This is a genomic window from Vallitaleaceae bacterium 9-2 (assembly GCA_038396585.1).
Lineage (GTDB): Bacteria > Bacillota > Clostridia > Lachnospirales > Vallitaleaceae > UBA1351.
Genome location: CP121691.1, coordinates 2132747 through 2190417 on the forward strand (window position 1 = coordinate 2132747; position 57671 = coordinate 2190417).

Sequence of the window (57671 nt, forward strand, 5' to 3'; positions counted from 1 at the left end):
TGATTGCAATCATATCTGCAAACATTTTTTCATCAACCCATCCATACATGATAGCATAATTTTCCAATAGAGGAATTGCCGCTAATCCGCCTCCAATGGTAAAGAGCCCTACTCGAAAAAAAGTAAAAAAAAGGTATAGATAATTACTCATGCATATCCTCCTTTTTTTTCCATCGCGACTTTGCTGTTTGAATAATAATCCCTAAAATTCCACCAAGAATAATAATATAAATCGGTGTCACATCAATAAACCCAACAAAAATCAACCCCATCGCCAACAGAAAATAATCCGAAAACGTCTTTAGAACTTTCTGTCCCATCTTAATAATAGCAGACAATATTAATGCCAATACCATAATGCGAATGCCCATAAACGCCTTTTCCACATAGGGATTTGTCTTATATGTGTTGATTACATTTGCCAGCAGTGTGATGATAATCCATGAAGGTGTGACCATCCCTAACGTTGCAGCCACGCCTCCAATAAACCCTTTTTGTTTGACTCCAACAAAGGTTGCTGTGTTGATAGCAATGATACCTGGTGTTGATTGGCCTATTGCATAGTAGTTAATAATTTCTTCATCCGTTGCCCATCCATATTTTTCAACTACTTCCTTATGAATAAGAGGAAGCATTGCATAGCCTCCTCCTATTGTAAATAGACCAATCTTTAAAAATGCAAAAAACAATTGTATTAACGATCGATCATGATTATTCATTTATTCGGCTTCTTCCTCTGTCATATGTTGATGATAAATATACTTAGAAGCATTTTCTTCAACAAGACGTTTTGCAAATGTCTCTAAGTCAATTGAACCTTCATCTCCTTTTTCACGACTTCGGACACTCACACAGTTTTTCTCTTCTTCTTCCTGTCCAATAATTGCAAGATATGGTAAACGTTCAAGTCTGGCTTCACGAATCTTATAACCAATCTTTTCTGCACGCATATCAATATCCACACGCAATCCCATGCTCTTTAATTTACGAGCAACTTTTTCTGCATACTCATGATTTTTCTCTGATATCGGTAACAACTTCACTTGTGTCGGTGCCATCCATAATGGGAATGCTCCTGCATATTTTTCAATTAACATCGCAAGTGTTCGCTCATAGCATCCGATAGAGCTTCGATGAATAATAAATGGGCGTTTTTTAACATTATCTCTATCAACATAGCTCATGTCAAAGCGTTCTGCTAAAGCAAAGTCAATTTGAATGGTTAACAATGTATCTTCTTTTCCATGAACATTTCTAAACTGAACATCCAATTTAGGACCGTAAAAAGCTGCTTCCCCATCCGCTTCATAATAATCCAAACCAATGTGATTTAGTATTTCTCGCATACTATTTTGTGTATTTTCCCAAGCTTCTGGGTTATCAATGTATTTATCCGTACGCTTTGAATCCCACTTAGAAAAACGATACCACACGTCTTCTTCGATACCAAGTGCTCGCATAATCTCTTGTAGAAGTTCTACGACACTTGTAAATTCTTGTTCAAGCTGACTCGGTGTACAGATAATATGCGCATCCGACAAGGTAAATTGACGAAGTCGAATAAGTCCATGCATCTCTCCGGAAGATTCATTTCTATATAAAGTTGAGGTCTCTGACAAGCGCACAGGTAAATCTCGGTAACTATGTTGTGTTGCTTTATAAATAACATATTGGAAAGGACATGTCATCGGACGAAGGGCATAAACTTCTTCATCTTTTTCCTCATCTCCTAAGATAAACATACCATCTTTATAATGATCCCAATGTCCCGATATCTTGAACAAATCTGATTTTGCCATAATCGGCGTCTTAGTAAATTCATAACCCCAGTTTTCTTCGATATCTTCAACATAACGTTGTAAAATCTGCATAAGCTTTGCACCCTTTGGCATCATAAGCGGTAAACCTTGACCTACAATATCTGATGTTGTAAAAATGCCTAGCTCACGTCCCAATTTATTATGGTCGCGTTTTTTTGCTTCAGCCAATTGATGTAAATAGTCCTTTAGATCTGCTTTACGACTAAACGCCGTTCCATAGATTCTAGAGAGCATCTTATTGCGCTCATCTCCTCGCCAGTAAGCTCCTGCTGTGCTTAAAAGCGCGTAGGATTGAACGGCTTTCGTATTCATCAAGTGGGGTCCGGCACACAAATCAACAAACTCACCTTGTTGATAAAACGAAATAATTGCATCTTCCGCCAACTCTTGAATCAATTCAACCTTATATGGTTCTTGCTTTTCTTCCATAAGTGCAATTGCTTCATTACGAGGAAGTTCAAAGCGCTCAATCGGTTGCTTTTCTTTTATAATTTTTTTCATTTCCGCTTCAATTGCTTTAAGTTGTTCATCTTTTAAAGCATTCTCTGTCTCAAAATCATAGTAAAACCCTGTATCAATGGCTGGACCAATGGCAAGTTTTACTTCTGGATATAGCCGTTTTACGGCTTGCGCCATGATGTGGGATGCTGTATGACGATAAGCACGCTTTCCTGCTTCATCTTGAAATGTCAAAATGTTTAACTGTGCATCTTCTGAAATCACCGTACGTAAATCTACCACTTCATCATTTAATTCTGCTGCACATGCCACACGTGCTAAACCTTCGCTGATATCAGCAGCAATATCAATAATCGCCTTTGGTTCATTATATTCTTTAAATGAGCCGTCTTTTAATGTTACTTTCATTATTCTACCTTCTTTCTATTGTTCAAAACACTTACATACTTGGCATCTGTATACAATATGTGGTTCGACACCCATTCGAGCAAAAACTCGGACAAGTCACGAATAACCCCTTCTTGTCGTAAATCCAAATCTTCTGTCAATGTCTCTTTAACTTTTAGCACAAATGAATCATGTTCTTTTTGATGTGCAGCCAAATCATCATATCCTGCACTTCTTAGCACTTTTTCTTCTTCTTCAAAATGGTATACCGTGTAATCTTCTAACTCTTTTAATACATTATACACTTCATCATAACAATCAATACCATCTTTTACATCACGCTCAAGTGCATTTACTTGTTCAATAAGTGCAAATAATTGCTGATGCTGCTCATCAATCTCAGGTATTCCAAATGCAAATCGATCATTCCATAACATAATCTTTCCTCCTATAAAATAAAAAACGCCTCTTGCACATTTAAATATGCAAGGGGCGAGATATTCCCGCGGTTCCACCCTAATTGTTGAAAACCACTTCATTATAACTATAACGCGTTACCGAACCGGATTAAGGTCTCTCAGAGGTAGTCTTCACATATGTTGTCATGAGAAACGTCTCAGCTAATCGTTTCTTCTCTGTCAAGCGCCATATGCTACTCGTCTCGTCGTCGATTTAATATATTATGTTTATTATAACAAAACTCATTCGTTTGTCAATTCCTTCTTAGAATAATTTTTTTGAATCTGCATGCTCTACATATCTAATATATCTTCATATTTTTTTAGAATTGTATGACCATAGGAGTCCTTTGCTGCTAAAGCTTCTTCTAAAGTTGCGTATTTTGACCTATCAAATCCCGGCCATGCCCACTTACCACCAAGGTCTTCAACATAAGGCGCTACACCTCGACTGACAAGATCAAATCGTGGATCAACCACATCATTTCTCAAGTCCTTTGTTGATGCGTAGGCTTTGAGATGTTGAATACTTGCTCGTACGCCTTCTTGAGGTGAAGAAAATGTAGCTGCTTCCCCTGTTGCATTGCCATTAAGGGCGCCGATACCGCCATAGTTGTTTTGATGGGGTTCAACGATACCACCGTATTTAAAGTATCCTGTTTCATGGCATGCTTGTGCAAAAGCAATATCTCCTCGAACACCTTCTCGTGCCCCTTCATCAATCCATAGTTGGGCAAATTCTCGAACAGATGTATTGATTTTAGGGTTTGGATTCTTGCTCAATAAATATTTTTCCAGCTGCTTTGCTGTAGCAATAGCTTCCCCCATAATAGGTGTCAATTCCTCAACAGCATCTTGAACCTCTTCATCATTATTTTCATCGTTTGGCGTCACATCATCCGTCGCCTCATCCTCTGGCGTAGTATCTATCGGACCTTTTGTCTGGTCCTCTTGTACTAGCTTCCCTTCATCAATCAAGACTCGAGACAAGGTGCGTTCATCATCGGCTAATGGCGTATTTAACGTATTGAACACAATTTTTGCCACATGGTTTCGTGTGAATGATGCTTGTTCCAGTTCTTCTTTTAGTTGTGTATCAATCAAATTAATGTTTAATGCAAAATCTACAGCTTCTTGGTAGGAAAAATCACCTTCCCTATCATTATAATTCAAGGCACGCAACATAAACGTCAAAAACATCTTTGCATCGACCGTCTGATCCATCCCAAACACGCTTTCACTTGTTCCCTGTGTCAGCCCCTTTTCAAAAGCAATGTTCACATATTCATAGCCCCATGAAGGAACATCCAAGAAATAGCTTGTACTATCTTCCCGCACCAAGACCTCTTCTTCTAGTCCCAGCATTCGCATCATCATTATAAGCGCCTCTAAGCGAGTAGGTTCACGATAGAGTTCAAACCCTTGACTTGTCCCTTTAAATACACCAAGTTTTTCCAGTTCCTTTGCTTCATAATAGTAGGACTGCATTGAATCTTCTATAATACCTTCATCCATTGCAGCTAACTGTCCTACCGTCAAGACTTGAATTAACACTATACACATAAACGTTCTAAAGCGTTTTAATCTTGTCATAATCGTTCTCCCATTCGCGTAAAATTAAAAGACCTATCTTAAGATAAGTCTTTTCTTATAGTATATATGAATTTTTATAAAGCTTCAACCTCATTTACCAATTCATCAAAGATTTCTTGTACCGACTGCATTTTATCCACCTCTGCAACACGACTTCCCACAAAAAGCAAACTATGATCTAAATCTCCATTAACTGCATTTACTAGCGCCTGCGTAATACAAAAAGGCGTCGTCTTTGGATCGCATTTATGTACACAATGATAACATTTTTTTACTGGGATGCGCCCTTCTTTTTCGATCGTTTTTAACATAGGATTTCTTAGTGCACGACCAGGCAATCCCACGGGGCTTTGCATAATAACTACATCTTCTTGTTTTGCATCAATATAAGCCTGCTTAAATGCATCGGATGCATCACACTCATATGTAGCAACAAAGCGTGTTGCCATCTGCACACCACTGGCACCAGCTTCCATCGCCTTTACAATATCTTCACCTCGAAATATACCTCCCGCCGCAATAATCGGTATATCAAGTTCCTTTTCATCTAGATACTCTTTTAACTGTGCTACTAATGTATAAAGATCTTGCGCAGAGTTGTCGAGAAGTTCCTCGCGCTTAAATCCTAAATGTCCACCTGCTTCTGGTCCTTCCACAACAATGGCATCTGGTTGCCTTTGAAACTTTTTTGTCCAGCGTCGCATAATAAGCTCTGCCGCTCGAAGGGAAGATACAATAGGAACAATCTTTGTTGCAGAACCTTCGACTAGGCCAGGTAAATCTAATGGCAATCCAGCACCTGATATAATCAGGTCAACTTTTTCATCTACGGCTACTTTTACTAATTCCGCATAATTTTTCATAGCCACCATAATATTCACACCGATGATTCCTTTAGTGTTTTCTTTAGCTTTTCGTATTTCTTCACGAAATGCACGCAGATTTGATTCAATCGTATTTTTTGCAAAATCATTTTCACGATATCCGCTTTGCGCTCCTGAGATAATACCGATTCCACCTGCATTGGCCACTGCTGAGGACAGCTTCCATCCAGACACTCCAATGCCCATACCTCCTTGGATAATCGGAAGTTTTGACGTCAAATCTTTTATCTTGAGTTCATTTAATTTCATATAGTCTCCTTGCTTATTACTTTGATAATCAAACTAAAATTAGTTTACCACAGGATATAAAAAAATACAAGATGTATTTTCAAAAACACACCTTGTAGTATTTGATACTATATGTTATTTTTCAATTAATACTGCACGTACAAAACTGCCTTCAACGCCTTTGATTTTTAACGGCAAAGCAATAAGTTCATACTGACCTTCTTTGATTGCTTTTAACTCTAAGCCTTCCAAAATCACTATATCATCTTCCAACAAAGAAATATGTGTCATATGGTTAGGTTGCGCACGTTCAATACCTAGCGTATCTATCCCTACACCATTGATTTCCAATGTTTTTAATAGCTTCGCACCACTTTCATCCAGATAAACAAAGTCATAGTCAAAACCTTGGCTTTTATCATAAAACGAATTCCGTGTCTTAAATAAAATAAAATCATCTTTTTGAATAGGTAAGTCTTTGATATCATCTGCCGTGATTACATTCTTCTCTAAATACGTCAAATCAAACACTTTACATGGCGTAATCATTCTGCGTATATCAAATGTGTCTAGTGTCTTACCATCCTTAATCATGTGTAGCGGCATATCAATATGTGTCCCTGTATGTATATTCAATGTTACATTGGTTTCATGTGCAGAGCCTGTCTGATGATTTCCAATCACATCAAAAATCGGTTTTTTTATATCCGCATCTTTATAGACCATCATCTCCGGTTCAATCAACATTGAAATATCATGTATTTGCATAATAACCTCCTTGTAATTCGCACCAATAGTTATTCATTCACCCAGCGTCGTCCATCATTTTCTATTAAGTCATCCGCCGCCTTAGGTCCATGGCTTCCTGCAGCATAATTCGGAAAGTCCGGACGCTTTTTACTCCATGCATTTTGAATAGCATCGACGAACCTCCATGAATATTCAACTTCATCCCAACGGGTAAACAGTGTTTTTTCACCTTTCATTGCATCCAGCAATAGCCGTTCATAAGCTTCTGGACTATTATATCCTACTTCACAGTTTTGACAAAAATCCATTTTTACCGGAACAATTTCATTGGTTTGACCGGGTTTTTTTGCATTAAATCTTAAGAAAACCCCTTCTGTTGGCTGAATTCGAATAATAAGCTGATTGGGCATCATGTCATCTAACTCTTTTAGATATAAAATTTTTGCTAAAGATTTAAACTGGATGACAACTTCAACTGTTTTTTCTTTTAAGCGTTTTCCCGTTCGAATATAAAACGGAACACCTGACCAGCGGAAGTTTTCGATTTCAATCTTTAGTGCGATATATGTCTCTATATCTGACTCATCATCCGTACGGTTTTCTTGACGATATCCAATCACTTGTCCATCATCACTTGGTCCATATTGTCCTCGAACAACATAGTCATCCACTTCGTCTTCTTCATATATCTTTAGTCCTTTAAAAACTTTTACCTTCTCATCACGAATGGATTCCGTATCTAAATGCACCGGCGGCTCCATTGCCGTCAACGCTAAAAGCTGAAGCAAGTGGTTTTGAAGCATGTCTTTCATCGCACCAGCTTTTTCGTAATAACCGCCTCTTTCTTGAACGCCTAATGTTTCTGTACTGGTAATCTGAATATGATCAATATATTTATTGTTCCAGATGGGTTCAAAAAATGCATTGGCAAATCGTATAACCATAATATTTTGCAACATTTCTTTGCCAAGATAATGATCAATCCGATAGATGTTTTCTTCACCAAAAGCATGGGTTATATGCTTACTCAACGCTTTTGCCGATGCTAAATCTTTTCCGAAAGGTTTTTCAATAACCACGCGCTTATAGCTTCCATTATCACTTGCCAAACCATATTCATGCAGCTTTTCAACAATAATACCAAAATACTCCGGGCTCACCGCTAAATAAAATAACCGATTCCCCTTCGTCGCATATTTATGCTCAAGCTTACACAAATACGTATCAAACTCCAAATACTCTTCTTTTCCATCAAAGTTAAGCTGATAATAAAAAATACGTGTTTTTAAATTTAACCATATATTTTCATCATAACTGTTACGACTAAACTCTTTTAAGGCGACTTCCATTTCATCAACAAAATCTTCTGTTGTTTTATCACGCCGTCCTACTGCAACAACGAAAAAATTATCCGGAAGCTGACCCTCTATAAGTAAATTATATAATGCAGGAACAAGTTTTCTTTTTGTTAAATCCCCTGTTCCTCCAAATATAACCATTGCATTTCCTATTTCACTAATCATGGACACATCTCCTTGTCTTTTTGATTATTATATAATAACAATTATTGATTATTATACACTATTTTTGAAATTCTGTGAAGTACCTTCCCTTGCGCTTAATCATATCCTCAATTCGCTCAATGTAGATGTCAACATTTTTCACATTTTCCACACGTTCCAATCGTCCGTTTGGCTGACATACTTTTGTTGTTGATCCAGCCCCAAAAGCGTATATAGAGATTGCTTCTTCAATAATCTGCATATTGTATAAACATGGAAATTCACTGGTATATCCAATATTTTCATAAGATGCCACCATATTCTTTTGTCTATAGAGATAATAAGGCTGCATATGCATCTGTTCAATCAGTACCTGACGCGAAAAAGCCAAAATATCTTCCATCTCTTCACGTTGTGCCATAGAATAGCCTTCTTGTTTTTCCTTAAGCCTCGAAGAGTTTTTTATCGCCAACGTGTGTACGGTAACCTCCGAAGGTTTTAGCCCTTGAATCGCTTCAAAGGTCTGACGAATCTGCTTCATATGCTCATTAGGCAACCCCAAAATCAGATCCATATTTATTCGCTCAATCCCGACTTCTTTTGCCAATATGTATGCATCTTTTATTGATTCAACTGAATGCTTGCGTCCAATCAAGTCCAACGTCTCTTGATTCATTGTTTGTGGGTTAATCGAAATTCGCTGTACCCCCATTTGCTTAAGGACGTCAAGTTTTTCTTTTGTGATGGTATCAGGTCGTCCTGCTTCAACAGTAATTTCTTGGTAATCTTTTAAGGGAGTAATTCCATCTATATGCTTTAAGAGTTCTTGTAGTTCTTCTGCAGATAGGGTTGTTGGTGTTCCCCCGCCAATATATAAGGCACTTAACTGATGGGTATCTTTTACTAATGGGAGAATCGCATTGAGTTCTTTTTTTAATGCAATCATATAGGCATCATGTGTTAGTTCGTATTTTTCAAGTCCATTGGAAGGGAAGCTACAGTATAGGCACCGCGTCGGACAATATGGAATCCCTACATATACGGAAGCCACCGGATAGGAATAGTCTTCATCTGTTTTAAGGTAGCCTTCTTCATAGGAGGCAACTTCAATGGCCAGTTTTGCCATAGCTTTTGAAACTTTATATTTTGAAGTTAATCTTTGTTCAATTGCTTCATGCAACGCCTCGATTGACTGTTTTTGTGATAATTCATTTTTTATTTTAAACACAAGCTTTGTGGGACGTATTCCTTGTAAAATCCCCCAAGCTGGTGAATATCCCGTACGTTTTGCCAAGCATTCAAACAAAGCCGCCTTCACTTGATAACGAAGGTCTGTTGTCACTTTATAGCCGTAGCTATCTTGTTGTTTCTCTACTCCTAACCCATTAAGACGAATATAAAAAGAATCGCCATCTATTTCTACTGAAATATCTGAACGATCTTTTTTTGTTGTTAATTCAACTAAATGGTTGGGATAAAAGACGTGGATTAACACGGAGCATTCATGAGCCAAATTATTAAATTGTGTTTTGCTGATATAAACCTGTAGTCTTTGCATTTAATTATTCGTCCTCATCACTTCATAAACTCCCATGATGTTATTTAGCTTTTTGGTTATAACATTAAGCTGATTTGAATTCTTTATCTCAATGGTTATATTGATAACCGATTCATGATTGTTCGTCGTACGTGCATTCATATTTCGAATCGGAACCCCTTCATCTGACAACACTTTAGATACATCGACCAACATACCATTGCGATCTTCTGCCGTAATTTGAAGGTCAGCCTTGTACAACATATCCGAGGCCACTTTTTCAATCATTTGCCATTCTGCATCAATTAGACGCGCTCGTTCTTCGTCTGTAAGGTTAATAATATTAACGCAGTCTGTTCGGTGAATTGATATTCCTCGTCCCCGAGTAACAAAACCAACTATTTCATCCCCTGGAACCGGAGTGCAACACCTTGAAAATCTAACTGCTAGGTCTTCAATCCCTTTAACAATAATGCCTGTTTTGGATTTTTTTGTCGTAACTTTATCATTGTTTTCATTGAACTCTTTAAGCAGTTCCTCAGGATCTACTTCGACCTTATGGTCTTTTAAGTACTCATCATGTAAGCGATTAATGATTTGCCCTTCCTTTAATCCACCATGACCAACGGCTGCACAAACTGAGTCCCAGTCTTTAAAGCCATATTTACGAATAACAATCTTTTGATATTTTGTTTCCATAATGTCATGAAGCGGAAGGCCTTTACCTTTGGCATATTTTTCAAGCAAATCTTTTCCTTTGCTAATGTTTTCTTCTTTAAACTCTTTGCGAAACCATTGATTTATTTTTGATTTTGCTTGAGAGCTTTTAACGATATTCAGCCAGTCTCTACTTGGTCCTCTTGAGTTTTGTGATGTTAAGATCTCGATACGATCACCATTTTTTATCTTTCGATCAAATGTGACAATCTTACCGTTAACTCTTGCACCGACCATTTTATTACCTACGGCACTATGAATATAATATGCAAAGTCAATCGGTGTACTTCCCTGCGGCAAGTTAATGACATCGCCTGTAGGCGTGAACGCATACACTTGATCGCTATAGACATCAAGGTCCGTTTTTAGCACATCCATAAATTCTTTGTTGTCTGACATATCTCGTTGCCATTCAAGAATCTGGCGTAGCCAATTCAGCTTCTGCTCCTCGCTTCTTTCCATTGATTCAGCAGTAGCCCCTTCTTTATACTTCCAATGCGCTGCAATTCCAAATTCTGCTGTACGATGCATATCATATGTACGAATTTGCATTTCAAAAGGTTCCCCTTCTGGTCCAATCAGTGTTGTATGCAACGATTGGTACATATTTGACTTTGGCATAGCTATATAGTCTTTGAATCTTCCAGGAACCGGAGTATACAGCTCATGAATAATTCCAAGCACGCCATAACAATCTTTGACACTTCCTACAATAGCCCGAACAGCAAACAAGTCATAAATCTGATCAATGGTTTTTTTCTGGCTAACCATTTTTTTATAGATACTAAAAAAATGTTTGGGTCGCCCAAAAACTTCGGCCTCAATGCCAACTTCTTCCAAATTTTGCTTGACTTTTTCAACAACATCTTCGATATAACGTTCACGGTCCGAACGTTTTCTTCGTATCTTCTCTACAATATCATAATATGCTTCTTTATCAAGATATTTAAGGGCTAAATCTTCCATCTCGACTTTAATTTTGCTAATCCCCAGTCGATGAGCAAGAGGTGCATAAATATCCAAAGTTTCCTTTGCTTTTTCAATCTGCTTATGTTCCGGCATATAATCTAGTGTTCTCAAGTTATGCAATCGGTCTGCAAGTTTAATTAAGATTACGCGAATATCCTTTGCCATGGCCAAAAACATTTTACGATAGTTTTCTGCCTGAATCTCTTCTTTGTCCGAAGTATATGTTATCTGACTTAATTTTGTCACACCATCAACAAGCAAAGCAATCTCTTCATTAAACTCTCTAGATATATCTTCAACCGTATACTCAGTATCTTCCACAACATCATGTAAAATTCCCGCAATTATAGACTCTTTGTCTAGTTCAAGTTCCGCCAATATATTTGCTACAGCAATTGGGTGAATCAAATATGGCTCTCCAGACTTACGTAGTTGGTTTCCATGAGCAGATTCAGCCAATTTATAGGCTTTCTCGACTAATTCAAAGTCCTCTGTCGGATGATACTTTTTTATTTTTACGATTAATTCCTCAAAACTTTTTGTTGGCATATAATCATCACTTTCTTGTCTCATTTTATGTATATTAAGGCTATGGACCTAATTTACTCATCAAAGTATTATACTCCATTATATTAAGAAACGCACTAAAATGCAAGTAAAAAAGAGCTCATGCATTAGTTGACTTCTTGCTAATGATAAGCTCTCCTATGAATAAACTAATACGTAATCAATGCTTCAACATTATATCCTTTTAATTTATCGCGTCCAGGTAAGAAAGACAATTCGATTAAATAAACCATCTTAACCACCTCGCCTCCAAAATCTTCAATTAATTTAACCATAGCTTCTGATGTCCCACCCGTAGCTAATAAGTCATCAATAATAACAACCTTATCTCCCGGTTTGATGGCATCACTATGCATTTCAATTGTAGCCGTTCCATATTCTAAGTCATAAGTTTTTTGTTTCGTTTCATAAGGAAGCTTTCCGGCTTTTCTCACAGGAACAAAGCCTTTATGCATATTGTAAGCAATCGGAACCCCAAAAATGAACCCTCTAGATTCCGGTCCCACAACATAATCAAACTCAACTCCATCCAATTGTGCCTGCATTTGATCAATAGACTCTCGCAGTGCATGTGGATCTTGCAAGACGGTTGTTATATCTTTAAATACAATTCCTTCCTTTGGAAAATCATAGACATCTCTTATAACTGTTCTTAAATCCATAGCCAATCTCCTATCTTTTTCATAGTCAACATATTTTATTATACAACGTTGATTTCTCTAATTCAACTGTTTGCGTTTTATTCATTTGTATTTGATAACATGCTATGTCTTGTTTTATTATGTCAATCAATCCAAGTTCACGAAATACTTCTAGGATTAACCGGCTTTTAATCAATGCCTTTAAGTCTTTATGATTGTCCTGAATCATAGCATTAAATTTGAACACATCCATAGCCCATTCACTTTTGGTCATAAGGGTTCGAAGCTTTCGATACACCTCAATACAGTCTTTTCGACTACACTGAATATCGTACGCCATAACCACATCATCAATATCTCCATTATCTATTGCTTCAAACTTCTGAGTAGCTTCTTTGAGGTAGCTCTCAAATTCCGGCAGATATCGCATGCCCTTTAAAAAAATCTGAGGTTTTTTGTACCCTTTCCACTCATTAATATTTAAGGTACCTATTAGTTCAATCTCTGTTTTACTATAGACATCTTCATAATATTGGGCATTATTAAAGGCAACAACATCTACCATGTTTTCTTCTTGTAAAAACTGCATTTTAAAATGCTTTTTTTCTTTCCCCATCAGCTGTTTTTGACCTACGTAACCTTGAAGTAAAAACCGTGGCTCCTGGTTGCCTGCGCCGTAGGGTTCAAGACATTTTAGCTCTTCAATCAACTCTACGTTTACCTCTTTTAAACACGCCGCATGCTCAACACGTGCTTTAGGAATAAGGGTTGTGGCACTCATATTATTCTGGGCATATTGATTTAAGCTTATACGCAAAAGTTCAATATTTTTTTCATCCAGGCTCATTCCTGCAGCCATTTCATGCCCGCCGACTTTTAGAAACAAATCTTTGGAATCCATAAGTGCATCAAAAATCGAAAATCCTTCAACGCTACGTGCTGAGCCTGAGGCAATACCTTCATGAATGGTCAGCAGTATGGTCGGTCGATAATACTTTTCTGTCAATCGAGATGCTACAATGCCAATAACTCCATGATGCCATCCATGAGAAGCCACTACAAGTATCGCTTCATTCTCCACATTACGTGTTTTTTGAATAATCGCATCCGCTTCTTCTAGAATCTGTTGTTCCATTTCCTGACGTTTTCGATTTTGAATATCCAGCTCTGTGGCTATATCCATAGCTTCATCTGCCGAATCCGTTAAAAACAACTCTACGCCGCGCTTAGCATCCCCCAATCGCCCGGCTGCATTTAGGCGTGGACCAATTTGAAACCCAATAACTCCAGCTGTTAAGGGACGTTCATGTGCCCCCACCAATGTCAATAACGCCTTTAAACCTTTGTTTCCTTGATCTTTTTCCAAGTTTTCTCGTATACGTTCAAATGCGACGGACACAATGATACGATTTTCATCAATCAACGGAACAATATCTGCAACCGTTCCTATCGCAACAATCTCAAGCAAATCAACTAAAAATTCTTCATCAATTGTATACACTTTTCCTAAGGCTTGGGCCAATTTAAACGTCACGCCGACACCGGCTAAGTTTTTGTATGGATAATTACATGCGGATTGCTTAGGATTAATCACTGCATCTGCCTTTGGTATTTGTTCTTGACACTCATGGTGATCCGTAATAATCATGTCCAGCCCTAGATTCTTGGCATGAGCCACCTGCTCTATGGCAGTAATTCCCGTATCAACACTGATAATCAACTGGCCACCACGCTCATAAATCCAATCAATAGCTTCTTTATTGATACCATATCCTTCATCAATTCGATCCGGAATATAGTATGCTACATTTGCACCACATGCCTTTAATGTTTTAACGAGTATAGATGTACTTGTTATTCCATCAACATCATAATCTCCATAGACATAAATACTATTTTTTGCATCAATATGCTTCTGAATAAGCATAACAGCTTTTTCCATATCTTTTAAACCATAGGGGTCATAAAGCAGATGATACGTTGGGTACAAAAAATTCTTTGCATCATCTACTGTATATATCCCACGGTGAACTAATAGTTTGCAAATCAGTTCACTCTTGTTAATACCTTGGTCCTTTAATTCTTGATGAAGTTTTTTTATATGTTGCTCATCACTTGTTGTCGTTTCAATAATTAAAGGTTTTAACATATATACTCCTTATTTTTGAGCGTTTTGAATCTTTGCTTCTTCTTTTTTCTTAAGAACATACCACAACGGACTTGCAATAAATATTGAAGAATATGTTCCTGAGATTATTCCGACCATAAGCGGCAATGCAAACTCACGAATCGATGCCACACCTAAAAGATTTAATACAAAAACCATAATAAACGTTGTTAATGATGTATTGACCGAACGTGATATGATTTGGCTGATGCTGGTATTGATTACACCATGATAATCTCCGTGTTTCATTGTTTTTTGATTATCTCGAACACGGTCAAATAAGACAATCGTATCATTAATAGAATACCCGACAATCGTTAGCATGGCCGCAATAAATGAATTGTTAACCGGAATAAACAAGACTGAGTACACTGTAAATACGATAAACACATCATGAATCAATGCTATAACAGCTGCAACACCAAATCGAAAATCATGGAATCGCATTGAAATATAAATAAGAATACCAATGGATGCAATAATTACTGCAATAATTGCGTCGCGTCGCATTTCCGTACTTATCGTCGCACTAATATTTTCGCTTTCAATATTCTCAGCAGAAATAGAGAATTTTGCCATTAACGCTTCACGCAAGGCCATCCCTGTTTCCGTGTCTAATTCTTTTGTTTTGATAACAAATTGTCCAGCCCCGTCGATACCTTTGACAATATTCATCTGAGGCGTATCATCTCCTGTTGCTTCGACGACTAAGTCTCGAACACCTTCTTGTAATTCTTCCAATGTATCATAGACAACTTCGTTAGTTGTAACTAATGTCGATGTTCCACCCATAAATTCAATATCATAATTTAAGAATGCACCATCGGTTCCTTTGTGAACAGGCAACATTATCAATCCAAGAAGAATAATCGCAAGTGAAATAGCAAACCATGTTTTTCGTCGCTTAACAATATCAAAGACTTTAACATGATAGTCCCGTCCATATAGTGCCTTATTGGTAGCTCCAAGTTCAACAAAGCTCATCAAGATTATTCGAGTGACAACTAAAGCTGTAAACATGGAAATAATAATACCTAAAGCTAAGGTTTGGGAGAATCCTCGAATCGTTCCTGTCCCCATAATATACAGTACAGCTGCCGCAATCAATGTTGTAATATTTCCATCAACGATCGCCGTTCTAGCTTTTCTAAATCCGGCACTTACAGACGCTCGAAGTGTTTTGCCGACTTCTAATTCTTCACGAATCCTTGAGAATATAATAACATTGGCGTCCACGGCCATTCCGACCGACAAAATCATCCCGGCAATTCCAGGTAATGTCAAGGTCATATTTGTAATGGATAAAACAATAATTACCAAAGACGCATAAAAAGCTAAAGCAAGAACGGATGCTAATCCAGGCAAACGATAATAGAAAATCATAAATGCAAAGACAAGCAAAATTCCAATTAAGCCGGCTTTGACCGATGTATCAATAGCATCTTTACCCATCTTAGCTCCGACGACATTCGATCGCAGTTCTTTAAGCTCAAGAGGTAATGCTCCAATACGAATATAGGTTGCTAGTTCATTTGCATCATCAATCGTTGCCATTCCTGAAATTGTGGCTACACCATCGGTTATTGCTGTACTTACCGTAGGTGACATAATCGTTTCGCCATTATAGACAATATTAATAGGCTTATTGACATTATTTGCAGTAGCAACAGCAAACTTATCTTTTCCTGACGCATTTAAATCAAGAATAACCACATATCCAAATCCATCTGGATTACTTGCTGCATTGGCATCTTTAACATCACTACCTGTGATTGCCACCACACCGTCCATATCTACAAATTTTAAGTCACCTGGTTTTCCAAGTTCCTCAAGAACTTTATTTGGGTCAGATACATTTGGAATATCCACGTTAATCCGACGTTTACCTTCGCGATATACTTCACCTTCTGTATATCCACTTCCAGTAATACGTTGATTTAACTTGTAAATTGTATCATTCATTTCACGATCAGTTGGTTCATCCTTAATTGTGGAATATGTAATACTTACACCACCTGCTAAATCCAAACCTAAATTGATGTCTTTTGCACTTCCTATCGCATTGCTTCCGACACCATTAAATGCAACAAAGAGTCCTCCTGCGATAATTAATAAAGATAACAAAAGCGCTACAAGGCTTTTCCCCTTCATAAAGTAATCCTCCTTAAGTTTTATTTGGCAACAAGTTCACATGCACGCATATAGATAGCACACTCGACTCTTTTTTTTTCTAAATCGCATCCCATTTCATAAGCTTCTGTAATAGAACCTTGGAAATTATATGCATTGGCACTACATCCACCACTGCAATAAAATTTTGCCCAACAGGATTGACACGCTTTTTTGGAATAGACATTACACCCTTTGAATTCTTGTTGCATTGAAAGGTTCTCGACACCTGTGTCTAGATCACCCATTTTAAACTGTTCCATTCCAACAAACTGATGGCATGGATATAGGTCCCCTTGTGGTGTAACTGCCATATATTCAAACCCTGCACCACATCCGGTTAACCGTTTTGCAACGCATGGTCCACCTGTTAAATCAATCATGAAATGGAAAAAGTTGAAGGTTGTTCCTTGTTCCTTATATTCCATCATCTTCTGTGCCAGATGTTCATATTCTTTCAATAGTTGCGGGATATCTTCTTTTTGAATTGCATAGGCTTCATCTAAAGGTGCCACTACCGGCTCGACTGAAATCTGATCAAATCCTTCTCTTGCCATATGAAGAACATCTTCTGCAAAGTCCAAGTTGTGGTGAGTAAATGTTCCTCGAATATAATAACTTTTATCACCACGTTGCTTAATCAATTCTTTGAACTTTGGCATAATCAAATCATAACTTCCTTTTTTATTGGAAGCCGGTCGCATGTAGTCATGGACTTCTTTTCGTCCGTCACAACTTAAGACAACATTATACATATGCTCATTGATAAAATCCATTTTATCTTGATCTAATAACACACCATTGGTTGTAATGGTAAAACGGAATTTTTTATTGTGCTCTGCTTCTAATCCTTTTGCATAAAAAACCGTTTCTTTAACAACATCAAAATTCATTAAAGGTTCACCGCCAAAAAAATCCACTTCAAGATTTTTCCGTTGACCTGAATGCTTAATGAGAAAATCTATAGATTTCTTTGCTATATCTAGGGGCATAATCGAGCGGTCTCCATGGTATTCGCCTTCTTCAGCAAAACAATATTGACATGCAAGATTACAATCATGCGCCACATGCAAACACAGCGCCTTAACAACGGTCTCTCTCTGACCAAATGACTCTACAACCTGTGCATATTCATCTTCAGTAAAGAGCACTTTTTGTTCAACAAGCGTTTGGATTTCATTTTTTACTTCGATTAGATCGGCTTCAGGATATTTAGTTTTTAACTGTTCAATCACTTCGTCTTCCGAATATTTTTGGTTCAATAATTCGATAAATTCATAGGAACATTCATCAAATAAATGAATCGCGCCACTATTGACGTCAATAACGAGATTCATTCCATTCATTTTATATTGATGTATCACGATATACTTCCTTTCAATCATTGAATAATTCGATAATCATTTAATAAGCAGCGACTGTACGTCACTGCTTATCTACTTACCTATTTTCATTTTCGCAGCTTTGGTTACCTACAGTACATGACGTCTTACAAGCTGACTGACATGATGTTTGGCATTCTCCACAACCACCGTGCTTAACCGTATTTTGTAACACTGCACTGTTTAAAGTTTTGATATGCTTCATTTTACACAGCCTCCTTTTTCTTAACCTTAACTATTATATCATAGTTCCTGTATATTTAAAATCTTATTTTATAGAAATTATCACCAAAGTATGCTATCATGAAGTCCTAAACGCTTTAATTTGCCACATATAAAGGAGTTATTATGATTGATTTACATACCCATACAACAGCTTCAGATGGAACGTATTCACCACAGCAACTCATTGATTATGCTATCGCAAAAAAATTAAAAGCTCTTGCAATAACAGACCACGATACAATTGACGGATTATTAGAAGCACAAGCCTATATGTCTGAAAAAGGAATCTCCAAAGACACCCTCGAACTCATTAATGGCATTGAACTTTCCACGACCATGGATCGATATGATTTTGACATCCATATTGTCGGTTTATTCATAAATATTAAACATCAAAGTTTTATTCATGGATTAAAGCGCATTTATGATGACCGTGAACGTCGCAATGAAAAAATGATAGCTTCACTCCAAGCCCACGACTATGACATTACTTCTGCCAAGCTTAAAGCCCACGCAAAAGACAGCGTCATCACTCGCTCACATTTCGCAAGTTATCTCGTCCAAAAAGGTTATTTTGAAAAAACCAAGGACGTCTTTCATACGCTTATTGGAAACGGAAAAAAATTCTACGTCCCTCGAGAAGATGTCTCTAGCCAGTCCGCCATTGAACTCATAAAAAAAAGCGGGGGTATACCCGTCTTGGCACACCCCACTCTTTATCCGCTAGACAGCAACGGCCTATATTCACTTGTTGATCAATTAAAAAGTTATGGTCTAGAAGCAATTGAGACGTATTATTCTCTTTATAGCTCTCAGGAGACACGCGCTATGCTTCATATTGCCAAACGGTTTTCTCTGTTACGCTCCGGAGGTTCTGACTTTCATGGAGCCAATAAACCCGGTAATGATCTAGGAACCGGTTTTGGTCATCTATGTGTTCCTGATGAACTGCTCATTGCTATGCATCAACACCTCTAGTCATCATGATGCAAGATACGCTTAGCCATTGGCGCACGTAATCGATGCGGCTGTGGAAATGCAGAACCAATAAGCGGTCTTGCATATCGAAAGAATGCATCTGTGACATTATTGCCTGCGGCATTAATAAACTCATCCGGCATATATTTTGTCTTGCCGGCAACAGCTTCTAGGGGATACAGATGATAATTAATGCTATAATCTCCTGTTCTTTCTAAAACAATGGAGCCATCGACATTATCCCAAATGGCGAACTGGGCTGCCTTTTCTCCAACTTCACGTGCTTCATGAGAATCCACATCCGATATAGCTCCGATGAAGTTTCTTTGGGTATATCCCAAAGTATCTGAGCGTACACGTGTGTAATTAAGACGTGTTTTAATCAGATCAGACAACATATCTCCTAATTGCCCCGATCCTGATAATTGAACATTGCCGTGTGCATCTTTTTCAATACTATCTGTTAATGATAGCATAATTGGTTTGCCACTCTTATCTTTGATTCCCTCAGAAACTGCAATAACACAGCGTCCATATTTTTCGTAGACATTTTTGACGTCAATAAGAAACTGCTCAACATCAAATGCACGCTCCGGAAGATAAATTAAATGCGGTCCATCATCCGGATATTTTTTTGCCAAGGATGAAGCCGCCGTCAAAAAGCCTGCATGCCTTCCCATGACCACTCCAATATAAACTCCTTGAAGTGCACGATTATCAAGATTAATGCCGATAAATGCTTCTGCAACATATCTCGCAGCGGAACCATATCCCGGCGTATGGTCATTAAGGACCAAATCATTATCAATTGTTTTTGGAATATGAATAGCACGAAATTCATATTCTGATTGTTTTGCATTTTCATTGACAATCCGTACTGTATCCGCAGAGTCATTTCCTCCGATATAGAAAAAGTAGCGGACATCATGTGCTTTTAAAACTTTAAAGATTTCTTTACAATAGGCTTCATCCGGCTTAATTCGAGTCGATAACAATGCCGACGCAGGTGTAATTCCAACTTGTTCTAAGTTATGTGTCGTTTCTCTAGTCAGGTCCATAAAGCGTTCATTAATAATGCCTTCCACACCATTGATTGCCCCATATACTTTAGTAATTTGTGGAAACTTGCGTGATTCAAGGACTGCACCAACTAAGCTTTGATTAATAACAGCTGTCGGCCCTCCCCCTTGAGCAATAAGCACTTTACCTCTTAGTTCCATTGAATCAGCTCCTTGTATAGTATTTGTACTCATATTTTACCACATATATATGCTTTCGTGCATAAAAGCATATAAAAAAAGCGAATTCATTTGATTATCAAATCCATTCGCTTTTTTTATACTACCTATGCAATTAAGAAAATGTACATATCATTACTTATCGTCTGATTTTTTGTCATCTGACTTTGATTCTTCTGTTACTTCTTTTGCAATACTCATGTCTGGTTCTGTTACAGAAACAATCGCTGATTTTTGAACTGGAACTCGAACAGATTTATTCGTTCCAAATTCAACAACAACAACATTGTTAATAACATCCACTACTTTTCCAAACAACCCACCTGAGGTTAACACTGAATTTCCTACTTCAATTGAATTTTGCATTGCATCAATTTGTTTTTGTTTTTTACGCTGTGGTCGAATAATGAAAAACCAGAAAATAGCAAAAATGGCCCCATAAATTAATAACAATGATGTAAGTCCACCTGCTGGCGCTCCAGCTCCTGCTTCTAATAATACTAATATTTGATTCATATAATCCTCCTTGTATTTTCATCAGAAATTACTTCTGACTATTTTTAAATCCTTCAATTTTTTTGCGTTTGTATTCTGAAAAACGTCCTTGGTCAATCGCTTCGCGAATCTCTTCCATCATTGTATTATAAAAATACAAGTTATGTAACACAGCCAGACGCATACCTAACATTTCCTTCGCCTTTAAAAGATGTCGAATATATGCGCGTGAATATCTTTGACATGCCGGACATCCACAGTTTTCATCAATCGGTCGATCATCGTCTTGATATTTAGAATTCAATAAGTTCATCTTACCATGGTCTGTATAGACATGTCCATGGCGACCATTTCTCGAAGGATATACGCAGTCAAAAAAGTCAACACCGCGCTCAACCCCTTCTAATATATTTTCCGGAGTACCTACCCCCATTAAATATGTTGGCTTGTTTTGCGGCAAATACGGCACTGTTTCTTCAAGAATACGATACATCTCACTATGAGATTCTCCAACGGCTAATCCGCCAAGAGCATAACCATCTAGATCTAGTTCTGATATGACCTTTGCATGTTCGATACGAATATCTTCAAACGTTCCGCCTTGATTGATACCAAAAAGCATTTGTTTTGGATTGATTGTACGTTCTTGCTGGTTTAATTTGGTCATCTCTGACTTACAACGTTCTAGCCAACGTGTTGTCCGATCTACTGAGTCTTGCATATACTCCCTTGTTGCAGGATGCGGTGGACATTCATCAAATGCCATAGCAATAGTCGAGGCAAGATTTGACTGTATCTGCATACTTTCTTCGGGTCCCATAAAAATCTTGCGACCGTCAATATGTGATGCAAAATATACGCCTTCTTCTTTGATTTTACGTAGCTTAGCCAAACTAAATACTTGGAACCCACCTGAATCTGTTAGTATCGGTTTGTCCCACACCATAAACTTATGCAATCCCCCAAGCTTATGAATAAGCTCATCTCCGGGACGCACATGCAAATGATATGTATTGGATAATTCAACTTGGCATTTTATGTCTTCCAAATCTTTTGTTGATACGGCACCTTTAATGGCCGCTGCAGTTCCAACATTCATAAAAACAGGCGTCTCAATCGTTCCATGCACTGTGTGAAAACGTCCACGTTTTGCTCGCCCATCTACTTTTAACAATTCATACATAATTTCACCTATCTATTTTGATTTCGCATCAAGTTTTCGTCGCTTAATGCCTATTCTCTTCTATTAGTATACACGTTTTTGTTCAAAAAACTAGTAAAACTTTATTAAAATCTGATATAATCGAAAAAAATTTAAAATTTGACAAACTTGCTTTATCACTTTAAATCAATTATAATTGTAGATACTTTCGCAAACATGAGCATAGAAAGGATGATATTATGGCTGGATCCATATTTGGAAAAATATTTACAATAACAACATGGGGAGAATCCCATGGTCCTGGAGTTGGTGTCGTCATTGATGGATGCCCTGCAGGATTAAAACTTCTTGAAAGGGATATACAACTGGATTTGAACAAACGTCGTCCAGGACAATCTCCCTATTGCACGCCTCGTGATGAGGCCGACAAAGTTAAAATTCTTTCCGGAGTTTTTGAAGAAACAACGACAGGAACTCCGATTTCACTTTTAGTTTACAACAAAGACCATCGTTCACGCGATTATACTGAAATCATGGACGTCTATCGTCCAGGACACGCTGACATGGCTTACGATGCGAAGTATGGTTTTAGAGATTATCGCGGAGGCGGGCGCTCCTCAGGTCGTGAGACAATTGCCCGAGTCGCTGCCGGTGCTATTGCCAAAAAAATCTTAAAGGAACTTGGTGTTGATATTGTCACTTATGCAAAGTCTATCGGACATTTAACCATGAATGATAGCCATTTTGACCCTTCCATTATTTTTGATAACCCCTTCCGATTTGCTGACGAAGCACTTATCGAACCTTGTGAAAAATACATGGATGATCTTATAAAAGAAGGTAATTCGGCTGGCGGTGTAATCGAATGTCGTATTAATGGACTTCCTGCTGGTATCGGACAGCCTGTTTTTGATAAACTTGATGGTCTTATCGCCCATACAATTATGTCAATCGGTGCAATCAAAGGAGTTGAAATCGGAGCTGGTTTTAATGCAGCAACAATGACAGGTTTTGAAAACAACGACTTCTATAAAGACGATGACGGACATGTAAACAAAGCCACTAACCATGCCGGCGGAATGACTGGCGGTATTTCAGATGGTAGCGAAATCACTGTCCGTGCGGCCGTCAAACCGACTCCAAGTATTCACTTAGAACAAAAAGCCACGAATCGTCGTGGCGAGCTTATTGACCTGGTCATTGGCGGGCGTCATGACCCTGTTATCGTTCCACGTGCGGTCATTGTTGTTGAAAATATGATTGCAGTTACTTTACTCGATCTTCTTCTGCAACAGACAACAACCCAAATGGACTACATCAAAGCAATCTTTAATAAAGAGCAATAAGTAAAAGGTTATGTCACGATCTTGTGACATAACCTTTTATTTCGAGTATAAGCACCCATACTCCACCAAGAAAAATAAACCAATCTGCAATATTGTAGTATAGATTCTTAGTCCATTTAATTGCAAAAAAATCTGTCACTTTTCCTTCGTGGACGCGATCAATAAAATTACCGATTGCCCCACCTAAAATACATGAAAGCCCAAATACCATTCCACGATCTTTTTTTATAAAAACATAAATCAACCACACAATAAAAACAAAAAAAACTGCCATTCCTTGAATCAACGCTAATAACACCGGACGGTCTTTTAAAAGACCTCGAAATGCCCCTTTGTTATAAACCAGCTTCAAAGTCATTCCATTTTTTTTATATGTATTGGAAGCCAACTTTTTTCTGGCATAATATTTGGTCATTTGGTCTATTGCAATAATGATGATAATAAAAACAAATGAAGCTAGCATGTGTACCCCTTTCTATTCCACTGGGTAATCTAATGTTGATACCTCACTAAGATTTTTTATCAGTTCCTTTATGATATGCGGGTTACCTGCCACAACTGCATAGCGTTCTCGAAGAGGTTTTGACAAGCAGACTCCACCGGCTTCTTGAACAATGAGTTGCGCCGCTATAAAATCCCACGGGCTTAGATTCATTTCAAAATATCCTTCTGCCCGACCACTTGCGACAAAGGCCAAATCAATGCAAGCAGAACCTGTACGTCGTATTCCTGCAACGATTGGCATGATTTTTGCAAAATACTTTTCGTTATTATCAGGACTTGTTTTTTTATCATATGGGAATCCTGTTGCAATAATTGAAGCATCCATTACCCCATGGCTACTTACATGAATCGGCTCGCTATTAAGATATGCACCTTCACCTTGAATTGCCCAAAAATAGTCATCCATATAAGGTACATATACACTGCCAAAAATTGTTTTTTGATTATATTGTAATCCAATAGCAATCGAAAATAATGGATATCCATGGGCATAATTGGTCGTCCCATCAACTGGATCTATCACCCACAAAAATTCACTGTCATGATTGGCTGTGGTCATACCACTTTCTTCACCTAATATAGCATGCTCAGGAAAATGGGTTTCAATATAATGAATAATCCTTCGTTCGGATTCTTTATCTACTTCAGTCACCAAGTCGACTGCAGACGTTTTTTTATCAATTTCCAAATCTTGCCTTCCTAGATTTTCCAGTTGATATTGTCCAACTTCTTTCACCAAATCATGTATGTGATTTTTTATTTTATACAATTCTTCAAGATTCATATGTATTTCCTTTCATTTTAATGTATTTGACACTTTGGATTCTTCTGATAAAATTATAATACCATATACTTAACACAAAGACTAGGAGGTTTATTATGTCATTATTATTAGGTTCACATGTTTCTATAGCCAAGGGGCTTCTTGGCGCCGCACAAGAAGCACATAGCTATGGTTCGGATACATTTATGGTATATACCGGCGCACCTCAAAACACACGCAGAAAAGAACTGCAAGACATGAAAATTGAAGAGGGCAAAGCCTTTATGCGCGAACATCAACTTATAGGTCCGATTGTTCATGCACCATATATTATTAATTTAGCTTCTCATAAAGACTCAATTTACACTTTAGCCAAAGATTTTCTTCGCCAAGAACTTATACGTAGCGAAGCTTTTGGCGCTAAGTATATTGTGCTGCATCCAGGCTCTTTTACAGAAACCAATCTTGACTATGGAACACAACAAATTATCGATGGTCTTAACGAAGTCCTTACTGGCGATGAAGGTCCCATGATTTGCCTTGAAACCATGGCTGGAAAAGGCTCAGAAATAGGCCGTACCTTTGAAGAACTGGCAAATATTATCGCCGGAGTGACCCATGACCAGCGACTAGGCATTTGCCTTGATACATGTCACATTCATGATGCTGGATATGACATCATCCATGATCTTGATGGGGTCCTTGATACTTTTGATGCTATTCTCGGATTAGATCGCTTAAAAGTTTTACATATCAATGGCTCACTTAATCCCAGAGGAGCGCATAAAGACCGTCACGCTAATTTAGGCGCTGATGCAACCAATCCAAAAGGTCAGGACCACATTGGTTTTAACACTTTGTATAATGTTGTTCATCACCCTCGCCTTGCAGGACGTCCTATGATTTTAGAAACTCCATGGCTAGATAAAAAAACAAATCTTTACAAAGAAGAAATCGAGAGACTACGTAAGTAGTCTCTCGATGTTAACACACAAAATACGTCTTATAATCCACAGATTTTTTTAGAACATCTGCTAAGGAAGCTTTTGCCATGCCAATCCCCTTATCGGACAAACTATAATATGTCCATTTGCCTTCTTTTCTTGAATTTACAAGTGTACTTTCAAGGAGAATTTTCATATGGTGGGATAATGTAGACTGTGCAATTTTAACTTCTTCCAATAAAGTACAGGCACATTTTTCACCTTCTTGAAGTGATGTTAGTATGTGCAATCTATTTTCATCAGACAGGGCTTTAAACACCGCTGCCGTTTGTTTGTAATTATTCATGTCAACTCCTTATTCATTCCTTGCTCTTATTCTTAGGTTAACACATTCTTCACTCATCCTCGATGAGGGCACCCCGGCCAACAGCAGGGACGTTTTTTACCTTGGACAATATCATATGCCATACGTTCAAGATGCTTCTTGCGCGTCTCGTCTTTTTTCACACTAATAACCCAACAAATCCATTCATTGCGGGCTAAGGGTGTCAAAGCATTCCATTTTTCAAGTAATTGTTCATTACCTTTTAATTGGGCTTGCATATCATTGGGTATCTCGTGCACCACACCGGTCGCTATCTCTTTATCCATCAATAACTCCTTTCATTTAACTATTAAAAGAGTGACATCTGTTCTACATGCTGTTCTGGAAATGTATTCAAATATGCAAAAATTTGTTGTGGGCGATATAAAATATTATGCTCTTGACATGTTTTTTTATAATATTGCATCAGCGCCTTATGATTCTCACTTCTAAGTTCATAGGCATAACCATATCTTGCATGATACCTCTTTTGCATTCCCGAAAAAAAACGATTCAGGGCATCATAAAAATATTCTCGGTCGCCTTCTCTTAATGTAACGCCCATGCCAAAATTCATAATCCCTTTGACCTTTGCTTTTATACAATACTCTAAAATTCCTTCAAGATTTTCACGTGTATCATTGATAAAGGGTAATATTGGTGTTAGCCATACAACTGTTGGAATATTATGCTCTTTAAAAATTTGAAGTGCTTCATAGCGCTCTTTTGTTGTTGAGACATTAGGTTCAACAATTTTACATAAGTCTTCATCATATGTCGTAAGTGTCATCTGTACGACACACTTAGACTTTTTATTTATCCGCTCTAAAAGATCAAGATCGCGTAAAATTCGCGTGGACTTTGTCTGTATTGCAAGACCATATCCATATTTTTCTATAATTTTTAAACATTGGCGTGTTAATTGCAATTTGTCTTCACAATGCATATATGGATCACTCATTGCTCCTGTTGCAATCATACATTTATTACGTTTTGACCGAAGCCGTTGTTCAAGTAAAATAGGTGCATTTTGTTTGACTTGAACATCTTCAAAATCATGTGTAAATTGATAGCACTTACTTCGACTGTCGCAATAAATGCAACCATGAGTGCATCCTCTATAGATATTCATCCCATTTTTCGCCGACAAAATGCTTTTTGCATCAACAAAATGCATCTATTGCCTCCTTCTTCTCAGCTTTTCTTATCGCGTTCCAATCTTATCGATGACTTTATGTGCAGAGCCTGATATTTCTTCTGTATTGGCTGTAATCTCTTCTATTGAGGCTGATATGTTATCGATTGAACCATTCATTTCATAAAGCCGCTCATCAATCCGTTTGGCAATCTTTACAATTGATGAGATTGCATCTAACATGGCAAACTGTTCGTCTTGAGTACTCTCTGCGATTTCTTTTGACTTTTCCGCTAATTTTTTTACTTCTTCTGCAACGACTGAGAACCCTCTTCCATGTTCTCCCGCACGTGCAGATTCAATAGCCGCGTTAAGCGCCAAAAGATTTGTTTGATTTGCAATGGCTACGATTTGGGTACTTGCCTCTGAAAAACGTCGTATTTTATCTTCCATATCCATCACACGGTCATTTAAATTTTTATTAATACTATCAATTTCATAACTTTGTTCACTAATTTTTGATACCCCTGTCGCATTGACTTCATTGCCTTGAGTCAAGGTATCAATTGAATTTAATATAACTTTAATCTCTTTGCCGATTTCATCAGCTTCCCTTAATCGTTGTTCTGAAATACGTGTCATCTCTTCAACTAATTCCAATTGATCTTGTTTGGCTTCAATCATCTCTTTTTCAATCTCAACGGTTTTTTTATTGAAATCGATACAGTTGCTTGCTACATTAAGTTGATTGTATATTGCCGTTACCATTTTTTCGCATGAATTATAGCCGCAAGCTGCACAATTAATCTTTTGACTCTCTACATCGTGTTTATTCATCTGACCATAAATCTCTTGCTTTGTCTTGGTATCTGCTGTCGGTAACGCTAGAGACAGCCCTTCACTTGTATATGTTCTTCTAAAAGAGTTAACATCAAATAGTTTGTCAAATATCTTATGCATGGAACGAATTTTCTTGCGTTTTATTATTCCTATCTTTTCTATGTGTTTTTCTTTTTTTCTCTTGTTGAATGTCCGATCCACTTCATCAAGTGACATCGTTCTTTCAAGAGCATTTTGCTGCGTTCCGGTTCCAAAGTTACATCCATAACTACAGTTTAACACATCTAATAAAAGCGGCAATTCATTGCCCTGATTTAGACATTGCGCATATTCTTTTAAGTAATCATATACATGATGCGGTCCTTCAATTTGGCGAATCCAAGCATCTGAATTAAAATACTCCACATTTTCTTTTAATCCGCCAGGTCGGCTAAATAACACCCCTAATCCAGCCTGTATATCGTCAAATTCTGTTTCGTCATATGCTTGGTAATCTACATCTTGTTGTTCAAGATATTCAAGGAGCTTCTTATATGTGATGTTATATTCAATATATTGATGTGTGTTTTTATCAGCAATCTCATCCCCTTTGCCTATACACGGTGACAAAAAACCGATCTTATCCGTGATATGCTTATATTCTCGCATGTAGATTGCACTACACATCATCGGACTTTGAATGGGGGAGAGCTTGTCAATTAACTTTGGTTGATATTTTTCGATAAATGTTACAATCGAAGGACAAGGTTGCGCAATCATGCTTTGTATTTTTTCATCTTTTATCACTTTTAAATATGCCCATACAGTTATATCTGCTCCAAAAGACACATCATAGATGAAGTTCACGCCTATGCTTCGCAAATACCCAAATAATTTTTTATATTCTAAAATATTAACGATAATCGCCGGTGCTGCTAATATCGAGATTGGTTCTCCGTTTTTCAAGTCTTCAAAAAATCGTTCTGTATCATCTGTAAACCTTCGTGCATCATGTTCACACACTCGAATACATTCTCCACAATGAATACAGCGATTCGCATCAATTTTAACCCGATTATCTCCCTCAAGAAGATATGCAATATTTGCTCCTGGAATTGGACAATTCCCAATACATTGATTACACCCAACACATTTTTCTTCATCTAAATACAATCTGTCACTCACCATCTCTTGCCTCCATAAAGTTGTTGTTTTTTATAGGATATAACACTTTTTTCCAAAAAGCAAGTGACGGCTTTGTTCTATTTTCACATATTTAATGCGTATCCCTTTCTATTTTTGCTACAGATATGCCATCGTCTTGAAAGTGCTTCTAACTCTGAAGCTAATTTTTTCTACATACAAGTTCCCCTTTCCCAATGGGAACTACTAATGCATCAACTCTCGAATCATTCAATGCTCTTTTTATCATAGGCTCTAATGTCTCATAATGATTAATTGCATTATCCGCTATTAATATCCCTCCTGGCACCAAACGGGGTATAATCTGTTCATAGCATTGTGCATATACTTCTTTTTCAGCATCTAAAAAAGCAAAAGCAATATTATTCATCTGTTCTAGATATTCCAAGGCATCTGCTTGTACCAGTTCAACAAAATCCTCAATTTGCGCTTCGCAAAACGTCTCTTTTGCCATCTTTGCTTTATCTTGAAGGATTTCAAATGTTGTTAAACGAACATTACGCTCCATACACGCCAAGACTATCCACATGGATGAATAACCCGCACTTGTTCCGACTTCAACAAATCGTCCCTTGGGGCAATTGGCTGCCATCATAGCAATAAATTTTCCTGTCTCCGGCGGGATTTGACGGAGACGCTCCATTCTCGAAGTTCCATCTTTCCTATCTTGCTCATCAATTTTTTCCAAATATTCCATTCTGTTTTTCATAGCATCTGATACTTTTTCAAACATTGGGGTCTCCTCCATTTTCTGTCTATATCCTTGTATCAATTAGGTATCAAAGTATCTTTTTTCATTTGATATCGGTCAATCCTTTGGGATTTAGCTCCTTGATCATATACAATATTAAAGCAGTTTTCTTCTGCATCAAAGAAAATATATCCATCAAAAACGTCATTCAACTGAGCTTTAAACCACTCGTTATCTCTAGGCTTATACACTGTAACTTGGCCATCATACTGGGAAATCCATTCTAGAACATGGTCATTATCAATGTCTGCAATTTGTATTGGCAACGCTTTATCTATATGCACTCTAAGATTATCGTCTTCAAGGGTCACATAGTACTCAATTGGATATATTGCTCCAAGCGCACCGAATATCCTAATATATTCATTCCCTTCGACATTTATTGAATCGATTGCAATCATATCCAATTGATACGCAATCTCTCCAATTTCATGTATCTGTCCTGCAAGCTGTACACCAATATAATAATTATCCGTATCTTTATGGTAAACATAAAAAATATATTTTTGAAAAGTGAGTTCCTGCTCTATAGCTATCATATCTTTGTCAATAATTATCGGTTCAGTTTCTTCAACTGGTTGAAAACTTAACGCTATATTCGTTGGTTGTTTATACAACGTACATCCGGACACTGTGATACATATTATACACCAAATTAAAAACCGCATGCTTTATTTATCTCCTATGGTCATCATCATCCACTTCTCAATGGTTTCAAATCCAACTTTATGATAGATTCTGCCCGCAGCAGGATTGTCATAAAACAGACACAGTGTTTTACCTTCTGACATTACCTCCATACATAACTTTATCAAACATTTGTGCATAAAACCTTTTCCTCTATAGTCTTTTCGCGTAGCAACACCAACGACCATAGCTGATTGTGAATTTTCCGCGGTGGTTTGGGCAATAGCAACCATTTCTCCATTAACATCTTCCATATAAAAAACACGTCCAGTTTTAGTTTGTAGTGTATGTTCAATTCGCTCAATTGAATTAGTAACTCGATTAAATTCTTCAATTGTTTCAATGAGCTCATATATCCTTTTAGCATCCTTTTTGTCGGCTTTTTTCACCTGTGTCATGGATTCATCGTGTAATAGTTTGTCTTGATGTGTCAGCTCGCAAAAAAATGTGGATTGTGTTTTATGTTCAGGGAGTATCTTATCAAATCGGTCAAGTATGCTTTCTTTTCCTGAGACGATCTTCGTTCCTTCAGTGCGCAAAATAATTTCCACGAAATCCGTAATGTCTATGTCCTCTTTCTTGAAATACGGAATATAGCTTTCATGAAATTTTAGCAATACTCCTTCTATCTGGTTATCTTGTGTAAATTGTCCCCAGAGTGTCTGAAACTCTTCTTCAAAGCCAAATGCCTCAATGTCACCAATAATGAACAAATTAATGGAGGCTTCCTCACGCAAAAAATCCAAAACCCTCTGCCGATCTTTTTCTTCTAATCTTCGAACCATGTGCTCTCTCCATTCGAGTATGATTTTTTATATATTATACACTATTTCAATGCTGAATGCACATATGACTTAACCATTGTTTTTCCCCTTTTTCACTATCCAAAAACCACAAAACAAAAGCGTCATTAAGTGAATCCCAAGGCCGACAAGATATCCCGGCATGAGAAGAAGCTTTAATAAAACCGACTCCTGATTCATCAATAAAAATCCTTGAGTAACTCCATTTAAAAGATAATCATAGGATTCTTTCCCCAACCTCCAATTTTTATTTGGTGAAAGAAACGTGTTTAATACTACAAATTTTTCTATCTTTTCTTCAAAAGTATATGACACTCCCCATTGATTCTGTTCTCGCCTAAGAATGACAGGCTCTTTTTTTCGTTCATATTGGCGCAATTGTCTCGCCACAGTATTCTCAACAAAAAGATGATCTAATGTTATAAAGGTATTATAATTATAGACCTCAAAACCCTCTATCTTTAGTATAGAAAATTGCTTGCGATCACCATTTCCTAAAAATTGAATAATCATCTGTGTCGCTCCTTTTGGAACTTTGACCAACTGTTCATAATGATTCCATTGAGATTTATACTGCTCTTCCACTTCATTTATATATATATCTCCTTTGAAATTATTCGCATCATCAAGAAAAAGAACTTTTGCATGTCGATTTTGTAGATACTCCGATTTGGCATCATAGCGAATCAAAAACTCCTCCTCAAAGTATACATCTATTTTTTGTGTTCCATAACTATACCAATCTGTAGAACAGGTTGGATCCATAGTAATCGTTAGCATATCATTTTTAATCTCTTCCCGCATCATATCCGGTGTAATACGTTCGCATGATCCCACTTCATTACTTTTAGTATCCTCTATCGGAAATTGAATAATACTTGGATCAAATGGCTTTATATGCTCTAATCCACTTTGATTTTGGGTCTGGGAATACAGCTCTATCAAAAATGTATATTTTCCAGGTTCTAATCCAACACTATATTCTACATTCTCTTTATACCGATACGGTGTTTTTAGATCAATAAATGAATATGCATAAGATGGAACATTCGTTGTATAATCAATAATCAATTCTTGCTCGTCATAGCGTATACGTTCTCCCAGGTCCCATATAACCAAAGGTTGTTCTTCTTTATAAATAGTCATCCGCCCATATCCGAGTTCCTCATCAACATATAAGACCCTTGGATTAAACGTATAGATATCTGAAACAAGCACATCAAATTCTCCTTTGATTGTTCCCTGCGCTAATGCAACACCTTTACCTAAGCTCAATGGAGGATATATGCGTTCAGATTGTATGTTACCTTCATACGCCAAATCAATTGTTGGTTCAAACGACATTACAATACCAGCTTTTTTAAGATTTTTAGTCACCTGATTAATAGCATCTGTATAGGCATTTTGCGGCAAAATAACAATAGAATTCACACTATTAAACCCATCTTGAGCTGTTAGTTGTACTGGATATTGCCCTTCTTCAAGGTTTATCTGTCCTAAGTGATGCCATCCAAATGCATTTTTTTTTGCATCATAGGTTTCTATCTGAAAAACTTTCTCATCAACTAAAAGGCTCAACTTTCCTCCTTTTGAAGAGTTAAAGGTACGAATAAAAACCTCATGTGTCCCCGCTGTATTCGCTTCATAGCTACCTTCAATGGTATTATCTTGCACATATTGCGACAAATCATAAATATTAATATCATGAATCCACCAATAACTTTTGTATTGTGGGTTTTGAAACGATAGTAAATCCAGACGCATATACGCTGTCTCTGAAGGGGATATGACCTCTCCAACAAATTGGATTGTATCAAAGTGACTTTCCTCTGTTGCCGCCACAATATAGGAAACACCAATTTCCTCACTATCCTCGTTATAAAAACGTACTTTAAGATGTAACCTATCGACATCTCTTCCTGAAATCATTAATTCAAAATAATAAGGTGTCTTTCCATGAGCTTCTAAAACACCGCTTTTTGCCACCTGCCATATATCTTTGGGATCTCCTTTAATCAATTCCCCATGAAGCGTTTGAAACTCCTTAATATCACTATATGGATTGCTATTAATCTCAAACATATCTGGGTTATCGGAAACAAATAGATTCTCTGTTCGAAGCATTGTGTCAAAATCCATAATGCGTTTTCCCTTAACCGTATCACGAAGATAAGGTTCTATATTTAGATGACTGGATGCAAATGTAACTGCTACCCCTTTGCCCCGATCAAAATCAAAATGCCGGTCTTTGATATCTTGGGATTCAAGATACCAGTCCCAATCCACACTAGACAAAAAGGTCTTACTCCACCCTAAGAAGACATTGCCTTGATTTGTCCATTGGAACGGATAAAGGTAATAATGTTCAGGCAACATAGAAAAAACAATGTCATACGTATCTCTCGCTTCAACAATGTTGTTAATACCACTTGGATTAAATTCTATGGTATCAATTGATGCGTCAGCACTTTGTTTTTGATTTAAATAAATAATGGGATACACTAAGGGATTATAAAGCCCCACTTGATTATAAATTGCCGTGCGTTCCAATCCATATGGCGTTTGAATCATTGTATCAATCGTAGAGAATTCTTGATCTCGATTCTTTCTATCAATACCATTATCAAATACAGTAAATACAGCATTATTAAATTGCGGCTGCAATTCATCATCCATGTGCAAGATTTCTAAGTTGAAATCCTGTCGATTACTCTGTTGCAAATATTCATCATGATATATAATTTGATCGCCGCCAAAAGCTTCCAAAAAGCGACTAATTGTATTTGTTCTTCCTTGATCAAGAAGGTATTGAATGTAATTAAAATAATATGAAATTACCGGATCATTACCTTCATGTTGAAAAAGTGTAGGTATGGGCGAATTATAGATATGGATATCTCCTGTCGCTTTTGATAAAGCATGTTCACTATATGGATTAACATTCCAGTATGGCGTTGCTACTCGAGAATACGGTTGAATCATTTCCTCTGCCACGGGAAGATAAATACCATAATGCGCATTGTCTTGTTCATAATACTCTGTCAATTCTCTATAACTTTGCGGTTCTTCAATCGGTGCGTAAAAATGGTCAAAATATATACTTTTCATCGGCATTAGATAGCCCATTAAGCATAGCGTAGCAACACCAATAATTGTATAAATATACACCTGTCTATATCTTTGTAGTCTGTCTGATATCTTTAAGAACCACTCTAAGCCAAAAACAAAAAACACACCAAAAAAAATCGCCAGTAAAGCAACCAGTTTGTTAGGATCCCGAAACATATTTCCAATAATCGGAAAGTTAACCATCAGCAGAAAAAACTTTGCAATTAAAGGATAATAGACTCCCGTAGCAAAAATAGCTAGAAAAATAGATAATATCCCCATGAAAAGTAATATATGATGCCTAAACGCATGAAATATCACACCTAAAAATGATGTTAGGAGAATCATTCCTCCTCCAATATAAAATCCTAACGGTAGTTGACGCATGTCAATCATTGGCCACCAATAACTTATAAGATATACTACCTCTTTAAAAGAACTATGTCGACTGAAAGCGACATAAGTATCAATTACATTTATATTGTTTTGGCTAGCTTGAACATCAAATAATATGCTTCCAATATAAATAAAGAGCCAGTAAAATGAAAAACAAACTAGCAATGTTCCAAGAATCACAGTCTTTTTAAAAAGATTTAACCACATAGCACGTTTATTATCCATAGCCATGTGCCTATATTTTATCCAGTATTTCAACACGAGTAATACAAGCAAAGCAGACAACAAGAAAACCGTGTAAAAAAAATAATGAATTGCCGCTGAAGCAATTGTAATTATATAAGCTAATAAAATAATATCACGTACATTTTCATAGTATAATTTATTCCTTAAAGGCGAATAGTCTACAATGGCCGCTGCTTGAAACTTATGATCAAATACTTTTAAAAATAATAATAAGATTAATGGAAAAAGGCTATATCCGACTAAGAGGTATATGTGTTGAATCCGAAAAATCACCCACGGATTTAATGCATAATATAAACTTCCAAAAATAATAACAAAAATACGACTCATATTAAAATTCTGACCTATATATACCCCAACAAGCCGTTTGCAAAAAAGATAAAAACTCAAGCCTGCTCCTACAAGATTTTGTACAACAAAACTTTTTAAAAACAAGTCGCCATTGTCTCCAGCAACTTTCGCTAACAAATAGGACGGAAGTAAAACAAGCAATCTTGGAATATTTAGCATAGACGTAGTATTCCACTTTGTATTCCATATTCCAAAAATCTCATCTAGATAAGTTGAAGAATGAAAAGGAAAATCAATATCCGAAAATACGATTTGACCTGGACGCAACAAAACTTCCACATAATACATAATAAAGCCAACCATAACGACCATGGCAAAAAAATCAAATCGATATTGATATATAAGTTCTGAATGTCGTTTTTTCAATGTTTTCTTCATCCGTTCCTCCCATGGATTATATACTACTTGTTTATTTCTATGTCCATCTTTTGCATGTCTATCAGCTTAAATCCCATTAAGAGAATAGACACACTGACAAAAAAAGTGATTAAAAGCGTTCGAAAATAATAATTTCGAATTCCTTCAATATATTTTTGATCCGACATCTCAAGCATCAAATATGCTTCGCCATAATTTGTTTTTACATGTGTAAAACTATAAAAAATGCCGTCTTTATATATAGTATCCTCATGTCCATTAAGCATCACTGTCTTAATCTCATTAATGCCGTCATCTCGCAGCGTCATGTTTCCGGCAATGTTGGTTCCATAATCATCATAGATTAGCACTTGTATTTTACTTGATCGATCATCACCAATAAAAAGCTGGTCAAACGCATTTTGCAACTCATCCGTGTTAATAGATTCTAATTTAAGACGATAAATCTCTCGGCTAAATTCAATTTCTTGTATAATATTGACTTTTAGCTGTTTTTGGATAAATGGAATATTCATAAAGAAAAATAATCCCGTAGTTAAAAGCATAACGCCAATTAATGCCCCAAAAATGTATCTGCTCTTAATATAATTCATAGCAGCTCCTTTATTTAAAAACATATATTTTTTGCGTTGGTGATAATGCATACTCTTGTTCAAGGCTTAGAAATTCTAAAGGTTTGGGCTCATATAGCGTATTAAGTAGATAGCTACTATATAATTCTGGGTGTAGGTGAACAATTTTATCCTCTACCGTTATTAAAAAAACATGTCCCCGCTTTAGCAAAAACTCACAAAAAGCATTCATACTAAGTGTATGCATATCATTAATCAATTTGGAGTATGCAATAGCATCTCGCAATATTTTTTTTGCATCTTCATCAACTTTCCAAGGTTTAGTAATATATCTAAAAATTTTGCCATGGTTGATAGCAGATAATAGTGTTGGAATTTGTGAAAAACCTGATAGTATAATGCGTACAATGTGTGGATGACTCTCTCGCACATGATCTAGAAGTTCCAATCCACTCATTTCAGGCATAAGAACATCCGTAACTAGGACATCAATTTTTTCCTTTTCAATAATTTCTAATGCTTCTTTTCCACTCTTGGCAAATAATACTTTATAGGGCTCTTCCTTTAACATACGTTGAATTAAAAATAAAATTTCATCTTGATCATCGACAAATAGTACTGTGCTTTCTGACATTTTTTACCTCCTATTGTTTTTCTACAAAGATAACTTTGACATTCAATAGATAATCTCCAAATTTTTCAAAAAGTTGCTTTAGCTGTTTTGTATCACTTACTTTTGATGCATGTTCAATATGCATGCCAATAGATGTTATCTCCTCGAATCCATACCCACTTCCAACACCTTTTAACGCATGTCCGATAAATTGAATTTTTTCCATATCATTAAGTTCAAATGCTACTTCTAAATCCCTCAAATCTTTTTGTCGATTCTTCATAAATTCTGACACCAGTTCTTCTAAGTCGTAATCCACATATGCTTCGTATTGCATTATCTTTCATCCCCTTCTATAAACTGCGCTATCGTTTGTTTTAACCTGTTTTTATCAATCGGCTTCGTCATGTGTTCATCACATCCGGCTTCAAAACTTTTTTTTACTTCCTGTTCATATGCATATGCTGACAAGGCTATAATTGGCGTCCGCTTTAGACCTTTTTCAAACTCATGGGATCGGATTTTTTTAGTCGCTTCATATCCATCCATAACTGGCATCTGAATATCCATGAGAATTAGATCGTATGATTGTTGCGTATAGCTGGTAACGGCTTCCTGTCCATTTGTTGCCTCATCTATATATACATTGATTTTTTTTAAAAAAGCTTTAACTAATGTTCGGTTATCTGCAAAGTCATCTACAAGGAGTATTCGCTTTTTGTCTTGCCCATGGGATCTTGGTTGATCTATAGTTTCTTGTTTCTTTTGAGAAGCTCCTTTTCTTATATCTATAGTTTTCACAGGCATTTTGTGACCAATGGACATATGAATTTTGTATTTCAAAACTTCTGCTGCAATAGGTTTTTCCAACACATAGTTCACTTTTTCGATGGGATATTTTACATGGTTGCCTCGTCCATTATCTGAAGATAATATAATCATCGGGAGCTGCTCTTTTGGATAGATTGTACGAATCCTATTCATTACCTCAAACCCTTGCAAGCCTTCCATAATATCATCACAAATAACAATATTAAAAGGCTCCTCCTTAGCCCGCTCTTCATCAATAATCCTTAATGCTTGCTCACCATCTTGTGCCTCCATCACTTGAACGTCATATTTACTTAGCATTTGCTTAATAATTAAGCGATTTTCATAGCGATCATCAACAACGAGCGCTTTAATATCCTTAAACTCCATCTGTTTTCTTGACTTCATTGCTTCTCCGCTTCCAATAGGAACAGGAATATGAAAACAAATCCTCGTCCCTTCCCCTATTATGCTTGTTGCCTCAATATGACCTCCCATTAGTTCCACCAGTTGCTTAGATATCGTCAATCCAAGTCCTGTGCCTCCATATTTTTTTGTTGTTGAATGATCTACTTGAGTAAAGCTTTCAAAAATCATATGCAACTTGTCTCTTGATATGCCAATACCTGTATCTTGTACTTCAACCTCAAGTTCCACATATCTATTCTCTAGTATCTTAGCATCAACAGATATACGAACGGCTCCCTTTTCTGTAAACTTTAGCGCATTTCCAATTAAATTAATAAGTATTTGACGTAGTCGACTTTCATCTGCAATAATAAACCTAGGAACGCTATCTTTAATTATATATTCCAGTTTTAATTGTTTTTTGTTCATCTGCGCCTGAAAAAAACTCTGCACTTCACGAATAAAATAATGAAAATCAAACTCTTTGGGAAGCAACTCGATTTGCTGGGCCTCTATCTTTGACAAATCCAAAATACTATTAATTAGTTCAATCAAATTTTTTCCTGAACGATTAAAAATATCCACATATTTCTTTTGTTCCTCTGTCAATTCTGTATCAAGTAGTAATTCTGACATTCCTAAAATGATGTTCATCGGTGTACGAATCTCATGACTCATGTTTGCCAAAAATTCTGATTTGGCTTGGGTGGCTTTTTTTGCCTGCTCATGTGCTCGCAAAGTTTGCTCATGATCTTGAAAGCTCTTAATTGCAGACCCAATTCCTGATGCTGTTGATTTGAGAATGAGCATGTCACCTTCAGACCACATCCTGCCTGTTGTACAGTCATCAAATCCTATCATTCCCCACAATTTGTTTTCAACATAAATTGGAACGACAAGTAATGATAAAATATCCTGTGCAATTAAAATCTCTTGTTCATCTACCGGAAAGTCTTCAACTAGTCCTGCAATCACTTCATTATTCTCAAAGGCATGAATCCATCTTGAAAATCCAGCCTCTGCATAAGAAAGCCCTTGTAAATCCGGGCTGTTAATTTGAGGTTCGACCCCCGCACTAACCCACTCATAGATTTGATCACACAAAATATCTAGGCTTGATGACTCAATGCGATTTTTAAAAATATATACACGGTCAACACTTGTCGCCTTTCCAAGGATTTCTAACGCACTATTAATTGCTTTGTGCTGTTCCATATGAATTAGAATAAGATTATTCACCTGTGCAACTGCTCGTAATAAGCGTTCTTTATTGCGCAAATCCTCTTCCATCGACTTTCGCTGTGTTACATCACTAATTAATCCAACAAAATAATCTAACTCTCCTTGAGTGTTAAAGATAGGGCTCAATGAAAAATCATTCCAGAACTTCTCCCCATTTTTTTTATAATTTATAAGTTCAACATTGAGTTTTCTTTTTTCATTGATGGCTTGACGTATTTTTTTTACCACTATATAATCTGTTTCCTCTCCCTGTAAAAACCGGCAATTTTTTCCGATAACATCCGCTTCAGTATATCCTGTGATTTGTGTAAAAGCTTGGTTAACATAGATTACCTTTTCATCTCCAACGCGCATATCACTGATAACAACCCCATTATGCAGATTTTTCATCGCCGCAGTTAGCTGATTGTTTTTTTCTAACATATCTTGTCTGTTTTTTTGCTGTATTTTTAAATGCTCTTCTAATTCACGCGAAGATATGATTCCGTGTTGAACCAAAAGCTCACCCAGCTTATAACTTGGCAGCTGATGGCGCATTTTCTCTTGTTCATCTAAGATACTCTCCAATTCTTGCTCTGAAATTCTCCCTTCATTGACAAGAGATTCTCCAAGTTTAAATTTAGGCATAGTACTCCTCCTCTATATCTATACCTCTCTATGAATAGTAATTTTTTTATTACGCTTTTTAATCATAAATACATTTTTAATGTAAGCAATCGAATCTTTTATGATATCAATATGTGATCCTTCCTGATCAATACACTGTACCGGAAATTGAAGGGTTCTAAATCCGTATTTTTTTGCAATGTGTAAAATCTCTAGATCAATTGCCAAACCAGTGGTTACGTTCAGATGAGGTAAAATATACTTAGCTGCAGTTCCATTCATAGCTTTTAATCCCGTTTGAGAATCGTAGACCCCCTTGGGTAAGAGTGATTTTGTTAGCTGTCTTTTAACAAAGCTCATTAGACGCCGAATGGGCGGTCTGTTTTCTGCCGTCAAATCCTTCGTTCCCACAACCAAATCATAATATCCTTCTCGGATGATGTTAATCATTCTAGCCATATCTTCTATGCGAAACGAATCGTCTGCATCAACAAATAAAAGCACATCTGCACGAATTGTTTTTATCCCTTCAATATATGTTCCTGCCTTTCGTGTATTCATAACCAATTGTTGTGCATTTGCAAACGCTAGGTTTGACACTGTCGTTGTATCCGACTTTTGCTTCTGAACAATTTGCTCCACCAATTCTTGTGTTCGATCTTTGCTTCCGTCGTTCACAAAATAAATTGTTGCATTGATAAAACTTTGGTTACAAAGGATTTCTAACTTTTCAAAAAAATGAATAACATTTTTAAATCGAGTTTCTTCATTGTAGACTGGTAAAATAATCGCAATATCTGAAGCTCCAACTGGATATTCCGGGTGAATCAGTTGATTTACATACTCAATGAGCACCTCTGGATATTCCGATCGATAGTTTAAGATACGAAGTTGACCGTAGCCTTCATTGGATTTTAATAATGCATGCCGATGCTTTGAGGCAAAGGATTGTATAATTAAAAAACTCATTGATGGAACATAATGATTGACTTGATGCAAAATCTTTTTAATACGTTTGTGAGATATCACATCAATAATCATTAATTTAACGTGTATTAGCTTATCTATCTGATTAAGCTGTTGTTCTTCCAGACGCTTTAGTTGAAGTGTATTTGTATAAAAAGTGTTTAAAATTGAGTAATCGACATTGCGTTGACCATCAGAAATAATAACAATTTGATTATCCATCATATCCCTCTACTTTCTATATCTTAGAATTTCAAATCCACCTACAAAAGTTAATGCAATATACATTATCAACACGCCAAAAGTTAAAAGTGGATGACGAACATAAAGGCGCATATTTGCTCTGCAATAATAGACAGGTCTAAACAAATACCAACGTCGAAATGCCTTTATAAGCCCTTTTTCTTCTGTCTCTATTGTTTTATTCATCATTTTAAAATAATATCTTTTCTTCGATAAAATATTTATTAACGTTACATGCTTTTCATCATGATAAAGCCCAGACACCATTAATTTTTTTATGGTTCCACCTTTTTCTATACATTTTATCGTGGGTTGTATCTCTTCAAAAGATATTTGCTCTGGATGAATTCCTCCTGTTGCCACATATGCTTGACAACGCCAAAATCTGGCTGCTTCTATAGAGTTTAGATCAACCTCTTCACCTGAATTATTGATTAATCGACGCTCAAACACCTTCACTTTCGAATAAAAATTTGTATATTTTGTATAGGGTATTTCCTTGATAATTAATCCATCAATATCTATACGTATATCCAGTTTATTAACAGCTTCTTCTAATAAATCTTTTTTTAAATACATATCCGAGTCAATAATCATTAGATATTTTGGATTTGTTTTTAGTGCCTGTGTAATAGCAACTAAACGAGCAACGCCTCGTTCTGCATGCTCCAAAGGGTAGATATTTAGCCGTGGCATAATTTTTGCATACTTTTGCATGATTTTAACAGTGTTATCTGACGAACCATCATCTGCAATAAATAGTTCAAAATCTTGCATGGTTTGGCGCTGACAACTTGTTAGTAGTTTTTGAATATGGATTGGATTATTATACGTTGTAACTGCAATGGCTACTTTAGACATTCTTACCCTCCTGACATATTTTGACAATTGCTTTATTAAATGCTACGGCTGTCTTATCCCAGTTTAACTCTTTTGAAAATTTATAAGCCGCAGTTTGAATATGCTTATAAGCACTCGGGTCATTAACACTTTTCTCCATCAACTCTACAAGATTTTTTACTGTATTTTGCGACGTCATAAACCCAGATTGTCCCATTTGAACTGCATCTCTTAATCCCGGCGAATTATAGACGATGCTCGGCGTTCCAACCGCTGCCCCTTCTGTAACAGTCAACCCCCACCCTTCTCGCTCAGATGGGAATATAAGGCAATGGCTTTGACTCATTAGCTGTAGTTTTTCTTCTTCGCTTACAAAGCCATGATACGTTATTTTCTCATGATTTACTCCATATTTTTTGATGATAGGTTCTAAAACTTCTTGAATGTATTGTTCATTTTTTTTGCCAATAATCCCAAGGGTTGCTACAGGATATTTTTTTTGGAAACGACAAAAAGCTTCAACCGTTGCATCAATTCCTTTATATGATGCATAACGTCCTACATAGGTAAAATGATAATCTGATCCTTTGAGCCATGCGTTTGTCTGCCATGGTTCAAAATCAATCCCTTCTGGAAGGATAATGATTTTATCCTCATCAAACCCAAGGTCAACCAAGTCTTGTTGTGTTGATAAAGACACCGTCAATGTCCATGTCTTACGGTAAATACGCGTCATCGCCGATTCCAGTTGCATTCCAATTATACTCCACGGCTTTTTCATCTGCCTTAGCCAAATCTCTCGGGTCATTTGATGAATGAAAAAAATGCGTTTTTTCTTCTTAACCCAAAAAGGTGTAAAAAAGCGGTGGGTATTGCACTGATCGACTACATAATCAATTTTTTTTCGATGTTTTATATAGTAACATAATGCATACATAATCACCGAATATATATTTCCTCGTCGAATATAGAGAACATTATCAATGACTTCCCTTTTTGGCGCCCCATCAAACATAGGAGAAAAGTGTATAACTTTTATTCTTTTTTTATTTCTCCTTGACAGCATTTCATGAGTAAACACTTCTGCTCCACCTTTTTTAGGGGCCTTGATATCTCTCCATGATAAAAATAGCATTGTTTTTTTTCCTTCACACTTTTGCCGCATCTTTTTTCTCCCTTCGCATATAACTCATGAATAGAGTAACTAATAATAAACTATAACTCACCACTTCAACCACGATAATCATACGAATAGATTCATGATATAGAAGTATTCCCGTTGTTAGCATAGCGCTAACAGCAGCGAGTATATATATATGGACTTTTTGATTCATAATAATCAATTCAGATATCATAAAATACGCAATGGTTAACATAACGTAGCCTAAAGCTTGAAAAACCATGAATTGACTAGCCCCTTGATAAGCTTCTCCAAATAAAAAGGCAATAAAATGTCGAACAACCAATTGATATCCTACCAAAATCACTACACCGCCAAGGCAAAATCGAATCAACCATTTATGAACATATGCTTTAAATTCTTCTGGATGTATGATTAGCCCTGAAGAATAGGATACAACGACGGTAATCACACTAAAACCAACCGCCATAATTAATTGGCTGAATTTTAAAGATACAGCATATAAAGCAGCTCTTTCCCCAATATAATAATTTGCAACAATCAGGCTAACCGACGTCAAATAATAAAGAAAGAAATTCGCCCAAATAATATGAGCTAATCCAAATAAATTAACACGTATTTTTTTCGAAAAAAGCATTGGAAAATAAACCAATCGCCCTGAGCTATGGTATCCATGTATCAACGAAAAGAACATACCCAGCAAAATTCCGATAAGTGGAATATGCGGTTGAGAAAAAAACGGAAGTATGGCAACAATAACGATAAGTTTTGTAATGACCTCGACATAAAAATTGATATTCAAAGACAAAAAATGCTGTTGACTTTGCATAATCCCCCTATAAAAACTTAATATTATATTCATATCAAAAATAAGCATAATAAGGATTATGCCAAGCGTATCGGTTCGCATGATTTTAATCAATGTTGGAAACAATAAGAGTAATAGTATGTTTAGAAAAAGTCCAATGGAAATAAGTAATGAAAATATAGAACGTATAACCTGAGAATTATTTTTTGATTTTCCGACTTCTTTGTTTGTATAGGTTTGCACACTAATGCCCACAACAAAAAGAATCGCCAAAAAGGAGAGCATTGCATTTAAAATACTATATTCATTTAGAGAAATAAACCAGCTGATATAAATGTGCATAAAGAAATTTAGCCCATTAAGCAGCACATCAAAAACCGGAAAAAATACATCTTGGTATTTTATAAGCATCCCTTTTATATTTATCATAATAGTCCCTCACACTTTACGACATATCAATATACTCCTTCTTTCATTATAATACACAGTATTAGATAACACAAATTGTTTATAAAAAAAAACACTCATCAAATGAATGTCTTTTTTAAAGCATCTCTACAGATTATAGATTACATCTATCACACTACCATCACGATACTCCACTACTGCGACTATTTTGTCTCCAAGTGTTGGTTTATCCGGCACTCCCGTTAGCTTTTGAATATTATCTTTAAGTTCATGAATGGATATCACTTCAATCCCTGCATCTATCAAACTTCTCTTAATATCTTCTCGCTTTGGATTGACACAAATACCTCGTTCAGTTACCAGCATGTCAATATCTGTTCCCGGAGTACAAATGGTCGTTACCTTGTCAACAACAATTGGAATACGGGTTCGCATGCTCGGCGCTACCACAACTGCCATCTTAGCTCCTGCCGCTGTATCAGGCGCCCCTCCAAGAGCTCCCATTATAACACCATTAGATCCAGTAATTGAGTTAATATTAAAGTCAACATCAATTTCTGTAGCAGATAAAATCATTACATCAAGCTGATTGACAATGCACTTTGGATTGTTTGGATTAGCATAGGTATCCGCAGACATTTCAATATGCCCTGCATGATCTCGTAGCGAATCAATTGCATCTTGTCCAAACGTCTGAACATCATATAGTTTTTCGAACAGACCTTTTTCAAACAATTCTACCAAGTTGCCTGTCACACCCCCTGAAGCAAAAGCTCCTACGATTTGATTTTGCTTCATATGATTTTCTAAAAACTTACATACCGCTAATGATATTCCTCCTGAGCCTGCTTGAAAACTAAATCCTTGCCTAATGGCACCACTAGCAATAAGTGCATGCGCCGTTTTCCTTGCAATAAGTAAGTCCATGGGATTGCTCGTAATTCTTGTTGACCCTGTCGCTATTTGTTCCGGATCGCCAATACGTTCCACCTCAACAACATAGTCCACATAATCTCCCGAAATACTAATCTCATCTGGATATGCCTCTGTCATATCTTCAATTAAATTATCGGTAATCGCTATACTTCGCTTTGCATAAGCCACATCCACCATAGGATATCCCATAGATCCAAACGCTGACGGTCCGCGGGTTCCACACATGTTGCCATGGTAATCCGAACAAGAGGCCGCTACAAAAGCAATATCAATGTTTAAGCTCCCATCTTCGATTGCGCGTGCCCGTCCACCATGGGTCATAAAAACTATCGGCGCTTTAAGATTAAAGTGATGCTGAACTTCATGCGCCAATTGACTACGTAATCCTGCGGTATAGATCCGTGTGATTGTCCCATCTTGTAGATACTCAAGTAGACTATCATGAATTTTGGATATTGATGAGGCACTCACTGTTAAATCTTTAATTCCTAGTTCATGGATAGTATCAAGAACCCGTTTCATCACATAATCTCCATTGCGTAAATGATGGTGAAAGCTCACTGTCATGCCATCTTGAAGATTTGATTGACAAATCGCCTCTTTTAGGGTAGATATTTTGTTCTTAGATTGTATTTCTGTCACTGACCGCTTGTGAGCCATTGTTCTTTTGGGGACTACCTCCCCATAACACGCGACTTTTCCATATCCTTCAATATATTTAGGTATACTGCCTTGTCTATTTGTCATGGGATTACTCCTTTTGCCTTAATGCCATAATTTTTCTTGCCTTAGTAATCACCGGAACATCCACCATCTTGCCATTAACTGCAATGACTCCACCTTTTTCCACTTGTGCTTGTTCCACTGCTTCTAGAATCTTCTGAGCTTTTTCTACATCCTCTTTTGATGGTGCGAAGGTTTTATGCAGCAGTTCAACTTGTGACGGGTGAATACATGACTTTGAGTTAAAGCCTAGACCTTTCACTCGACGTATTTCTTCAACAAAACCTTCCTCATCTCTAAAATCGGACCAGACTGTATCCGTTGCAACCAAATCATACATACTCGCTACATTGGCAATCATACTTCTGGCAAACAACAGTTCATCGCCTTTTATTGTGCGTTCAACGCCTAATGATGCTGTATAGTCTTCCGCTCCAAAAGATATGGCAATAACTCGCTCACATGTACTAACAATTTCTCTGACACCAAGAACACCTTTTGGAGTTTCAATACCCACTTGAATTTTGGTTGAGCCAAGCTCAATGTGATGCTCTTCTTCCACCGCATCTAACAAACGGCACAGTGTCTGAACGTCTTCCGCTGATTGACACATAGGTAGACGTATATTTCGAACCCCCGCCGGAACAATCGCTTCAACATCCGCTTTAAAAAACGGACTTGTCACTCCATTAATACGTACAAAGATCTCAATGTCTTTAAAATCCAGTGTCTTGATTCCTTCCACCAACAAATCACGTGCTGCATCTTTTTCATTCACTTCAATAGCATCTTCCAAATCAAAAATAATACAATCCGGCTTATAGCTAGGCGCTGTATAGTATAACTTTGGATTATTCGCCGGACAAAAAAGCATACTTCGCATTCTCTTTTTCATTTACTCACCCCGACTTCTGCGAACCGCCGTTCGCGTCCTGGCACGTATTGCAAAATCTAACGCCCCTTCGTCTTCAACAAGCACCTTTGCACCATGGATCCCTTCTTCATGCAGCACTTGTCTAACAGCCTGTTTTATGTGTCTTTCAAACATCTGCTTTAATTTTGAATGAACGATAACTTCTATATCTTTTCCCGCCAATTCAACGGTCACTTTGGCATCACCTTTTCGGATATACCCACTGGTTCCTTCCATTATCTTAAATAGCCTCCTATATTATACTTCCTTAAATCGAATCCCTTTAACTAACATACGTCCATGATCTAGTATGCCATAGCCGACACAACCATGAGATAAGTAGTTCTCGTCCGTATATTCTAATACATCCATTCCATTAATCTTAACTTTAATATGTCCCTTAATCGCCTGTATATGCAGTGTATAGTCTTGTCCCTTTTGAACCGGAAAGTCTTGTTCACAAAGGGTTGTATAACCAAAATCATTTTTTAGTAGCTTAACCTTATTTGCGTCAAAGCCAACCAAGTATCCGATTTTAATTCCTTGGCAACGAAAAGCTGCGTAATGCTGACTTCCAAATTCAGGTGTTAAGGTAACTTCATATTCAATGTCTGTTGAATAAAAATTGCCGGTTAATGCCAACGCATCTTCATTGGATATCACATGTAGATGATCCTCTTCGATAACAAATGAACCTGCATTTTCAGTAAACTGTGTTGTTGTCAAAAATTCTCTTTTTTCTTTTTCTATATCTATCTGATGGTATCCTTTTCCTTTAATATGGAACTCACTGATATGCAAATTCCCCAACAGCTTGTTTTTCATACGTGTAAAGCTCTCAACCTTAAGACCTACCTCATCAATAGGCTCACCTTGACTATCCGGTATAATATATTCAACATCCAGCCACTGGTCCGATTGAATCATACGCATCTGTCCTTTTAACTCACGTTTTGTATGGGACAAGCGTACATACGGAACCACTCCAAAATCATCGCCATTCCACTTGTCTAACTTAATCCTAGCTGTTACTATCTGCCCACTAAACACTTTAGGTGAAAATGCTGGTTGATACCTTTCATCATCAAAGTCTTCGCGTCGATAGTAAGGTTTATAGTATATATTTGCTACATGTCCACGATATACTCGGTCAAGTAATACCGTCAAACTATTGCTTCCCTCTTCGCCTGTTCCATGGGTATGACGAATGGGATAGCGTATAGCATCACTGGTTCTAAACCCATGGGTTGAACCCTCAATATCAAAGTTAAAATGTGTCTCACGCAGATGATCCACAACAGTTTTTACATATTGAGGCACGTCTTCATGAGCCAGTTGGTATCCATAGTTTGCCACTTCATAAGCCAAAGTCGGAATATCGATAATATTTAGTGAGCCTATTGCACTTGATGCTACAATAACATCATTAATCTGTTGCCTATACTTATCTACCAAGCCCGAATATCCATTCAGCACACCTAGAATTGTTCCGATATTACCCGCATTACAATCGGTGTCCCAACCACACATTGTGGCAATCTCTATAGTTCTAGCCAGATCCCCTTCCCCATAAAGCATTGCAAGCATCATCACCCCTGAGTTGGGTATGATATGGCACACACCTGGGTATCGGTCATATCCAAATTCTGCGCTTAAAAAGTCACGACACTTTCTAAAGTTCTTTTCATCATCTTGATGATAAAAGTCAATCACTGCATCACATACACGACGATATTCGCATGTCTTAGGAATAACACTAAATGCTGAGGTTATTACCTCCATAATATCTGTTGCTTCAAATGCTTTTGCAATACATGCCGCAATATATCTTGCACCATATATTCCATTTTTATCATGGGAGACACTGGCTGCTTTTCCTGCGTATTCTGCTGCTTTTTCCATATTTCCAGGGAAAATCAATCCCCATGTATCAATAAAAATTTGACCGCCTATCTGTTCTGCTATGGATAAACCATTCACTTCAACCGAACCTGAATGTGGAGCATCAATACCATGTTTAAGGTTTAAAAAGGCAGTATGTTCGGTACTCGTCCCATATCCGCCCCACCAAAACATTCCAATCCCTTCCCGTGAATAGTTCAGCCATGCTTTTCCGACATGGGAAGCTTCAAATGTTTCATCTGAGCGCATTAAGTCCAGTGCCTTTAAAAAGAAAATAGGACCATTCAAGTCATCATCTGCAGCAAAATTTTTAAAGGTCTTTACATACCCTGTAATATCGCCATAGGTTTCATATATTTTTTCATAAGTCCATAAAGTTGGTTCAACAGGCGCTCCAAGAATTACTCCCATGGTCTTACCCATAATTCCACTATATACTTTTTCTACATAATTTTTATTCATCGACTTCTTCTCCTAATTGTCGGCTCATCTGCTCTATCCACTGTTCTTCATGACAAATATCTTGACGAATAATCTGTTCTGCCGTTATAGCAAAGCGTTGACCAATCTCACGTAGAGGATACTGATTCACATGCTCAATATCTGTAATATATTCTGTTGGCACAATGGATGGTCCATTAAGCGCTCCTAAAATAGCTCCGATCATAACACCAATCGAATCGGTATCGCGTCCTGAATTCACACCATCAAGAATACTTTCTTCAAAATCCCCTTCATGAAGTGCAATGTAAAACAAGGCTACTGGTAACTCTTCAATACTTAATAAACGACTGGGTGTATAGTGATTGGAAGGCTTCCCAAGTTTTTGCGGACTTCGATTAACATCATCTCCCATAGGCGAATAAGGTTTGATAGCTTTTTGTAGCGCCTGTACAACATATGACCGATCGTTCTTCTTAGGTCGTAACTCACGTGCAAGTTCAAGCAAAGAGGTTATAGCCATTTTAGTTCCGTCCTTGGCAACACGGATTGCTACATCTAATATATTCTCTATGGTTACATCAGGTTTATACGCTTCTGCTATACATGCTGCCAAAACGCCTGCCGCTTCAAGTCCATAACTGTTTTGATGACCTTGTGCAAAAGCTATGGCTTCATTATACGCTTTCATCGGCTGCATCGCATTAACTGCTGCTATGGGGGCAATATACATCGCCGCACCACAGTTTACCATGTTACCGATACCGCCTTCTCGCGGCTCACAGTTTGCCAGTGCATGGCGTAAAAAGATGAATTGTTCCGGAACAAATAACCGTTCATGGATATTACTGATTCGCTCCAGCTCAGGTATATAGCGCTTCGTATAATAGATCTGATTGACAAACTCATTAGCCATATCATATGCATCTAAGTGGCGCTTTTCTTTATTATACACTTCCATCAAGGCCATCGTCATTAGCGTGTCATCGGTAAAGATTCCATGTCCCCTTACTCGATGCTTTCGATCCTCTGGGGGCCACTGAGCTTTATGCCAGTCCATTTTATACGTTTCAATCCGACCATATTTTTCTACAATTTCATTATGGGAAAGCTTTTCTATCGTTGCGCCTAATGCATCTCCATAGGCAACCCCTACAAACATTCCTAGTACGCGTTCTCTAAATGTCATCTGTTTCCTCCATTGCTTGCTTTTTGATATATTTTTTGATCTAGTGACATATATGAGCAGTATACAGTTTGTTAAAACCATATACTGCCATATTGATTTAACTTATTTTAGCATGGAGTTTGCATATTCTGTAATCGCTTCTCCACCTTGGGCATACCACTCACTAACAAAATCATCCCATTCACTAATTGAGCGTTTGCCTGTAATGACATCTGCTGAAAATTCATTATATAAATTATTAACTGCATCCAACTGTGGTGCATATTCTGCCGGAATAACGACATCCGTATCTGCCACATAATATTGTTGCGCCATGTCTAGAGAATCCATTGCCGCCGGTCCAAGTAGAGGTTTCTTTAACCCTTCTTTTGGTTCCCACTCTGGCATTTCAAAGAAAAATGCAAACCAGTTAGACGCGGCTTCGGTTAATTCTATCTGTCCGTCAACGATATTGTACTGTTCACCTTCAAAGCCTAGTCTATCAATATATTGGCCTTCATAAGACGCAAGAAAATCAATAACTTCCCATGCTAAATCCTTATGTTCAGAGATCGCAGAGATTGCTAATCCTCGGGTTTCTTTTGTTACTGAAATCGGATTATATCCTTGCGCAACGCCTTTAGCTGGTGGTAGGACAGTTAAGTTAGCACTCTCACCATTAGCACTTATCATATTTCCATCATAGATATCGATAACTTTACCTGATGTACCACTGATAACGCCCACTTCATTGGCATAAAACACTTGTTCTTTTGTATCCCATGCTTTGGTCAAATACTCTGGATCTAATAATCCATCTGCATATAGTTTTGCATAGAACTCAAGTTTATCTCTTTCCATGTCTGTCACACGTCCAAAGACATATTCTCCATCAACTTCAATCCAAGTACCTGTCACTCCAAAAGCATTATCAAAAATTGTGTCAATCTCTAATAATTTTCCTGGCGCTGTAAAAGCATATGTAGTATTCTTTTCTGCCATTTCTTGAAAAAATGCATAATAATTGTCAATGGATGGATCCGCTAACAATGCTTCACCATTTTCCATTCCCTCAAAAAAGTCTGTTCGTACTACAGGTACTTTTGAGGCAATCGGCTTAATCCATAGAAGATATGGATAGTTCGCGATACGTTCTTTTTGATAGTCTAACAAAGCACCACTTATGACCTCGGATTTTTCAATATATGGTGTCAAATCTTCAAGTAAACCTTGGTTAGCCATCTGTTCATCGCCACCTTGAAAATAAATAATATCCGGTACGTCGCCACCTAAAAGCATAAGCCCTAGATTTTCTGCATAATTTCCTTGTGCCATTTCGATAACTTCTAGATCAACATATACCCCTTTATCCGCAAGTCCGTCTTCTATTCGTTGAATATAAGCTTGATGCGTCTCATCACTTGGGCTTAAATCTTTCATGGCCATACGTAATGTCACTGGTGTATCACTTTCAGTTTCAGGTGTTTGTGCGTCCTCTCCTGTGTCGGTCGCAACGTCTGTCCCATTTTCTTCTGTGGTATTGGTTGCTTCATCCTTAGGTGAGCACGCTGTAATACCGATCAATGCAATGACTAATACTAGTGCTAATAATTTTCTCATGTTTTCCTCCCTTGTAATAAATTCATATTATAGCAATATTATTATTGCTTAAGTTACTACTTGCTTGATCCTTCAAACGTTCCCTTCGTAAAATACCTTAATATAATCGGATATATGATTAATATCGGAAGTATACCGACAATAATCGCTGCTGCCTGTAATGCTTCAAAATTCATACTGCCATAGACTTGGCTCATCTGATCAAAGCCCCCTACGATAGCTTGGGTATCTTCAAGAACAACAAACTGGCGAAGAACTACCTGCAATGGCCACTTGCTCGGTTTTGAACTCAGATAGATTCCTGATCTAAAGTACTCATTCCATCGATATACTGAATAGAATAATGTAATGGTTGCGATAGAAGGCTTTGACATAGGGGCAAAGACTTTTGAAAGCATCTGAATCGGATTCGCCCCATCAAGTAGCGCCGCTTCTTCAATGGACTTTGGTATATCTTCAAAAAACCGCATCATGATAACCAAGTAATAGACATTGACCATTTTATATAGAATAATTGACCACATACTTCCCAATAAATTAAAATCTTTCATGACAAAGTATTCCGGTACGATTCCAGGTTCAAAGACCATCACAAAAATTGTAATCACAATAAATATACGCCGTCCAATCAGTTGCTCTCTTGTCAATGCAAAGGCAGTAATTACTGTAAAACTCACGCTCAAAAACACACCAATTGCTGTATATAGTACGCTGTTAAATATTCCCTTTAAAATACTCGGATTTGATAAAATAAATTGATAATTCAGTAGTGAAATTTTTTTAGGGAAAATATCAAGTCCACTCAATTCTTGTACGCTGTCTGGATGGGTCAGCGATAATGCCAACAAGTTTAAGATGGGCTGTAATGCATAGATGACAAAAAACAATAAGATGACTCCAACTACAAGGTCTACGACTTTAATTTTTTTCATCTACCACAACCCCCTTCCTGAAACTTTGCGCGCCACTTTATGTGCTCCAATAATTAGGATAAACCCAATAATTCCCTTGAACACACTTGATGCTGTTGCAACAGAATATAAGCCTGACTCTAGTCCGATACGATAAGTATACGTGTCAAGAATGTCAATGACACTTAATACCGATGGGTTCATAAAATTAAAGACTTGGTCAAACCCGGCATTCATAAAAAATCCCAAGTTCAAAATAAATACGGTTATAATCGTGTTACGTATCGAAGGTAGTGTAATATAAAGGGCTGATTGGAATTTTGATGCTCCATCAAGTGTTGCTGCCTCATAGAGACATTTGTCAATTTTTAAAATTGCCGCAAGATATAAGATAGAGTCCCAACCGGCAGAACGCCACATCTCCGAAGCAACAAGGACCCAGCGAATATGAGTTTTGCTGGTCATAAAGTCAATCTCTGTTCCACCAAAAAGTCGAATAATGTTATTAACCGCTCCATATCCCGGAGACAAAAACGAAATCCATACCCCCGCGATAATTACCCAAGATAAAAAGTGCGGTATATATAAGGATACTTGAACAAATTGTCTGTACCTTGGGCTTCGAACCTCATTAATTAAAAATGCCAAGATAATCGGAACCGGGAACAATAGAATCATTTTCATAAAACTTAATGTTAGCGTGTTAATAATAATCGTTTTAAACTGTGGCGAGGAGAACAAATATCTAAAATGTTTTAATCCAACAAAGACGTTGTCCCCAATAATTCTAAAGTCTTCAAAAGCTATCTTCATTCCTATAACAGGCAAAATATGATACACAATAAAAAACAGAATCACTGGCAAGAGTAATATATATAAAATTCCATATTCTCGAATATATCGTTTTTGTTTGCTGCTAATCAAGTTGTCCCCACCTCTCTACATCTTCTCTTGTCGGCATCCCTCCTTGCGCCCCATACTTTGTAATGGAAATGGCAGCGACCTTGTTAGCATATTCAATAGCTTCAAGCAATGGTTGTCCTGATACCAAGCATGTAGCAAGTGCACCATTGAAGGTATCTCCTGCCCCTGTTGTATCGACAACATCGACACTCAAGCTTGCAATATGGCGCTTATATTGTCCGTCAAAAAACACGACGCCTTGATCGCCTTGAGTAATAATCAGTTTATTCGGATATTGTTTAAGCAAATCATCTATCGCTTGCTTTCCAAAAATTTCAACTGCTTCATGCTCATTTGGCGTTAAATAACTTACCTTTTCAATCAATTGTTCAGGCACTTTTCTCGCCGGAGCGGGATTAAGAATTGATATGATATGATTTTGATGACAAATATCAATTACATACTCAATAACGTCCATCGGTATCTCAAGCTGTAATATGACCACTTTTGCTCCTTTTAGAACATCCATGTGCTTGTCAATCATCGCTTTGCTTAACAACTTATTTGCCCCTGGAATAACGACAATACTATTATCTTCATTATCCACCATAATGCCTGCAACCCCCGTTGATATATCAAGCACTTCAATCATTGATGTATCAACACCATTGGCAATAAAATTCTTTAGCATTTTTTCTCCGTAAATATCATTGCCGACACATCCGATAATAGATACATCCTTTCCCAGCTTTGCAGATGCAACCGCTTGGTTGGCACCTTTGCCTCCAGGAATGGTTAAAAACTCATCTCCTAATATTGTCTCACCTGCCTTTGGTCTTTTTTGACTAACAAACACTAAATCCGTATTGATACTTCCAACGACAACTATTTCACTCATTCACTTCTCCTATATTTTTATCATTTAACTGTTATGTTATATCTAATTTTAACAAATTTTCTTTTGTTTACAATGTCACCAATGACAAAGCCGCATCAAAATCCATTCTGTTTTTTTGGTATATTAGTCAAAATGACGAATCCACCTCTTCTTCTCGCTTGTTAAACAAGTTAATTGCGGTGAACAATTTGTATAGGTCCATTGTATTTCTTGGGTTATATCCTGTAAGTTCACGTATTTTATTCAAACGATATTGTAACGTGTTTTTGTGGATAAAGAGCTGTCTACTTGTCGCATTTAACGATGTGTCAAAGTCAATATACACACGTAATAAAGCTTCAATGTCTTTAATCTCTTCGACACTTAGTCCGCCAAACACTTCCATAATAAAGCTATCAATCAGCGCATCATCCACATGAGAAAATAGCAATTCCAAGGAATAATCGGCAAAGGCAAAACTTCCTTTTTTATATTTCTTTTTACCCAGAGCTAAGGTTTTTTTTGCTTGAAAAAAAGCACGCTTACACTCTGTATATGTATTAATCACATCAGAAATACCTACAGAAATGTTATTCACATATTTTTTTTCCAAGTACTTTTTCACATCGCTTAGTTCATTTAGAACCTCATCTAGTTTTGTTGTGGCAAATAGAATCACAATATTTTTCCCATATTCTGCAATTAAATGTTTGGGCTGCAGATTTTTTTCTATACTATCGATAATAAGCTCACTTGTTACTTGAATCTTATCTTCTTCACCAATATCGATAAGGGCCAAATACTTAAAATCATTAATCTGTTTTCCTATCACCTCGGCAATCCATGTCAATGTCTCGACATTGCCTTTGCCATGAATAAGTTCGTTAACCAGTAGACGGTTGTTCTCTGCATTTTTGATTTTGTTCTGATAGTACAAGGATTCGCTTAGAAGGATTTCAACAATTTTAACCACCAATGCGCTATATTGAGAAATCAATGCATAGTCCCCTACCAACCCAACAATCGCAACTAAGCTATTGCCAATGTGCACCGGAAATAAAATTGCTTTTGCTGTCAGGTTTTTTACATCCTCTACAAGAATCACCTGCCGCTTTGCAACAATTTTTCCAAATGAAAGTAATTCTTCATCCGCTTGCTCTCGATTGGTTGCCAATAATGCACCTTTGTTATCATATACATAAATATCATCATAGATAAGGTCATTAAGGCTTCGTATGACGTTTTTTGCTTGCTGACTATTAATTTTCATCGTTTTCCATCTCCTTAGATAACCGCTCCACTTCACGTCGACTTGGAATTGAAATAGCTGAACCTTCCACTGTAGCCGCAAGCGCTCCCGCTTTTGAACTGTAATCTAAAATATCTTTTATCGCCATGCCATTAACCAATCCTGCAACAAAATACCCTACAAAAGCATCTCCGACAGCAGTCGTATCAACAACATCCACTAAGTGACTTTTATATGGTATCTGGGACATATCCCGTCCAACATATAAACCACCCTTGTCCCCCAACGTAATGACAATATTCAAATCATACTTTTGCAATCGTTGGATTGCCTCTTCTACACTCGCTGCATGCGCGATGCTATACAGCTCCGTCTCGTTTACGATCAGCGTATCTACCTTAGAAAAATCAAATCGATATACAGATTCATGAAAAGGTGCTGGATTAACGATAATTTTCATGTTTTTTTCATATGCAAGGTCAATAATATAATCCACATCATTAATCTCATTTTGAACAAGGAGGATATCCCCTTCTTCGAAGTGTTCGAGGACGCTTTGCATTGTATCTTTTTGATTATTGTAATTACTGCCCCCATGAACAATAATTGTATGTTCTCCTTCATCTGAATACTGAATAATTGCATGGCCTGTATCTGAATTACTTTTTTGAATATAATCAATTTTGATATTGTGCTCCAAAAGCGTAAGCTTTAAAAAGTCCCCATTTCGCCCGATATTCCCCGCATGATATATCTCTTGAATGCCTGCTTTTGCAATAGCTACACTTTGATTTAATCCCTTGCCCCCAGACATTACTTTTAATCCCTTGTCCGCTATCGTCGTCCCCGGTTTAACTAATTTTTCAACACTATATACATAATCAACGTTTAAGGACCCATAGTTTAAAACCTTCATATAACCTCTCCTTTATTAAAATTTAAAGTTTTTACTTCTCTCGCTACGCTGCACCTTCTTTAAATATAACAAAGGTGTAACAAGGTTTCAATGTCACATGTAACAATAAAGTTGCATTTATTCATTATCTATTTGTTAATAAGACTATTTTTTTCCCTTTAAATGAATAAATGTAATGAATTGCTATTTATTGGTAAATCTGATAACATATTGGTACATATTTGATATGCTCACTATTTTACCTTTGGAGGTCTCAAAAAATGAACATCTTAATCGTCGATGACAATGCTGAAATCCTTGACATCATAAAATACCACTTATCCAAGCAC

At 37.0% G+C, this 57671-nt stretch carries 51 protein-coding genes (2 of these 51 running past the window's edge); 4 read left to right on the forward strand and 47 right to left on the reverse strand.

The features are described 5' to 3' along the window. From QBE53_10100 to scfA, 15 genes are all read right to left on the reverse strand, one after another. Nucleotides 1–151 carry the 5' portion of a chromate transporter gene (locus QBE53_10100; protein WZL80158.1) on the reverse strand. It extends 413 nt beyond the left edge of the window, so the window shows 151 of its 564 coding nt (coding positions 1–151); the start codon lies at nt 149–151; its stop codon lies beyond the left edge, outside the window. Beyond that, entirely contained in the window at nt 144–719 is a 576-nt protein-coding gene (locus QBE53_10105; GenBank protein ID WZL80159.1) for a chromate transporter, read from the reverse strand. The genes QBE53_10100 and QBE53_10105 overlap by 8 nt, the downstream gene beginning before the upstream one ends. Next, a complete protein-coding gene (thrS, locus tag QBE53_10110) occupies nt 720–2690 on the reverse strand; it encodes a threonine--tRNA ligase (protein ID WZL83295.1) in 1971 nt (656 codons plus the stop codon). Continuing rightward, nucleotides 2687–3103, reverse strand: coding sequence for a bacteriohemerythrin (locus QBE53_10115; protein WZL80160.1), 417 nt, complete (start codon nt 3101–3103; stop codon nt 2687–2689). The genes thrS and QBE53_10115 overlap by 4 nt, the downstream gene beginning before the upstream one ends. 315 nt (nt 3104–3418) lie before the next feature. Continuing rightward, nucleotides 3419–4717, reverse strand: a complete 1299-nt coding sequence (locus QBE53_10120) for a glucosaminidase domain-containing protein (GenBank protein ID WZL80161.1) — start codon at nt 4715–4717, stop codon at nt 3419–3421. Between the two features lie 74 nt (nt 4718–4791). Next, nucleotides 4792–5850 carry a nitronate monooxygenase gene (locus QBE53_10125; GenBank protein WZL80162.1) on the reverse strand — a complete coding sequence of 353 codons (1059 nt, stop codon included), beginning with the start codon at nt 5848–5850 and terminating at the stop codon, nt 4792–4794. A 114-nt stretch (nt 5851–5964) separates the two neighbouring features. Then, nucleotides 5965–6597 carry a cyclase family protein gene (locus tag QBE53_10130; GenBank protein WZL80163.1) on the reverse strand — a complete coding sequence of 211 codons (633 nt, stop codon included), beginning with the start codon at nt 6595–6597 and terminating at the stop codon, nt 5965–5967. Between the two features lie 29 nt (nt 6598–6626). Continuing rightward, the gene (gene zwf / locus QBE53_10135) at nt 6627–8102 is read right to left on the reverse strand and encodes a glucose-6-phosphate dehydrogenase (protein WZL80164.1); all 1476 of its coding nucleotides are present in this window, start codon (nt 8100–8102) and stop codon (nt 6627–6629) included. Between the two features lie 58 nt (nt 8103–8160). After that, a complete protein-coding gene (hemZ, locus tag QBE53_10140; GenBank protein ID WZL80165.1) occupies nt 8161–9639 on the reverse strand; it encodes a coproporphyrinogen dehydrogenase HemZ in 1479 nt (492 codons plus the stop codon). Next, nucleotides 9640–11877 carry a bifunctional (p)ppGpp synthetase/guanosine-3',5'-bis(diphosphate) 3'-pyrophosphohydrolase gene (locus QBE53_10145; GenBank protein WZL80166.1) on the reverse strand — a complete coding sequence of 746 codons (2238 nt, stop codon included), beginning with the start codon at nt 11875–11877 and terminating at the stop codon, nt 9640–9642. A 143-nt stretch (nt 11878–12020) separates the two neighbouring features. Beyond that, nucleotides 12021–12533, reverse strand: coding sequence for an adenine phosphoribosyltransferase (locus tag QBE53_10150; GenBank protein ID WZL80167.1), 513 nt, complete (start codon nt 12531–12533; stop codon nt 12021–12023). A 25-nt stretch (nt 12534–12558) separates the two neighbouring features. Then, nucleotides 12559–14661, reverse strand: a complete 2103-nt coding sequence (gene recJ / locus QBE53_10155; protein ID WZL80168.1) for a single-stranded-DNA-specific exonuclease RecJ — start codon at nt 14659–14661, stop codon at nt 12559–12561. Nucleotides 14662–14670: 9 nt separating this feature from the next. Beyond that, on the reverse strand, nt 14671–16830 hold the full coding sequence (secD, locus tag QBE53_10160; protein ID WZL80169.1) for a protein translocase subunit SecD: 2160 nt from the start codon (nt 16828–16830) through the stop codon (nt 14671–14673). 20 nt (nt 16831–16850) lie between these two features. Continuing rightward, nucleotides 16851–18212, reverse strand: coding sequence for a thioether cross-link-forming SCIFF peptide maturase (gene scfB / locus QBE53_10165; GenBank protein ID WZL80170.1), 1362 nt, complete (start codon nt 18210–18212; stop codon nt 16851–16853). A gap of 76 nt (nt 18213–18288) precedes the next feature. After that, nucleotides 18289–18435, reverse strand: a complete 147-nt coding sequence (gene scfA, locus QBE53_10170) for a six-cysteine ranthipeptide SCIFF (GenBank protein ID WZL80171.1) — start codon at nt 18433–18435, stop codon at nt 18289–18291. A gap of 143 nt (nt 18436–18578) precedes the next feature. Here scfA and QBE53_10175 point away from each other — a divergent pair, with 143 nt between their 5' ends. Further along, complete coding sequence (locus QBE53_10175; protein WZL80172.1) at nt 18579–19433, forward strand: PHP domain-containing protein; 855 nt, start codon at nt 18579–18581, stop codon at nt 19431–19433. Here QBE53_10175 and QBE53_10180 read toward each other — a convergent pair. From QBE53_10180 to tgt, 3 genes are all read right to left on the reverse strand, one after another. After that, complete coding sequence (locus tag QBE53_10180; protein ID WZL80173.1) at nt 19430–20653, reverse strand: 6-phosphofructokinase; 1224 nt, start codon at nt 20651–20653, stop codon at nt 19430–19432. The two genes, QBE53_10175 and QBE53_10180, sit on opposite strands and share 4 nt — an antisense overlap. A 153-nt stretch (nt 20654–20806) precedes the next feature. Next, nucleotides 20807–21187, reverse strand: a complete 381-nt coding sequence (gene yajC / locus QBE53_10185; GenBank protein WZL80174.1) for a preprotein translocase subunit YajC — start codon at nt 21185–21187, stop codon at nt 20807–20809. Nucleotides 21188–21215: 28 nt separating this feature from the next. Then, the gene (tgt, locus tag QBE53_10190) at nt 21216–22349 is read right to left on the reverse strand and encodes a tRNA guanosine(34) transglycosylase Tgt (GenBank protein ID WZL80175.1); all 1134 of its coding nucleotides are present in this window, start codon (nt 22347–22349) and stop codon (nt 21216–21218) included. A gap of 218 nt (nt 22350–22567) precedes the next feature. Between tgt and aroC the strand changes: the two genes are divergently transcribed. Continuing rightward, a complete protein-coding gene (gene aroC / locus QBE53_10195) occupies nt 22568–23674 on the forward strand; it encodes a chorismate synthase (GenBank protein ID WZL80176.1) in 1107 nt (368 codons plus the stop codon). 13 nt (nt 23675–23687) lie between these two features. Here aroC and QBE53_10200 read toward each other — a convergent pair whose 3' ends face one another. Further along, nucleotides 23688–24137 carry a signal peptidase II gene (locus QBE53_10200; protein WZL80177.1) on the reverse strand — a complete coding sequence of 150 codons (450 nt, stop codon included), beginning with the start codon at nt 24135–24137 and terminating at the stop codon, nt 23688–23690. Nucleotides 24138–24149: 12 nt separating this feature from the next. Further along, nucleotides 24150–24962: an inositol monophosphatase family protein gene (locus QBE53_10205; protein ID WZL80178.1), complete on the reverse strand. Its 813-nt coding sequence runs from the start codon at nt 24960–24962 to the stop codon at nt 24150–24152. A gap of 95 nt (nt 24963–25057) precedes the next feature. Here QBE53_10205 and QBE53_10210 point away from each other — a divergent pair, with 95 nt between their 5' ends. Beyond that, the gene (locus tag QBE53_10210; protein ID WZL80179.1) at nt 25058–25915 is read left to right on the forward strand and encodes a deoxyribonuclease IV; all 858 of its coding nucleotides are present in this window, start codon (nt 25058–25060) and stop codon (nt 25913–25915) included. Nucleotides 25916–25925: 10 nt separating this feature from the next. Here QBE53_10210 and QBE53_10215 read toward each other — a convergent pair whose 3' ends face one another. The 27 genes from QBE53_10215 to QBE53_10345 all read right to left on the reverse strand — a co-directional run bounded on the left by QBE53_10215 (nt 25926) and on the right by QBE53_10345 (nt 57342). Then, nucleotides 25926–26231, reverse strand: a complete 306-nt coding sequence (locus QBE53_10215; GenBank protein ID WZL80180.1) for a metalloregulator ArsR/SmtB family transcription factor — start codon at nt 26229–26231, stop codon at nt 25926–25928. A gap of 53 nt (nt 26232–26284) precedes the next feature. Then, a complete protein-coding gene (locus QBE53_10220; GenBank protein ID WZL80181.1) occupies nt 26285–26536 on the reverse strand; it encodes a YdeI/OmpD-associated family protein in 252 nt (83 codons plus the stop codon). 23 nt (nt 26537–26559) lie between these two features. Then, nucleotides 26560–27426: a radical SAM protein gene (locus tag QBE53_10225; GenBank protein WZL80182.1), complete on the reverse strand. Its 867-nt coding sequence runs from the start codon at nt 27424–27426 to the stop codon at nt 26560–26562. A 27-nt stretch (nt 27427–27453) separates the two neighbouring features. Then, a complete protein-coding gene (locus QBE53_10230; GenBank protein ID WZL80183.1) occupies nt 27454–29391 on the reverse strand; it encodes a [Fe-Fe] hydrogenase large subunit C-terminal domain-containing protein in 1938 nt (645 codons plus the stop codon). 157 nt (nt 29392–29548) lie between these two features. Then, on the reverse strand, nt 29549–30139 hold the full coding sequence (locus tag QBE53_10235; protein ID WZL80184.1) for an O-methyltransferase: 591 nt from the start codon (nt 30137–30139) through the stop codon (nt 29549–29551). A gap of 35 nt (nt 30140–30174) precedes the next feature. After that, on the reverse strand, nt 30175–30825 hold the full coding sequence (locus tag QBE53_10240; protein ID WZL80185.1) for a hypothetical protein: 651 nt from the start codon (nt 30823–30825) through the stop codon (nt 30175–30177). Nucleotides 30826–30828: 3 nt separating this feature from the next. Then, nucleotides 30829–31629: a GNAT family N-acetyltransferase gene (locus QBE53_10245; protein WZL80186.1), complete on the reverse strand. Its 801-nt coding sequence runs from the start codon at nt 31627–31629 to the stop codon at nt 30829–30831. A 69-nt stretch (nt 31630–31698) separates the two neighbouring features. Further along, nucleotides 31699–36126 carry a hypothetical protein gene (locus QBE53_10250; GenBank protein WZL80187.1) on the reverse strand — a complete coding sequence of 1476 codons (4428 nt, stop codon included), beginning with the start codon at nt 36124–36126 and terminating at the stop codon, nt 31699–31701. 23 nt (nt 36127–36149) lie between these two features. Then, a complete protein-coding gene (locus QBE53_10255; GenBank protein ID WZL80188.1) occupies nt 36150–36719 on the reverse strand; it encodes a hypothetical protein in 570 nt (189 codons plus the stop codon). A gap of 10 nt (nt 36720–36729) precedes the next feature. Further along, nucleotides 36730–37332 (reverse strand): response regulator, encoded by a 603-nt coding sequence (locus QBE53_10260; GenBank protein WZL80189.1) that lies wholly within the window; start codon nt 37330–37332, stop codon nt 36730–36732. 10 nt (nt 37333–37342) lie between these two features. Continuing rightward, entirely contained in the window at nt 37343–37648 is a 306-nt protein-coding gene (locus QBE53_10265) for an Hpt domain-containing protein (protein ID WZL80190.1), read from the reverse strand. Further along, nucleotides 37648–40398 carry a response regulator gene (locus tag QBE53_10270; protein ID WZL80191.1) on the reverse strand — a complete coding sequence of 917 codons (2751 nt, stop codon included), beginning with the start codon at nt 40396–40398 and terminating at the stop codon, nt 37648–37650. The genes QBE53_10265 and QBE53_10270 overlap by 1 nt, the downstream gene beginning before the upstream one ends. Nucleotides 40399–40416: 18 nt before the next feature. Further along, complete coding sequence (locus tag QBE53_10275) at nt 40417–41568, reverse strand: glycosyltransferase (GenBank protein WZL80192.1); 1152 nt, start codon at nt 41566–41568, stop codon at nt 40417–40419. 6 nt (nt 41569–41574) lie between these two features. After that, entirely contained in the window at nt 41575–42447 is an 873-nt protein-coding gene (locus QBE53_10280; GenBank protein WZL80193.1) for a glycosyltransferase family 2 protein, read from the reverse strand. After that, on the reverse strand, nt 42440–43591 hold the full coding sequence (locus QBE53_10285) for a glycosyltransferase family 4 protein (GenBank protein WZL80194.1): 1152 nt from the start codon (nt 43589–43591) through the stop codon (nt 42440–42442). Before QBE53_10285 ends, QBE53_10280 begins: the two co-directional genes overlap by 8 nt. Further along, nucleotides 43575–44804, reverse strand: coding sequence for a hypothetical protein (locus QBE53_10290; GenBank protein WZL80195.1), 1230 nt, complete (start codon nt 44802–44804; stop codon nt 43575–43577). The genes QBE53_10285 and QBE53_10290 overlap by 17 nt, the downstream gene beginning before the upstream one ends. 126 nt (nt 44805–44930) lie before the next feature. Continuing rightward, nucleotides 44931–46466 (reverse strand): citrate lyase subunit alpha, encoded by a 1536-nt coding sequence (gene citF, locus QBE53_10295; protein ID WZL80196.1) that lies wholly within the window; start codon nt 46464–46466, stop codon nt 44931–44933. Nucleotides 46467–46470: 4 nt separating this feature from the next. Beyond that, complete coding sequence (locus QBE53_10300; protein ID WZL80197.1) at nt 46471–47337, reverse strand: aldolase/citrate lyase family protein; 867 nt, start codon at nt 47335–47337, stop codon at nt 46471–46473. Then, entirely contained in the window at nt 47338–47592 is a 255-nt protein-coding gene (locus tag QBE53_10305) for a citrate lyase subunit gamma (GenBank protein ID WZL80198.1), read from the reverse strand. A 21-nt stretch (nt 47593–47613) separates the two neighbouring features. After that, nucleotides 47614–49719 carry an ADP-ribosylglycohydrolase family protein gene (locus QBE53_10310; protein WZL80199.1) on the reverse strand — a complete coding sequence of 702 codons (2106 nt, stop codon included), beginning with the start codon at nt 49717–49719 and terminating at the stop codon, nt 47614–47616. After that, a complete protein-coding gene (locus QBE53_10315; GenBank protein WZL80200.1) occupies nt 49712–50887 on the reverse strand; it encodes an ADP-ribosylglycohydrolase family protein in 1176 nt (391 codons plus the stop codon). Before QBE53_10315 ends, QBE53_10310 begins: the two co-directional genes overlap by 8 nt. A gap of 102 nt (nt 50888–50989) precedes the next feature. Beyond that, the gene (locus QBE53_10320; protein WZL80201.1) at nt 50990–52486 is read right to left on the reverse strand and encodes an extracellular solute-binding protein; all 1497 of its coding nucleotides are present in this window, start codon (nt 52484–52486) and stop codon (nt 50990–50992) included. A gap of 56 nt (nt 52487–52542) precedes the next feature. Next, nucleotides 52543–53418, reverse strand: a complete 876-nt coding sequence (locus tag QBE53_10325; GenBank protein ID WZL80202.1) for a carbohydrate ABC transporter permease — start codon at nt 53416–53418, stop codon at nt 52543–52545. Beyond that, on the reverse strand, nt 53419–54321 hold the full coding sequence (locus QBE53_10330; GenBank protein WZL80203.1) for an ABC transporter permease subunit: 903 nt from the start codon (nt 54319–54321) through the stop codon (nt 53419–53421). After that, nucleotides 54314–55198, reverse strand: a complete 885-nt coding sequence (gene rbsK, locus QBE53_10335) for a ribokinase (protein WZL80204.1) — start codon at nt 55196–55198, stop codon at nt 54314–54316. The genes QBE53_10330 and rbsK overlap by 8 nt, the downstream gene beginning before the upstream one ends. A 127-nt stretch (nt 55199–55325) precedes the next feature. Continuing rightward, complete coding sequence (locus tag QBE53_10340; protein WZL80205.1) at nt 55326–56447, reverse strand: helix-turn-helix domain-containing protein; 1122 nt, start codon at nt 56445–56447, stop codon at nt 55326–55328. Then, entirely contained in the window at nt 56437–57342 is a 906-nt protein-coding gene (locus tag QBE53_10345) for a ribokinase (protein WZL80206.1), read from the reverse strand. Before QBE53_10345 ends, QBE53_10340 begins: the two co-directional genes overlap by 11 nt. Before the next feature lie 260 nt (nt 57343–57602). On the opposite strand from QBE53_10345, the gene QBE53_10350 reads away from it, so the two are divergent. Next, on the forward strand, nt 57603–57671 hold the 5' portion of the coding sequence (locus QBE53_10350; GenBank protein ID WZL80207.1) for a response regulator transcription factor. It continues 618 nt past the right edge of the window; 69 of the gene's 687 nt are visible here — the first part of the coding sequence; it begins with the start codon at nt 57603–57605; the stop codon falls past the right edge of the window.

Excerpts from the sequence above, each read along its gene's own strand:
- QBE53_10300 (WZL80197.1), bottom strand. The coding sequence starts at position 47,337 with ATGAAAAAGAGAATGCGAAGTATGCTTTTTTGTCCGGCGAATAATCCA.
- QBE53_10255 (WZL80188.1), bottom strand. The coding sequence starts at position 36,719 with ATGAATTATATTAAGAGCAGATACATTTTTGGGGCATTAATTGGCGTT.
- QBE53_10275 (WZL80192.1), bottom strand. The coding sequence starts at position 41,568 with ATGATGGATAATCAAATTGTTATTATTTCTGATGGTCAACGCAATGTC.
- QBE53_10215 (WZL80180.1), bottom strand. The coding sequence starts at position 26,231 with ATGAATAATTACAAACAAACGGCAGCGGTGTTTAAAGCCCTGTCTGAT.
- QBE53_10270 (WZL80191.1), bottom strand. The coding sequence starts at position 40,398 with ATGCCTAAATTTAAACTTGGAGAATCTCTTGTCAATGAAGGGAGAATT.
- QBE53_10105 (WZL80159.1), bottom strand. The coding sequence starts at position 719 with ATGAATAATCATGATCGATCGTTAATACAATTGTTTTTTGCATTTTTA.
- yajC (WZL80174.1), bottom strand. The coding sequence starts at position 21,187 with ATGAATCAAATATTAGTATTATTAGAAGCAGGAGCTGGAGCGCCAGCA.
- tgt (WZL80175.1), bottom strand. The coding sequence starts at position 22,349 with ATGTATGAATTGTTAAAAGTAGATGGGCGAGCAAAACGTGGACGTTTT.
- QBE53_10230 (WZL80183.1), bottom strand. The coding sequence starts at position 29,391 with ATGGTGAGTGACAGATTGTATTTAGATGAAGAAAAATGTGTTGGGTGT.
- zwf (WZL80164.1), bottom strand. The coding sequence starts at position 8,102 with ATGATTAGTGAAATAGGAAATGCAATGGTTATATTTGGAGGAACAGGG.
- QBE53_10120 (WZL80161.1), bottom strand. The coding sequence starts at position 4,717 with ATGACAAGATTAAAACGCTTTAGAACGTTTATGTGTATAGTGTTAATT.
- recJ (WZL80168.1), bottom strand. The coding sequence starts at position 14,661 with ATGTTAAAACCTTTAATTATTGAAACGACAACAAGTGATGAGCAACAT.
- QBE53_10240 (WZL80185.1), bottom strand. The coding sequence starts at position 30,825 with ATGCGGTTTTTAATTTGGTGTATAATATGTATCACAGTGTCCGGATGT.
- QBE53_10200 (WZL80177.1), bottom strand. The coding sequence starts at position 24,137 with ATGCTAGCTTCATTTGTTTTTATTATCATCATTATTGCAATAGACCAA.
- QBE53_10150 (WZL80167.1), bottom strand. The coding sequence starts at position 12,533 with ATGGATTTAAGAACAGTTATAAGAGATGTCTATGATTTTCCAAAGGAA.
- QBE53_10235 (WZL80184.1), bottom strand. The coding sequence starts at position 30,139 with ATGTTTGAAAAAGTATCAGATGCTATGAAAAACAGAATGGAATATTTG.
- QBE53_10220 (WZL80181.1), bottom strand. The coding sequence starts at position 26,536 with ATGGATAAAGAGATAGCGACCGGTGTGGTGCACGAGATACCCAATGAT.
- hemZ (WZL80165.1), bottom strand. The coding sequence starts at position 9,639 with ATGCAAAGACTACAGGTTTATATCAGCAAAACACAATTTAATAATTTG.
- QBE53_10225 (WZL80182.1), bottom strand. The coding sequence starts at position 27,426 with ATGCATTTTGTTGATGCAAAAAGCATTTTGTCGGCGAAAAATGGGATG.
- QBE53_10265 (WZL80190.1), bottom strand. The coding sequence starts at position 37,648 with ATGCAATACGAAGCATATGTGGATTACGACTTAGAAGAACTGGTGTCA.
- QBE53_10325 (WZL80202.1), bottom strand. The coding sequence starts at position 53,418 with ATGAAAAAAATTAAAGTCGTAGACCTTGTAGTTGGAGTCATCTTATTG.
- QBE53_10280 (WZL80193.1), bottom strand. The coding sequence starts at position 42,447 with ATGTCTAAAGTAGCCATTGCAGTTACAACGTATAATAATCCAATCCAT.
- QBE53_10125 (WZL80162.1), bottom strand. The coding sequence starts at position 5,850 with ATGAAATTAAATGAACTCAAGATAAAAGATTTGACGTCAAAACTTCCG.
- QBE53_10205 (WZL80178.1), bottom strand. The coding sequence starts at position 24,962 with ATGAATCTTGAAGAATTGTATAAAATAAAAAATCACATACATGATTTG.
- aroC (WZL80176.1), top strand. The coding sequence starts at position 22,568 with ATGGCTGGATCCATATTTGGAAAAATATTTACAATAACAACATGGGGA.
- secD (WZL80169.1), bottom strand. The coding sequence starts at position 16,830 with ATGAAGGGGAAAAGCCTTGTAGCGCTTTTGTTATCTTTATTAATTATC.
- QBE53_10245 (WZL80186.1), bottom strand. The coding sequence starts at position 31,629 with ATGGTTCGAAGATTAGAAGAAAAAGATCGGCAGAGGGTTTTGGATTTT.
- QBE53_10115 (WZL80160.1), bottom strand. The coding sequence starts at position 3,103 with ATGTTATGGAATGATCGATTTGCATTTGGAATACCTGAGATTGATGAG.
- QBE53_10310 (WZL80199.1), bottom strand. The coding sequence starts at position 49,719 with ATGAATAAAAATTATGTAGAAAAAGTATATAGTGGAATTATGGGTAAG.
- QBE53_10285 (WZL80194.1), bottom strand. The coding sequence starts at position 43,591 with ATGCGGCAAAAGTGTGAAGGAAAAAAAACAATGCTATTTTTATCATGG.
- QBE53_10260 (WZL80189.1), bottom strand. The coding sequence starts at position 37,332 with ATGTCAGAAAGCACAGTACTATTTGTCGATGATCAAGATGAAATTTTA.
- QBE53_10175 (WZL80172.1), top strand. The coding sequence starts at position 18,579 with ATGATTGATTTACATACCCATACAACAGCTTCAGATGGAACGTATTCA.
- QBE53_10340 (WZL80205.1), bottom strand. The coding sequence starts at position 56,447 with ATGAAAATTAATAGTCAGCAAGCAAAAAACGTCATACGAAGCCTTAAT.
- QBE53_10180 (WZL80173.1), bottom strand. The coding sequence starts at position 20,653 with ATGGAACTAAGAGGTAAAGTGCTTATTGCTCAAGGGGGAGGGCCGACA.
- QBE53_10210 (WZL80179.1), top strand. The coding sequence starts at position 25,058 with ATGTCATTATTATTAGGTTCACATGTTTCTATAGCCAAGGGGCTTCTT.
- QBE53_10130 (WZL80163.1), bottom strand. The coding sequence starts at position 6,597 with ATGCAAATACATGATATTTCAATGTTGATTGAACCGGAGATGATGGTC.
- scfA (WZL80171.1), bottom strand. The coding sequence starts at position 18,435 with ATGAAGCATATCAAAACTTTAAACAGTGCAGTGTTACAAAATACGGTT.
- rbsK (WZL80204.1), bottom strand. The coding sequence starts at position 55,198 with ATGAGTGAAATAGTTGTCGTTGGAAGTATCAATACGGATTTAGTGTTT.
- QBE53_10250 (WZL80187.1), bottom strand. The coding sequence starts at position 36,126 with ATGAAGAAAACATTGAAAAAACGACATTCAGAACTTATATATCAATAT.
- QBE53_10320 (WZL80201.1), bottom strand. The coding sequence starts at position 52,486 with ATGAGAAAATTATTAGCACTAGTATTAGTCATTGCATTGATCGGTATT.
- QBE53_10145 (WZL80166.1), bottom strand. The coding sequence starts at position 11,877 with ATGAGACAAGAAAGTGATGATTATATGCCAACAAAAAGTTTTGAGGAA.
- QBE53_10315 (WZL80200.1), bottom strand. The coding sequence starts at position 50,887 with ATGACATTTAGAGAACGCGTACTAGGAATGTTTGTAGGGGTTGCCTAT.
- QBE53_10305 (WZL80198.1), bottom strand. The coding sequence starts at position 47,592 with ATGGAAGGAACCAGTGGGTATATCCGAAAAGGTGATGCCAAAGTGACC.
- QBE53_10345 (WZL80206.1), bottom strand. The coding sequence starts at position 57,342 with ATGAAGGTTTTAAACTATGGGTCCTTAAACGTTGATTATGTATATAGT.
- citF (WZL80196.1), bottom strand. The coding sequence starts at position 46,466 with ATGACAAATAGACAAGGCAGTATACCTAAATATATTGAAGGATATGGA.
- QBE53_10290 (WZL80195.1), bottom strand. The coding sequence starts at position 44,804 with ATGATAAATATAAAAGGGATGCTTATAAAATACCAAGATGTATTTTTT.